The following is a 57,671-nucleotide window of genomic DNA, read 5'->3' as shown; positions in this document are numbered from 1 at the left end:
ACCGGCCCGTCAGGCGTCCCTCTTCATCGGCTCCGGAAAGAGCGGCCGCGCCCCGCTCACGGCGCGTACCTGGGGAACAGGTCCGCGATGGCGCTGCCGGTGAAGCCGCCCACCCAGCCCTCCGGCCGCTCGAAGAAGCGGATGGCCGCGAACAGGGGCCGGGGTCCCATATCGAACCAGTGCCGCATCCCGGCGGGCACGCGGATGAGATCGCCGCGCGTGCACACGATCTGGAGCACCTGCTGCCCGGCGTGCAGGTAGAAGCAGCCGCTGCCTTCCACCAGGATGCGGGACTCGTCCTCGGCGTGCGTATGCTCGGAGAGGAACTTCTTTCGCGCCTCTTCCGCGCTCGGCGCGTCCGGCTTCATCCGCACCACGTCCACGATCTCGTAGCCGTGCGCCGCGCGCTCGGCCTCCACCACGTGGCGGTAGGCGGCGAGCACCTCGTCCTGGCCGGCGCCGTCCGGCAGCGGAACGGACGCGTCCACGCGCTCGAAGCGGACGCCGACCGCGCCGAGCTCGCGGCGGATGTCGTCGACATCGGTGTACACGCCCGACGGCGTACCCGGCTGATCGTCAGGATAGATGGTCAGATGGCTCATCGGCGCAACCTCATCTTCTCGAGCTCGTAGGTGAGCAGGTGTTCCAGCGCCACGGTGTGGCGGCGCGCCTCGCGCATGGAGCGGCCCCAGGCATAGAGCCCGTGACCCGCGATGAGGTAGCCCACCGCCTCCGGGCGACGGGCAAGCTCCGCGGACACGCGCTCGGCGAGCCGCGGGACGTCCTGGTCGTTGGGGAAGACGGCGACCACGACGGTGGTCTCGTGGGTGCGCGTGTCGCCGAGCGCCTTGAGCAGCTCGAAGCCGCGCAGCGGGATCTCTCCCTCGCCCTCGCGCAGCGAGGACAGGAGCGCGCTGACGATCGAGTGGGTGTGCAGCACGGCGGCCACCCCGGGGCGCTCGCGGTAAAGCTGGAGGTGCAGCGGCGTCTCCGCCGAGGAGCCCGCCGGCGGCGGCTCGTGGAGGTCCGCCACCAGGATATCGGCGTCGGACAGCTCGCCCTTGTCCACACCGGAGCGCGTGATCGCCGCCGTGCGCGCGTCGAGCCGGCGCGAGAGATTGCCGCTCGTGGCCGGCACGGCGTCGCGCAGGCTCAGGAATCGACCCGCCTCCACGAGCTCCCGGGCAGCCTCGGCCAGGGGGGTCGAGGCCGGGGAGACCGCCATGGGAGGAGCTGCCGAGATGGTCACCTGTCCTCTCCTCGACCGCCATCTACGACAGGGCTCACACAAATGCAACTTGTTTGCATGTATCTCTCACCGCTCGGGCGTCTCGTGATCACGGCGCATGCAGGTGGCTCCGGTGACCACGGTTTCGGGCTCAGCGCGCGATGAGCACGACGGGCCCCGCGCGCCTCGGCCCGCGCGTACGCGGCGAGGAGAGCGCCAGCGCGACGGCGATCGCCGGTGCCGCTCTACATAGACTTCATTTCATTTGCAACTAAGTTACCTTAGTAGTATCAGGGGGCGCCCGGGATCAAGCCCGGTCGCCGCGGCGGCCCATCGACGTCGATGGACGCGGCTCGCCCACCATCCCCCCTTGCGCCGGGCGCCGCCGAATGGAGGCCTCATGCTGAAGTACACGTCCCAGCTCAGAGAGATCCCCCGTGACGTCGTCGCCGGCATGCTCCAAGACGTCGCGCGCGCCGACATCCCGTGGACCGAGAACTACTCGCGGTATCAGTCGGGCGGTTGGAAGACGGCCGCGCTCTACAACGCGACCGGAGACTCGCAGGAGAACGATCTCGCCGACGGCACGCCCGTCCCCACCGAGGTCGTCCCGCGGTTGCCCCGGGTCCGCGCCTTCGTCGAGGGGTCAGGCCTCAAGCTGATGTGGGTCAGGCTGCTGCGGCTCGATCCCGGCGCGTTCCTGTGGGAGCACACCGACTACGGGGCTCACAACCTGAGCCGCGTTCCCCGGCTGCGGCTCCACGTTCCCCTGAAGACCAACCCGGACGCGGTCATCGTCCTGCCCTCGCGCTCGGTCCACATGAAGAGCGGGTTTCTCTGGAAGCTGTCTCCTCACCAGACGCGCCATGGCGCCTGCAACCGCGGCTCCGAGGATCGGATCCACCTGATCCTCGATTGCTACATGAACGGAACGCTGGAGGCGCTCGTCTCCAGGGAGTTCCTGCATCCGGACGCGCTGCGGGACAAGCCGAGTCTCTCGGAGGAGCGCTTCGCGGAGCTCTGCCGCGCCGCCGACGCGCTGGCGCGCGGAGGGCGCCCGGGCGCCGCAGAGGACCTGTTCCGGAAGGCGTTTCACGATCACGACCTGGGCTCCCTGTCGAGCTACGACCTGCTCGCGCGCTATCACGAGGAGCGCGGCGACGCCGCCCGGCGGGATCACTGGCTCGGCGAGAAGATCACCTTCCTGAACCTCAACGTGCCCGGACACCCGTTCTATCAGCCCGCCCAGGCGTGAGGCCCGCAGCTCCGCCGATCGAGGATGGAGGACTGGGCTCGGAGCCGTCCCCGCCGTGCTCCCAGGTTCGCTCACGTCGGCCATCGCACCGCGCGTCCGGCGGCGGAAGCGGTGCCACGAACGGAAAAATGCGCGCGCTTGCCAGCGAGGCCGGCCCCCCATAGCATGAAAGGTTGCGGGCTCGCGGAGCCTCCGCGCTTCGAGGGGACGGCGGATCATGCTTAGGATCAAACACGTACAGACAGGCGCGTTGGACGACCTCTCGCTGACCGGCGCCGAGGCGCGCCCTCCGGCCCGAGCGGAGCGGGAGCGGCTCGCCGGCCCGCGCGACGCCGCCCCGCCCGGCGAGGGCCGCCTCAAGCCCGCCCCCGCCCGGCGCTGCGTCACGGCGCGCGCCGTCCGCTCCGACATGCTGCTCGTGCTGCTCGCCGCGCTCTCCGCGCTCGCCGCCGGCGGCGCCCTCGGGTGCGGCCACGCGTGCAACCACGGCTTCTCGCCGTGCCCGGCGGTGTCCCCCGCGACCACGGTGTCGAGCTCGGCGGCCGCGCAGGGCACCTGCCCGACCGAGTATCGCCCCCTGTGCCCGGGCCTCGACACCCGCTGCGTGACCGACCGGAACGGCTGCCAGGTCTGCGATTGCGCCGAGACCGGGGCCGCCCCGCTCCACCCCCGCGACGTGCAGGCGCCCGAAGAGCGATAGCCCGGGCGCCCGAGGCGTCAGCCGACGAGCCGCCGGAGCCGCTCGAGCAGCTCCGGGAAGCCGATCCCCTTGGCGAGCACCGCGTCGGGCGCCGGCGCCCCGCTGAGGTCGTCCTCGCCGCACCCGCTGAGCACCACCGCCTTCGCGGCCGGCAGGCGCGCCCGCAGCGCCGGCAGGAGGTCGGTGCCGCGGCCGTCGCCGAGGTTCTGATCGAGCAGCGCGAGATCGTACGCCGCCCCCTCCGCCGCGAGCATGCGGCCGGCCTCGGCGAACGAGCCGGCCAGGTCGACCTGGAAGCCCTCGTCCTCGAGCAGCGTCGCGAGCACCATCCGCGACGACGCGTCGTCGTCCACGAGCAGCACCGTCACGCGCATGCGGCCCCCTCTGCCCTCAGCATGTCCCTGGATCGCTCCTGGCGCGCGCGATCGTGTGCATCAGCTCGCGCACGCCGAACGGCTTGTGCAGGCAGGCGTACCCGCCCCGGCTCGTGAACGCGTGGATCAGCTCCGGCGCCGCGTGGCCGGTCATCGCGATCACCGTGATCGGCCTGCTCATCCGCCGGAGCTGCTCGTACGTCTTCACCCCGTCGAGGGAGGGCATGAGCAGGTCGAGCACGCACACGTCGACCGCCTCGTCGCGCGCGCGCTGGATCGCCGTGTGCCCGTCGTACACGGCCTCGGCCCGCAGCCCCGCCGCGTTGAGCCCCGCCACGATCGACTCCGCCACCGCGGGGAGGTCGTCCACCACGAGCACCCCGCGCGACCCGAGCGCCCGCGCGACGATCCGCATGAGGTGATCCATCGAGAACGGCTTGTAGATGACCGCGTACACCCCCTCGCCGATCCCCTCCTCGATGAGCTGCTCGATCGCGAACGCGGTCATCAGCACCACCGTGAGCTCCGGCTGGATCCGCCGGAGCTCCCGGAACGTCTCGACCCCGTTGAGGCCGGGCATCTTCACGTCGGTCAGCACGAGCGCGAAGCGCTGCTGCCGCACGAGCTCGAGGGCGTGCGCGCCGTCGCGCGCCTCGACGACCTCGTACCCTTCGAGCTCGAGGTTCGCGGCGACGGTGGCGCGCATCCCCTCTTCGTCGTCCACCACGAGCACCCGCCTGGTCGCTTCCATCGACGGCTGTCCCTTCCCCGCTCACGCGGGCTGCGCCGAGTGTACCTCCGGCGCCGCCGCGAGCGGCAGCCGGATGATGAACGTCGTCCCTGCGCCGGGCGCGCTCTCCACCCCGATCGCGCCGCCGTGCATCCGGACGATGCCGGCGGTGATGGCGAGGCCGAGGCCCGTCCCCTTCAGCTTCGTGCTGAAGAGCGGCTCGAAGATCCTCGCGAGGTGCTCCTCCTCGATCCCCGCCCCGTCGTCCTCCACCGTCAGGACCAGCGCGCCGTCGCACACCCGCGCAGACGCGACCACGCGGCCCTCGCGCCCGGCCGGGATCGCCTCGGCCGCGTTCTGGATCAGGTTGACGAGCACCTGACGGAACTGGTCCTTGTCGAGGCTCGGCACGGGCAGCGCGGCCGGCACCTGGTTCACGAGGCGCACGTGCGCGGGCGCCTCCACGACCGACATCGCGTCGTCCACGAGGGGCGCGAGCGGGCACGCGGAGCGGCAGAGCCTGCGCTCCCGCGCGAAGTCCAGGAGATCGCCGATGATCCGGGCGCACGAGAGCAGCTCCTTCTCCATGAGGACGAGGAGCTGGGCGACGCGCGCGTCGGCGCCGAGCTCGGTGCCGGCGAGGCGCTTCTTGAGGTAGTACGCCGCGTTCCGGATGGCGCCGAGCGGGTTGCGGAGCTCGTGGCCGACGCTCGCCGCGAGCTGCCCGATGGCGGCGAGCCGCTCGACGCGCAGCCGCGACTCCTGGGCCTCGCGCAGGCTCTCGGCCATGTGGCGGAGCGCGGCGCCGATGCGCCCGAACTCGTGCTTCCCGAGGTCGGGCACGCGGTAGTCGAGGTCGCCGCCGGCGATGCGCCGCGAGCACTCGGCGAGCGCGCCGAACCCCCGCGCCATCGCGCGCAGGAGCCCGCCGAGGAGCACGACGAGGAGCACGAGCGCCGCCGTCATCAGGGCGACGCTGGCGACCCGGATCCGCGCGCTCGCGCGGCCCGCCGCCGCGGCGTTCCGCGCGACGTCGCGCCGCGCGTCGCGGATGGCCGCGTCGATGTGGGGCACGAACCCGCGCTCGTACTCCGCCTCGGGGCGCTCCACGAACCGCCGGTTGGCGGCGAGCCGCTCCCCGCCGCTCGCCATGCGGGACACCTCGCCCACGTCCCCGGTGATCCTCGCGAGGCTCGCGCGCATCTTTCGCAGGCGCTCGTCGTCCTCACGCGCCTCGCCCGGCTCCGCGCGGAGGTGCGGGTGCTCGACCCACGCCCGCTCGAGCGCCTCCACCGCGGCGAGGTCCCGCGCGACGACCTCGGTCAGGTGACGGAGCTCCTCGGTGTCGCCGCCGCCGAGGGAGATCTCCGCCGCCTCCCGCATGTAGCGGCCGGCGTGGTTGGCGAGCGTGATGTGGCGGGTGAGCTGCTCGTACGACAGCTCGGAGCGCCGCTGGAGCAGCGAGAGCCGGTCGGACGTCACGTAGAGCGCGCCGGAGGCGAGCAGGACGACCGCCGCGGCCACGGCGAAGATCAGCGCGAGGGTCGCGCGGATGCTCATCGCGGCGCCTCCGGCGCGGCCGCCGTCACGGCGGCGGCTCCGCGGGGCCGGCGGCGGGCGGCGGCTCGGGCGTGGCCGCGAGGGGCAGCTCGATGCAGGCCCGCGTGCCGCGGGGCGCGGCGTCGGCGATGGTGAGCGTCCCGAAGTAGCGGCGCGCCACGCGCCCGGCGATGTTGAGCCCGAGGCCGAGGCGGCCGGGCTTTGTGGTGTAGAACGGGCGCGCGATCGCCTCGCGCTCCGCCTCGGGCACGCCGGCGCCGGTGTCGCCGACCTCGACGCGGTAGCGCGCGCCGACCACGCGCCCGCGCAGCGTGACCACCCCGCCGCCGGGCATCGACTCCGCCGCGTTCTCCACGAGGCACCGCACCGCCACGGACAGCTCGGCCGGATCGAGCTCGACCACGCCGTCCACCGCGTCGAGATCGACGCGGACCTCCGGATCGGCGATGCGCGCGCACGCCGCGGCCAGGCGGACGCACTCGAGGGCGCTCGCGCTCACCGGCCTGCGCCGGAGGTGCGGCCTGGCGTCGGTGACGCCGTCGACGAGCGCGCTCGCCGCGATCGCCTCCTCGTCGATGACGTGGAGGAACTGCTCCACCCGCGGATCGCCCTGGAAGGCCTGCTCCCGGGCGATCTTGCGCTTGAGGAAGAACGCCGCGTTGCGGATCGTCCCGAAGCAATTGCGCAGGTCGTGGCGCATCGTCGCGACGACCTCCTCGGCCGTCGCGATCTGCTCCGCCGCGCCGAGCGGATCTCGGCTCATCATCGCGGGGCGCGAGCTCCGCCGGCCCGCTCGGGGCCGTGCACGCCGCGGCGGGCCGTCACTTGAGGGTTCGGGCCGGGAGCCCGGCGTCCACGAGCCGCGCCCCGCCGAGGCAGATCGACGTGCGGGAGGACGGGGGCGGGTACGAGCTCACCCTGGCGCGCTGCGAGGACTGCGGCGCGTCGCGGGTCTCCGGCGACCTGTGCGACGGCGCGCTCCGCAGCGAGGGGGGCGCGACGGTCTCGCGCGGCGTGGACGGCGAGCCCGCGAGGGCGTCGACCGACCGCCGCGTGCTGGCGAGGCGCGCGAGCTCCAGGACGATCCGGGTGGTGCGGGCGGGATCGAACGGCTTGAGGATGACGTAGTGGCGGCCGCCCTCGCTGGAGCGGATGTACTCCTCGGCGCCGGTGATCAGCAGGCAGCTCGTGTAGAGCGGCAGGCTGGCGACCCGCTTGAGGAGCTCTTCGCCGTTCATGCCCGGCATCTTGTAATCGGAGCAGACCACGTGGAACTGGCCTGTGTGCAGCAGCTCGAGCGCCCGGTGGGCGGACACGCAGGTCGTGACGTCGACGTCATCGGCGAGGATCGCCGCGATGCTGTCCAGCATTCTCTGCTCGTCGTCGACGACGAGCACGCGCAGCCGCTCCTGGGCATTCAGGCTCACGATACTCCTCTTGTGTGCTCATACGGGGGTGGAACGCCGGCCTGGCGAGCGATCACGGGAGCCCTCGCGTCATGTCCCGCATGCCGCTCGGATCGCTCGCCAGGGCGAGGTCTCACGATGAAACCGCGCCGCGGCCTCGCGCCCTCGTGCCGATGCCTTCCAGCTCGGAGCAGCGGCGTGGGCAGATTAGGAATCTACACTACCCACCCTACTCGGTAAAGCAATTCCTGAGCTCATGCGCGATCGTCATCGCATGGGCACCGTCGCGTGGGTGCCTCGTCGCCGGTCGCGCGGGTTGCTCCGGGCTGCTCCTGGTCGCTCCTGGTCGCTCCTGGTGGCTCTTGCCGACTGGCTCGTTCACCGTTTTGAAACACTCGATTCACGTGAACGATAAGCGCGTCTGTAGGCGGCGCTCATGAATTGCACATCTGCAAGGAGCGCGCGATTTCAACTCTGCTCCGCGAAACAGGCCTACGTTGCAGTTCCGAAAGGAGCGCCTCGACTCGGCTCGGCTGTCCTCGGTCGCCGTCCGTCGCGTTCGGCGGCCTTCGGGCGCGGATCCTCCGGGACGATCGGCCCGAGGCGCGAGGTGCTCGCCCAGCTCGGGCGCGACGGGAACACCGAGCGCGGGCGTTACTTCTACGCTCACATCGGCGTCGATATCCCGCTCGCCGGGTCGGTCGCCGACACCGGCGACATCGCGCTCACCGAGCTGGAGGTCCTGTTCCGGACCGCGATCGTCTATCTCGCCCTGCTCGTCGTCGTGCGGCTGCTCGGCGAGCGGAGGTCCGGGCAGATCACGGGCAGTGCGGTACTCTGGCCGAAAGCGCGGGACTTTGGGGACCGCCAAGGCGCCAAGGACGCCAAGAAATTCCAGCAATTTGGCGTCCCTGGCGTCCTTGGCGGTTCGATCCTCTGCGGCGCGCGCCAGCCCCCGCCGTCCCGAGCAGCGCTCCTGGCTGACAGCGGAGTGACCGCCGCGATCCGGTCTGGTAGGGTGTCGGCCGTCCATGCCTCCGGCCATCGACAAGCGCGCGTTGCTCGCGGCCCTCAAGGATCAGCTCGCCCGCGAGCTCGAGCGCTCGACCGAGCGGGCGCGCGACGCCGCGAGCGCGGCGACCCATGAGGAGAACCGCGCCGAGGGCGACAAGGACATGCGCGCCACCGAGGCGTCGTACGTGGCGCGGGGCCACAGCGAGCGCGTGCACCAGATCGAGCAGGCGCTCGCGAAGCTCGGCGCCTGCGCGGCGCGCGACTTCGGCCCCAACGCCCGCATCGAGAGCTCGGCGCTGGTCGAGCTGGAGAGCGGGAAGCGGCGCGCGCTCTATTTCCTGCTGCCGGCCGCCGGCGGCGAGCGCATGCAGTTCGGGGGGGTCGAGGTGCAGACCCTGGCCACGACGAGCCCGCTCGGCGCGTCGCTGCTGGGCCTGTCGGAGGGCGACGAGGCCGAGGTCTCCACGCCGCAAGGGACGCGCTTCTACCTGATCACCAGCGTGCGGTGAGGCCAGGCCGCGCGGCCCCGCGGCGGCGGGCGCCCCGCCGGCCGCCGGGCTCGCTGCCGGGCCCGCCTCCAAAAAAAGCGGACCTCCGTAGGGAGCCCCTGCCCGGCGGCGTCCCACGGACGAACGACCCGCTCGGCACGATGCGGGCGACCCAGGAGAAGAGTCCATGATGCAGTCTCGTTGGTGGAGGCTTGGTGGGATCTTGCCGCTCGTCGGCGCGCTCGTCGGTGGGGCCGGTTGCACCGCGGAGACGGGCCAGAGCGACACGTCGCCGAGCGAGGAGGCCGCCGAGGCGGCGCTCGCCCGGGGGCCGTCGAGGGGCCGCCCCGGCGAGGCCGCCGGCCCTCGGAAGGGCTTCGGCGGGCACCGCGGCGGCCCGGAGCGCCTCCTGCGCGCCGCGCTCCACGAGCTCGACCTGTCGGACGCGCAGAAGGCGACGATCGAGGGCGCCCTCGAGGGCCTGCGCGACGGCGCGACGGCGCGCCCGAGGGACGGGGCCGCGTTCGCGGCGCTCGCCGAGGGCGTGCGCGCGGGCAAGATCGATCGGGCGGCGATCGAGGCGAAGCTGCCCGACGCCGGCCGCGCGGACGAGGAGCGCCGCGCGCGCGTCGCGGGGGCGCTGAGCACGCTGCACGCCACGCTCACGAAGGAGCAGCGCCGGCAGCTCGTCGACGCGATCGCCGCGAAGATGGACGAGCGCGGCGCGATGGGCCCGCGCGGCCCGCGTGGCGAGCGGGGCGGCCGACACCACCGCGGCCCGGACGGCGAGCGCGGCGCGATGGGCGGCCCGGGAATGAAGGGCGGCCCGGGCATGAAGGGCGGTCCGGGCATGAAGGGCGGCCCGGGCATGAAGGGCGGTCCGGGCATGAAGGGCGGTCCGGGCATGAAGGGCGGTCCGCTGGGCCACCTCCTCGGTGGGCTCGACCTGCGCGACGACCAGCGCGCGCAGATCGAGAAGGTCCTCGAGGGCATGCGGCCGAGCGACGCCGACAGGAGCGCGCGGCCTGCGGATCACGAGGCGAAGCGCGCCGAGATGCGCGCGCGGCTCGAGGCGTTCGCCGCCGACCGCTTCGACGCGAGCGCGCTCCTGCCCGCCGCGGACGCGAAGGTGGGCCCGCGGGCGCACCTCGACCGCATGGTCGACGCGCTGGCCGCGATCGCCCCGGTCCTCGACGAGGCGCAGCGCAACGCGCTCGCCGACCGCCTCGAGCAGGGCCCGGCCGCGGGCAGGCCCGAGCGCGGCCCCTTCCGCGGCGAGCGCGGCCCCTTCCGCGGCGAGCGCGGCCTCGAGCGCCGCTGAGCGCTCGTCCCGATGGCGCGCGCGGAGCGATGGGCGCAGAATCGCGGGGGCACGTGATCGTCGACCTGAGGCTCGTCGCAGCGCGCGTCGCCGGGGGCGACGACGCGGCCTTCCGGCAGATCGTCGAGCACACGCGCGCGCCGATGTACCGCCTCGCCGCGCGCCTCGTCGGCGACCTCGCCGAGGCCGAGGACGCCCTGCAGGAGGCGTTCGTCGACGCCTACCGCGCCCTGCGCGAAGGGCGCTACGACGGGAGATCGAAGGTGGAGACCTGGCTGTACCGCATCGTGACGAACGCCTGCCTCGACGCCCTCCGGCGCCGCCGCGACACCCCGCGCGAGGCGCCGACCGAGCCGCGCTTCGACGGCCTCGTGTCCGCCGAGGCGCGCGTCGCGCTGCGCGAGCTCGACGCCCTGCTCGCCGCGCTGCCGCCGCAGGAGCGCGCCGCGCTCGTCCTCGTCGCCGTCGAGGGGCTGCCCGCGAAGGAGGCGGCGGCCGCGCTCGGTTGCTCCGAGGGCGCCGTCGAGCAACGTTTGGTGCGTGCCCGCGCGGCGCTCCGCGCGCGACGGGCCGAGGAGGAGGCGCCGCATGCCTGACCGCGACGACGACCGGACCGAGCTCGATCGGGAGCTCGCGCGCCTCGCGGCCGCGACCGCGCGCCTCGACGCCGACGACCGCTTCACCGAGGCCGTGCTGCGCGCCGCCGCGGCGGCCGACGACCCGCTGGCCCGCATCGCGGCCGCCACCGCCGATCTCGCGCCGGACGCCGCCTTCACCGAGGCCGTCCTCCGCGCCGCCACGGCCGCGCCCCGGCCCGCGCGGCCCGCGATGGCCGACGGCATCGTCCGCTCCGGTCGCGCCGCCATCGCCGTCACCGCCCTCGCGGCGGCCGCGAGCGTCCTCTTCTTCCTGCAGACGCAGCGCGACGTCGACAGCGCGATCATGGCCTCCGTGGACGCCATCGAGGCGATCGAATGACTCCTTCCTCCTCCGCGCCCCCTCCCCCCGCGCCCCTCCCCCCGCGCCCCCGCCTCCCGCGCCCCCGCCCGCAGCCCCTGCGCGCTGGAAGCCCCTGGCCGTGCTCGCCGCCGTCTTCCTCTTCGGCGGCGTCGCCGGCGCGGCGCTCGGCCGCAGCATGGCCCTGCGCGACCTCGAGGCCACGCTCCGGGGCCCTCCGGCCGAGGCGCGCGCCCAGTTCCGTCTCCGGGCGATGCGCCGCCACCTCGACCTCACGGATCGCCAGGTGCGCGAGCTCCGCGCCACCCTGGCCGACGCCGAGGCCGAGCGGGACCGGCTCCTCTCCGAGTGCCGCCCCGCGCTCGACGCCCTCCGCGACCGCACCGACGCCCGCGTGAAGAGCGTGCTCACGCCCGATCAGCTCACGCGGTACGAGGAGCTCGATGCGGAGCGGCGGCGGCGTCCCGGCCCGCCGCCGCGCGGGCCGGGGCACCCCGGCCGCGGCCGCGGCCCGGGCGGCCGCGACGACTGACGCCAGCCGCTCAGAGGAGGTCCTCCTCCTGCAGGGCGCAGTTGACCCCGAACGCCGCGTCGGCGCCCTCGGCGGCGGCCACGACGGCGAGCAGCACGTCCCTGGACGCGTCCCCGGCGACGAAGACGCCTTCGCGGGTCGTCTCCTCGTGCTTGGCCGCCGTCTCCACGCCGCGCTCCTCGGTGACCTTGCAGCGGAGCTTCGCGGCCAGATCCGCCCCCTGCTCCTGCTTCGTCTTCAGGAAGAGGGAGCGCCGCTCCACGGCGCTTCCGTCCTCGAGCACGATGCGCTCGAGCATCCCGTCCCCGCCCTCGAGCCGGGCGATCCGCTCCTCGCGCACGCCGATCCCGTGCCGCGCGAGCCGTGTCGCGTCGGACCTGGACAGCGACGCTGGACCATCCGTGAACAGGATCACATCATCGCTCCACGTCTTCATCTTCAGGGCCAGCGAGACCCCCGTACAGCCCTGTCCATAGACGCCGATCGGTCGATCGCGCGCTTCCCAGCCATCGCAGTAGGGGCAGTGGTGCACGCTCTTTCCGTACATGGCGGGAAGGCCCGGGAGATCCGGCAGCCGGTCGACGAGCCCCGTGGCGAGCAGCAGCTTGCGGCAGCGCAGGCGCTCGCCGCCCTCCAGCGTCACCTCGAACCGCCTCGCGTCGCGGCGGACGTCGGCGACGGCCACGTCCCGGATCTCGACGCCGTAGGGCTCGAGCTGCTCGCGCCCCAGCCGCCTGAGCTCGGACGGCGCGGTGCCGTCGCGCGACAGGAAGCCGTGCATCGCGAGCGCTGCGTCGTTGCGGTACCGCCCCGAGTCGCACACGAGGACGCGCCTCCGGCACCGGCCCAGGATGAGCGCCGCGCTGAGCCCGGCCGGCCCTCCGCCGACGATGATCACGTCGTATCCCTGGGTCTCCTCGCTGCTCGTCGACATGGCCCGGCGGCCGGCTCGCAACGAGCGCGCCGAGGCCCCGTCGCGCTCGCCGCGCCCGCGAGCCGCACGAGGTGAGCTGGGCTCGAGGCGCCCGGCGCGCGCCCTCGCGACCGATCGCCGCGCCTCATCTTTCCCCTTCCCGCCCTCCCGTCGGAATCTTGCCATCACGCGCCGCTGCCGACCCGGCCATGCGCGCACGCCGTCGCACAGCGCGAGGCAGCGGCACACAGGCCGCTCGCCCTCGTTCTGTCAGGCCTTCATTCATTGTGAGATTTCGATCATCAATCGCTCTTCGCTCGCTTCGTTCGATTCGATGCGAGGCGCGATGAGCGGCGGCGCTCGGCACGACACACGGCCTCGCGCTCGCCCTCCACGCTCCGGACAGAGCAGAGTCACAATCATCGATTCAACAATTTTACACAGATGCTCTATTGAGCACTGGACACCGATGGCGATTCACCGGTAGAAAGAATTCGACCTTCGACGAGACCGCGAAGGGACGAACCCGGGGGGGACGACGATGTACCGGATCAGCACCGCTGATTTCGCAGCGCTGGCGCTCGTGTTTCTTGTGTCCTGCGTCACGGACCAGGAGGAGGAGGAGGGGCTCGTAGGAATTGCCCCTAATGCGCTTGAGTATCTCAATGCGCTCAATCCAAACGCGCTCAACCCAAACGCGCTCAATCCGAACGCGCTCAGCCCCAACGCGTTGAGCTTCAACGCCCTCAGCCCCGGCGCGCTCAGCCCAGCGGCCCTGCGCGCGATCCAGGATCCGGGCGCGGCGGGCGACCTGTCGCGCCAGCTCCTCAGCTATGTGGTCGGCTGTGCGCTCACCCCCGCGCAGTCGTTCAGCTTCTCGTGGACCGACGGCACGGGCACGGTCCGTCATGAGGTGTACTGGGGGCTCATCGGCCTCGTGCCGAGCTGGATCGACAAGCCGCTCGGCCAGACCGACCAGCAGTGGATCTCGGCGTGCCTCGCGTCGCGGACGAACTGGTACGGCGTCTCGGTGACGATCTCCTCACGAGCCGGCCATTGGGCCATCGACAAGACCGACACCCCCGAGCTCGCGAGCTACACGCGCATGGAAGGCGCGTTCTGGGGCAATCTCTTCGCCCCCGCTCCTTACCTGAACGCTTGCTACAACGCGGCCAACCGCGACCACTCGCGGTCGCTGGCCCGAGAGTGCGCCGCCGGCCACCTCGACGCCAGCGGCGCCGCGCAGCCATGCGGGATGATCAACATCCGGGGGACGTGCGACAGCTACTGCCAGCAGCTCAACACGCGCGGGATGTACTACCCGAGCTGCGTCAACCACCTCACCGGAAGCCCGGAATCGACCACGCGGGTGATCACCGTCTTCCTTCCTTAGAGCACCTCGAGGCCGCCGTCGACAGCGCGGCTCGGACCGTCGATCGCGGCCTACTTGCCCTGGCCGCCGGCCCCCGGCGGCACCAGCGCCAGCACCCGGGCCGGCGCGCCGCTGCCGCTCGCGAGCGGCAGCGGCGCGACCACCACGACCGCGCCGGCCTCGGGGAGCTGCTCCAGGTTGGCCAGGTTCTCGATGTGGTAGCCGCCCGCGCCGAGGAACGCCTTGTGCTGCTCGAACGTCTGGCTCGGCCCCGGATCGGTCGACAGCGTGTCGATGCCCACGCACCGCACTCCCCGCTCGCGCAGATAGCGGCTCGCGTCCACGGAGACCCCGGGAAAGTGCATCACGCCCTTCGCGTCCTGGTTCAGGTACTTCACCGGATCGGACCAGCGCGCGCCCCACCCGGTCCGGATCAGCACGATGTGCTTCGCGCCGAGCGCCCCGTGCCGCGCCTCCCAGCCCCGGAGATCGTCCACGGTGACCTGATGGTCGGGGCTCGCCGCGACCTTCGCCGTCACGTCCACCACCGCCGCCGGCCCCACGAGCTGCTCCGGCGCGATCTGCTCGACGGTCGGCGCCCCGGCCTTGAAGTGCGCCGGCGCGTCCACGTGCGTGCCCGCGTGCTCGTCCATCGCGAACCGGCTCGAGTAATACGCGTCCTTCTCGACGGTGCTGAGCGTCTCCGACGCATAGGGCTTGTTGCCGGGGAACAGCGGCATCTGCGGCGTGATCGGGTGCGTCAGGTCGACCACCCGCGCCGTGGCGACGTCGAGGACCGCGGGCGCGGCCTGCGACGCGGGCGACGGCGCCGCCCCGCCCTCGTGCGCCGCGGGCGGCGGCGCCGCGGCGGGCGGCGACCCCGCGGCCGACGCGCACGCCGAGAGGGCGAGCGCCGCAGGGCCCAGCGCGTACGCCGCCGCCCCCCTGGCACCCGCTTGAAGGAAGCCGACCACGCCCGTTCCGTGCGCCTTGTGCATGGCGCGCATGTCACCACGAGCCAGCCCCCGCCACAAGGCGCGCGGGCGGGCCCGCGCCCGGCTCAGACCTCGTGCAGCTTCACCCGGCGTCGCAGGTGGTTGAGCAGATCGATGCGGGTGACGAGCCCGACGAACTCGTCGCCGTCGGTCACGATCGGCACGAGCCCCGCGTCGAACATCGGCAGGAGATCTCGAATCGGCGTCCGCACGTCGACCGTCCGGAGCCGCGTCGTCATCGCCGTCTCCACCGGCTGCCGGAAGCGCGACACGTCGTCGACGGCCGCGAGGAGGAGGTCCGACTCGTCCACGAGGCCGACGATCTTGCCGTCCTCCAGGACCGGGAGCTGCGACACGTCGTAGAGCTTCATCCGCGCATAGGCGACCAGGAGCGCGTCCGTCCGCTGCACCGTGACCACGGCCCTGTCGGCGTGGCGGCGCGTGATCACGTCGCGCAGATCGCCTGTCGGTTCGCGGTCCGTGAAGCCCTGATCGGCCATCCAGAAATCGTTGTACATCTTCGACAGGTACTTGTTGCCGCTGTCGCACACGAGCGTGCAGACGCGCCTCGGCGACGACTGCTCGCGGCAGTAGCGCAGCGCCGCCGCGAGGAGCGTCCCCGACGACGAGCCGGCGAGGATGCCCGTCTTGGAGAGGAGCAGCCGGGCCGTCTCCAGGCTCTCTCGGTCGGAGATGGTGTACGCGTGCTTGACCCGGGAGAGGTCGAGGATCGGGGGGAGGAAGTCCTCGCCGATGCCCTCGACGAGCCAGGAGCCCGCCTTGCCGAGGTTGCCGGTCTTGACGTAGCCCGCGAGCACCGAGCCCTCCGGGTCGGCGAGCACCATCTCGCAGCGCGGCTGCGCCGCCGCGAAGTAGCGCGAGAGCCCGGTCATGGTGCCGCCGGAGCCGACGCCGCACACCATCGCGTCGATCCTGCGATCGAGCTGCGCGTCGATCTCCGGGCCGGTCCCGGTCTCGTGCGCGAGCGCGTTGGCGGGGTTCTCGAACTGGTTCACGTAGAACGCGCCCTCTTCGCGCGCGATGCGGGCCGCGAGATCCTGGTAGTAGCTCGGGTGGCCCTTCTCGACGTCGGAGCGCGTCATCACCACCTGCGCGCCGAGCGCCTTCAGGTGAAAGACCTTCTCCTGGCTCATCTTGTCGGGGATGACGAGCGTCAGCCGGTAGCCCTTCCGCGCCGCCACGAGCGCGAGGCCGAGACCCGTGTTGCCCGCCGTCGCCTCGACGACGTGCCGCCGATCGCCGCCGAGCTGCCCGGCGCGCTCGGCCGCCTCGATCATCGACAGGCCGATGCGATCCTTGATGCTGCCGCCGGGGTTCTGGCTCTCCAGCTTGAGAAAGAGCTCGCACGGGCCGGTGTCGAGCTGAGTGACCTGGATCATCGGGGTGCGGCCGATGAGAGAGACGATGTTCTCGGCGGGCGGAGGGATCGGCATCGGCGTCATCACCGCTCAACGGTCACACGGCGCGCACCGTCTGTCGAGGTGCTCGGCGCGCAGGTGGTGATGACGCGCGCGTCAACGCGGGCAGGCTTGGAAAACGGACAAAGGTCCGTTATGATGGATTATCCTTTGTGGCGCGCCGGTCGCGCGGCGGAGCGCGCGACCGGCGCGCCACAAAGGAAAGAGTGCTTCTCATCGATCGACCGCTGCCGGGGATCGCGGCGCTCGTCCCGGGCGTCAGCCGCGGCATCGGCATGGGGGGTCGCGCGCGGGCCCGACATCGCCCGGGCCGCGCGCGTCAGGCGGCGGGCCGCACGGCCTTCTTGAACGCGGCCGGGCCGAGCGCGTTCAGCACCTCGCCCCGGCGGAGGCCGCCGCGCCGCGCGGTCCCCACGCCGAAGCGCAGGTTGTGGAGCGCGTTCGTCGAGTGGGCGTCCGTCGAGATCACGAAGCGGATACCGCGCTTGCGCGCCTCCTTGATCCACCGGGGCTCCATGTCGAGGCGATACGGGTCTCCGTTCACCTCGACGGCGGCCCTCGACTCGGCCACGGCGTCGAGCACCTCCTCGACGTGGCACGCGAACGGCTCGCGCCGCTGGATGAGCCGGCCGAGCGCGTGCCCCCAGATCTTGAAGACCGGCTGCTTCATCGCGCTCACCAGCCTGCGCGTCATCTGGTCCGCGTCCATCTTCATGCGCGAGTGGATGCTCGCGATGATCACGTCGAGCTGCTCGAGGATCGCGTCCGGATAATCGAGCTTGCCCGACTCGAGGATATCGGACTCCGTGCCCCGGAGGAGCTTCACGCGCACGCGCTCCTGCACGCGGGCGATCTCGTCCCATTGCTGCTTGAGCCGGTCGAGGCCGACGCCGCCCGCGTAGTGGGCGGCGGGCGAGTGATCGGTGATGGTGAGGTATTTCATCCCCATCGCCTCGGCCTCCAGGGCCATCTCCTCGATCGTGTTCTTGCCGTCGGAGTACACCGTGTGGCAGTGCACCATCCCCTGGATGTCCCCCTCCTCGACGAGCGCGTCGTCGCGGCCGTCGCGGGTCGCGGCGGACACGATGTCCTCGGCGCCCTCGCGGAGCTCGGGCGCGATGTACGGGAGGCCGAGGTGCCGGTAGAGCTCTTCCTCCGTCTTGGCGGAGAGGCGTTTGTTGCCCCGGAGGAGGCCTCGCTCGTCGAGGGTGAGCCCGAGCTCGCGCGCGAGCGCGCCGAGCGCCGAGAGGTACGCGGGCGCTCCGGTCCTGTGGTGGAGCGCGGCGGCGTAGTACCGGGGCGGCACGCAGAGGAGCTCGCCCCGGAGGCCGCCCGAGAACGTCACCTTGCACCGCGCGTCGTCGCGCGCCTCGACCTCGGCGACGCGCGGGAACCGGGCGAACCAGTCGACCACCTGCGCGGCGTCGTCGGTCGCGGCCACGACGTCGACGTCGGCGACCGTCTCTTCCCAGCGCCGGATCGCCCCGGCGAGGTCGGCCTGCTCGGCGGCCGCGCACCCGCGCACGTGGGCGAGGAGCGGCTCGGCGAGCTCGAGGGCGTCCACGAGGAGGACGCGCTCGTCGCGCGTCTCGTAGCGGTAGATCCCCTCGAGCAGGCTCGCCTCGGTCTTCGCGCCGAAGCCCTTCACGGCGCGGACCTTCCCGGTGAGACAGGCCCTCTTGAGCTCCTCGACGCTGCCGACGCCGAGCGCGTCGTGGAGCGCCTTGATCCGCTTGAGGCTCATCCCCGGCACCTGGGAGAGCTCGAGGACGCCGGGGGGCAGCTCGGCGCGGAGCTTCTCGAGCTGCTCGGAGCGCCCGGTCTTGTAGAGCTCGGCGATCTGGGCGGCGAGCGCCGCGCCGATGCCCCTGAGCTCGGTCAGGCGCTTGTCCTGGACGAGCTCGCCGAGGTCGTCCGTGAGCTCCTCCAGGGCCTCGGCGCCGGCCTCGTAGGCGCGCGCGCGGTAGGGGTTCTCTCCCTTGATCTGGAGGAGCATGGCCGTCTCGCGGAGGGCCCGGGCGACGTCGAGCTTGTCGAGCATGGATGGGCGCGATGATAGCACCCGCGGAACGAAAGAGAGACTGTGTGGCTTTTTGCAACGAGGCAGTTTGCCACATGGACGCTGCGGAGGGCGCGTCTCGGAGAGCGCCGCGCCGCCCGCGCGGCTCAGCTCCTGGCTGGGCGGAGCGCTGGGTCTGGAAGTGCTCCAGCGCGCGCGCCGCCTTCAGCCCAGCTCGATCCGGCGCAGCCTCGCCGCCGACCAGCATCGCGCGCCAGACGGCGGCCCCCTGGCAGAGGTGCGCGTCGCGGACGGCCGACAGGGGAGCCGGTGGGCAAAGGCCGTGCGCCCACGGGAGCAGGACGCTCGTCCCGACGCCCCCACCCGAGCTTGACACCGGCGAAAGGTCTGCCGATTCCTGTGCCGCTCGCTCGATGTCTCCCGCGGCGCCGGACCGGCGCACCGGCGACGAACTTTCCACCGGGGAGCGGGCGCACTATGCTCCTAGAGGAGAGCGTTCATGCCCCACCTGCGCCGCATCTCCGTCGAGAATTACCGCGCCTTCGAGCGCGGGCTCGACCTCGACCTCCGCCCCCTGACGCTCATCTATGGGAAGAACAACGCGGGCAAGAGCTCGGTCGTCCGGCTTGCTGGCATCCTCCACGACTCCGTCAAGGAGGGCAGCAAGAGCCCGTTCGAGCTCGGCGGCGCTGCGGGAGGAAACGCGTTCTTCGTGGATGTCCTCAATGCGCGGGCGCGGGACGAGGGTAAGTCTTTCCTGGAGCTCACGCTCGGTTGGGACGACAACGTCGAGGCGACCTGGCGGATTGGACATCACGAGTCAGGTGGCGTGAATTGGGTCAGGGTCGAGCAGCTTCTGGTCAAGAGCGGCGGCGCGCTGGCCCACTACGCCGAACCCACGGTCCTGGAAGCAACCCCCCCCGAGGGCGCCACGCACATCCCGGCGCTCTCGTTCGGCGGGCTCGTCCCGCTCGAAGGCCCCGCCCTCCCCACCGCCGTGTCGGACCTGCGCGCGCGGTTGCTGGAGCTCCGCGGGCACGTCCAGTACCTGTCCGCCGTGCGAGCCCCCTCGCCGAAGACCGTCGAAACGCGGGGTGTTCAGCCCGATCTTTCGGCCAACGGGAGCGAGGCGCAGGAGATCCTGCTCTACGACCGCGCGGCGCAGACGGAGGTCGAGGAGTGGCTCCGCGCCGAGGTCGACCGCGATCTTCGAAGGGAGCGCACGGGAGATAACAGCTGGCGCTGGCTCCTCCCTCCCCGTGCGGCGCCGACGCTCTCCATCCCCTTTGCCTCCACCGGCGAGGGCATGACCCAGGTGCTCCCGATCCTGGTCGCGCTCGCGCAGCGCCGGAGCGAGGCGCGCCCCGACGGCACGCGGATGTTCGCGCTCGAGGAGCCGACGACGCACCTGCACGACGACCTGCAGATCCGGCTCGCGCGGCACTTCGCCACCATCGCGATGGCGGCCGAGCCCCCGGTCATCCTGCTGGAGACCCACGCGCGCCCGCTGCTTCTCGGCGTACAGCGCGCCATCCTCAAGGAGGGTTTGGACCCAGCGCGGGTGATCCTCTACTGGGTCGATCAGGATGAGACCGGCGTGAGCCGCGCCGAGCCGGTGGAGTTCGACACGAACGGGCTCCCCACGAGCAGCACCCTGCGCTCGGCCTTCACGGACGAGCGCCGCCTCCTCCAGGAGCTGAGCAGGGCGCACCTCCGCGGTCCGGTGTACGAGGCCCCGAAGGAGGAGCCTCCGACGCGATGATCGTCACCGTCGATCAACGCCTGTTCCAGCAGGGCTTGCCCGCCATCGTGCTCTGCCTCCAGTTCGTGTTCGCGGCGAGCCCCCGGGAGCACGTGCTGCTGACCGACCCGATGTGGGACGCCGAGGACGAGGCCCACCCGGTGCGCGTGTGGCTTGACGCCCTCTCCCCCGAGGTCCAGGAGGCGGTGCAGAACGAACTCGAGAGGAGCCTTGACAAGGCCGCGACCATGACAGCGCACGCCGCCAAGCTCCGCGTGGAGCCCATCGCGGAGAGCCGGTGGGAGGCCGGCGTGCTCACCCCCGAGGATGCGCTCCGCGCCATGTACACGCCGCTGTGGCTCGCGCTGGAGAACGGACGTAATGATCTGGAGTTTCTCCGTCGCATCCTGGAGCGGCGCGATCGCGCGGAGCTGGACCGGTACATCGCCGAAGGGCTCGTCGAAATCCCGCTCGGCGGCGGCACGGGAGAGCTCGCAGCCTTCCTGGAGAGGCTCAAGGAGCCCGAGGGAACAACAAGCTGGATCCGCCGCCTCCGGAGCTGGGCCATGTTCGATCGGGACGCACACTCCAGCGATCCGCGCCAGCCGTCGACGACGTCGGAGAAGCTCCGCGGCCACGTGGCGTCCATGCAGAGGCCCTGGCCCTTTCCGGGGCACCAGCTCGGCCGGCGCACCATCGAGAACTACCTGCCTTTCGAGGCGCTCGATGCGTGGGCGGAAGGAGGGAAGGCGAGCGACAGGACGAGGCGCCGCCAGCAGGTAGAGGCGTTCAAGTCGTCCGACTTCGGATCGGTGCGGCGCGCGTGCTTCAACATGAAGGTGGGTTTCGAGAAGGACGTCGCCCAGGAGGTCCGCGATGAGCTGAGCCAGCGCAGGAAAGCGCAGTACAAGCCCAAGCGACAGCCCCGCCAGCTCCTCCCTCGCAACCCGCCGACGAGCCACCGGGGCATCGCGCGGCCGGCCGTGCGCTGGCTGAAGGAAACGGAGCTGCCCGCGGTCTTCCAGGGGATGCGGAACGAGGCGTTCCGCAACCGCCTGAACCGTGGCTTTGGGACGGCCATCGCGACCCTTTTCCGCGAGGACTCGGACTCGAAGATCGACGACGTCTGGTTCCATCGCGTCTTCGATGGCGATCCCGCCGCGCAAGCATGGCGCAAACGCCTCGTGGAGAGCCTTTGGAGCGTGCTCTGACCATGGGCCGGATGTTCGACACGCCGGTCCTGCCCCGGCTCCCCGAGCTGCTCCAGGAGGTGCACGAGGGCACGATCCAGGTCCCCGAGTTCCAGCGCGGCTACGCGTGGTCGGACGAGCAGCGGCTCCGGTTGATGGACAGCATCTGGCGCGGCATTCCCATCGGCAGCCTGCTCGTCTGGCGCACCACATCGGATCGGGGAATCCGGGTCAAGACGCAGATCGGCCCCTGCCCCCTGCCCCAGGGCCAGCGATCGGGCGTCCGCGGATATCTCGTCGACGGTTTGCAGCGCGTCACCACGCTGTACTCGGCCCTGATGCCGCTCCCCGAGGGCGTGGAGCAGGACAGCGAGGGGCGCCGCTGGCCCATCTACTACGATCTCGCCGCCCCCCCCGGCGACGACCTGCGCTTCCGGTTGCGCCACGGCCGGCAGAGCGCGCAGCCCACGTGGATACCGCTCGCGTGCGTGCTCGACGACGATCTGTTCTTCAAGTTCCGCACGCAGCTCGTCGAGATGGGGCGGCGGGATCTGCTGCAGGAGGCGCGGCAGCTGGAGAGCCGGTTCCGCAGCTACGTCGTGCCCGTCGTCCCGCTGGTCTCGGACGACCAGGAGCTGGTCACCGAGGCGTTCGCCCGCGTGAACAGCTATGGCCAGGACCTCGACGAAGGGGACATGGCCCACGCTCTGACGCTGAGGAGGACATTCAGCTTCAACGACGAGTTGGCCGTCATCTCCGAGCAGCTCTCGCCGATGGGCTTCGGCGGGCTCGATCGCAAGATCATCATCGCCGCACTGAAAGCTATGTGGGATCTCGACGTCTACAAGTCGGGCGCCAAGGGGCTGAAGCTCAAGCTCGAATCGCAGGACGGCCGCGATCTCCTCCGCGCGTTCCCCGAGATCTTCGCCCCGGTCGCCGAGCTGCTGCGTGCGTTCGGGGTCTACGGCCCCGGGAGCCTGCCTTACGCGTACCAGCTCGTCGCCCTGGTGCGGGCGCGCCATGTCGTCGGCGAGCCTGGCCTGCGGCAGGCGCAGCCGGCGCTGGAGCGGTGGTTCTTCTGGACGAGCTATCACGAGCACTTCACCGGGATGACGAGCGGCCAGCTCCGACAGGAGTTCGACCGCGTCGAGGCCCTGATCCGGGGACATCACCTGTCGAACCTGATGGCGCCGCCCGTGGTCAAGCCCGTGGATAAGCTGCGGCTCAACTCGGTGCGGTCGCGCCTCGCCCTGCTCGTGATGGCGATCGCGGGCGACCGGGAGGCCGGCGGCGACACGCAGCGGCGCCTCTACGGCGCGATGGGCAACGATGCGCTCCATCGTCTCTTTCCGAAGGAATCGGCGCACGATCTGGCGAACAGGGTCATCGCCAGCGACGACGATCTGGCACGCCTCCGCGCATGGATCCGCGCGCCTGGCGCGGGTCTGCCGGGAATCGAGAGCCATCGCGATTTGGCACTCGAGGCCCGCCATCTGCTTCCGAGCGATACGGCGCGCACCCGGGAGACGGTGCTCGGCACGCGCTACAACTGGCTGTGGCAAGAAGAACGAGAGCTGGTCGAGCAGTTCGGCGCATCCTGGGAGCTCCCCGAAGTCGACGAGCCGGACGACTGAGTCACCAAGGACCATGAGCAGCTTGCACCGCAGCCGCACAGCATGACGGCTGTGTAGGCGCCGGTGGTCGCCCCATATCGAGGAGTTCGGCGCACCGCTCGCGAGGACGCGCGGGCCCCAGCCCGCTGGAGGACGGGCTGCGGAACGGCACCCGGGTCGCGGGGGCCTGCGGCTCCACAGCAGCCGAGCATGGCGGCGGCCGCGGCCGTGAGCGCCGCCGGTCGCCCGGCTCGTGTCATCGATGGACGCCCGGAGCCGGCTCTTTGATCTCCACCGTGACACGAGCTACCGAGCACTCGGGTGGGCAATCCGGACCGTTGGGTCGCTCGACGTCATAGAACGGCGCCACGCGGGTATCCATGATGACCGCCTGGTCACGCACCACGCGGAGAGCGACCACCTTCGGTCGCACGCCGTAGACCGTGACGCCCGCTAGGGAGCCGTTCCCCTGACGGATGCTGCACTCGTCCATGATCTCCTGGTGGCCGGAGCTGGGCAGGGATGCAGCGCAGCGCCGCGTCACGCCGTCCACATCGATCCTGAAATGATAGCGACCGGTCGCGACGAGTTCGGGCTCGAACTGGATTTCGAGGTGATCGCCGCAAGCGGCCTCCGTGCACGCCTTGGTGCCTCCGGTCCGGCACGAAGCCAGCCCGATGAAGATGATGGCGGCCGTGGCGCGACCGAATCTGCGCGGCGTGGATGCTGACGACATGCGTCCTCCTGATGTTCTGAGCACGGTCCGCAGCTGCGCGACCTCCCCGGAACGCCCATCACCACCCCGGGGAAGCCCCAGGCACTTCTCGCTACGTCCTCCACCACCCCCGGGGAAGCCCCAGGCACTTCCCGCTACGTCCTCCACCACCTCCGGCCAAGCCCCGGGCACTTCCCGCTACGTCCTCCACCACCTCCGGCCAAGCCCCGGGCACTTCCCGCGACCTCCTCCACCACCCCCGGGGAAGCCCAAGGCACTTCCCGCGACCTCCTCCACCACCCCCGGGGAAGCCCGGCGCACTCGAGGAACCAGCGCCGCTCGCTTCCCGCCCCTACTTGCACCCCAGCCGGCACACCATCGCCGCCGTGTAGGCGCACCCGTGGTCGCCCCAGATCGAGGAGCTCGGCCCCGTGCACCGGAAGGCGCACCCGCGCCCGTCCGCGGCCGCCTCGGCCGTCAGCCGGTAGCCTTCCGCGTTGCAGCTGCCCGTCGACGACAGGCAGCTCGACAGCTGCGGCTCGCACTGCTCCACCACGTACCCGGCCGGGCACGTCCAGTCGACGCTCGCCCGGCCGTAGTCCGGCGACCGCCCGGTCTCGGTCGCGATCGGCTCGTGCTTCGAGAATGTCGGCATCCCCGTCGTGACCTGGAGCGGCACCACGACCGCGCGCTCGCGCGGCACCACCGGGGAGGCCGCGTCCTTCGGCTGCACGACGAAGGTTTCGCGCCGCGTCTGCCGCTCGCAGCCGGCCGTCGCGCCCTCGGGCGCCCACGAGAACGTGAGCTCCGCGCTCCCGTGCGCGGGCACCTCGACGGTGCGCTCGCCGTGCGTCACCCGGATGTCGACCTGCGCCCGGTTCGTGATGAGCGCCTGCGCCGTCCCGGTGGCGCCGTACGGCACCACGCCGAGATCGACCGGCTGCGGCGCGATCTCCGGCTCGGCGAGCGAGAAACGGCACACGTCCGCCACCGGGTAGATCGCATACGCCAGCGGCACCGCCTTCTTCACGTCGAGGCGCAGCGCGCCGAACGCCTGCCCGCCGCCCTTCGCGCCGGCCACCGGCGCGCCCTCGACGCCCTCGACGGCCAGCTCCCCGACCGAGGTCATCGTGACGCGGCGATCCCCCGCCTCGATCCGGGCCTTGAACAGGCCGATCGCCGTGCCGTGCGCCTCGCCGGCGGTCACGTCCGTCTCGTAGGCGACCATCGCGCCGCGCTTCACCGCCCCGATGAAGTGCGTGGCGCGACCGCAGGCGCAGCCGCCGCCCGGCGCCGGCACGACGCTCTCGGTCGGCTCGAAGAACTGCGGGTCCTCGTCCGCGACGAGCGCCATCGCGACCAGCCGCAGCCGGCGCTTGTCGAGCGTCCCGCCGGCGCTGAAATACGCCGGCAAGTCGACGTCGGCCCCGACGAGGACCGAGTCGACGGCGATGCCGACGTAGCGGAAGTCGATCGCGCGCTCGCCCTCGCCAGGCGCGGGCCGGCCCTGCGCCGCCGCGGAGGCCGTCGCGCCCGGCGCCAGCGTGGCGCCCGGCGCCGCCGTCGCGCCCGGCGCCGCCGTCGCGCCCGCGACCGCCGCCGCCCCCGCGGTCGCCAGCGCCCCCGTCGCCGCCTTCGGCTGGGCGCAGGCGACGCCGACCGGCGAGAACACCCCCGCCGCGCTCCGCGACAGCCCGCGCCCCGGCACCATCGCGCTCGAGGTGTCGAGCAGGTAGTCGTGCCGCACGTCGCTGAACGCCCGCGCGGCCTCGAGCAGCGCCCCGGCCTGCGAGCAGCCGCTGCCCTTGCAGGCCGGCAGGACCGCCGCGCCATCGGGCCGGCGCGACGGCGGCGCCGGCACCTCCGGCGGCCCGGGGCAGCCGAGCGCCGAGGCCAGCGCCCCCACGACGAGCGCGCCCGCGCGCGCCGGCGCCGCGCGCCCCGGGCGAGCCCGACCCGCGCCGCTCACGGCCATGCGATCGTCATCCACCGGACCCGCCCCGAGCCGCTCACCGCGTCGTCCGCGAAGAACAGCGACGCGCCGGACCGCCCCGCGAGCGTCGGCGACACGTCCCGCGACGCGCTGCCCGTCAGCCACGCCAGCGGCTTCAGGGGCGACGCCGCCGCCTCGCCGGGCGCCAGCGTGAAGGCGCTCAGCGCCACCGAGTCCCCCGGCGCCGACGCGAGCACGCCGCGGCAGACCTTGTCGCACGCGAGCGCGATCGACGACACGGAGGCGCCGTCCGGACCCTCGATCGTCACCGGCGGCCCCTGCATCGTGCCGCCGTTGTCGAGCCGCACGAGCCGCGCGCGCCCGCCCGCCCCGCCGGCCGCCGCGCCCCCGCCGCCGGACGCAGCGCCCGCGCCGGCCGCCGCCTCGTCGCCTCCCGGCTCGTCGACCCAGCCGACGAGGGCCCCGCCCTCGTGCGGCGCGAGCACCGGGCTGCGCGAGTGCTCGGGCGACGCGTGGAGCCGCGTCTCGTCGCCGATCCGCTGCAGCGTCTTCGCGTCGAGCCGCGCGAAGAACACGTCGCCGGTCGCCTCGCCGCCCGCCGCGCCCGCCGCGGCCGCGTCGCCCGCCGGCCGCGCGTCCGACCAGACGAGCCACGCCTCCTGGCCGCGCACCGCGATCTGCACCTCGGCCGCGTCGAGCGGCGCGTTCGTGATGCGCCGGTCCGGCGCCGTCCGGTTCAGCGCGCGATCCACCCGCGCCGCGTACACCTCGGCGTTGCCGTCGCGCGTGTCCACCCACGCGACGATGAAGCCGCCCGCGCCGTCGTAGGCGATCGCCACGTCGGACGCCTCGCTCGCCGCGCCGCCCGGCTTCTTCCGCGGCGCCGTGGTGAGCTTCTTCTGCGCGATCTTCGCGCCGGTCGCGTCGACCTTGGTCACGTAGACCTGCGTCTCGCCCCGCTCGCGCGCGACCCACGCGATCACGCTCTCGCCCTGCGCCGCGCCGCCCTTGCCCTTCGGATCGGCCGGGGCCGGCGGCGCCGTCGCGATGGCGACGCCGCCGAGCGACGACGCCTTCTGCGAGAGGACGTTCAGCTTGCCGAGGCCGCCCGGGGACGCGGCGCGCACCGCCAGCGTCGCCGACAGGTCCTGCCCGCGGGGCGCGCCGTCCGACGCGCCCTCCACGAAGTACGTGACCCACGCCGCGAGCGCCGCGCCGCCGTCGAGCTCGGTAGCCGCCACCTTGGCGAGCGGGTCGCCCTCGGCGAGCGCGCGCACCGCGGTCGCGCGCGGCGGCGGATCCCGGTCCTCCCGGAACGCGGGCGCGCGCCACGCGCTCTCCCGCACCGGCAGCGACACGAGCGCGAGCGGCGCCCGGGCGCCCACCGCCTTGGCCGCGCCGCCCTGCTGCGCTCCGCCCTGCTGCGCGCCGGCCCCGGCCGCCGCGCTCGCCAGCGTCACGCACGCGCCCTTGTGGCAGCTCAGCCCGCGCACGAGGTACGGCACGCCGCCCGTCGCCGCGAACGGCGCGGCGCGCACCGGCTCCGCCGCCCGCACCGAGAGATCCGGGCCGAAGCGCACGAACGTCGGCCAGATCGGCGGCGCGGCCGCCGCGTCGCGGGCGGCCTTGAGCGTCGCCGGCGCGAGCGTCACCGCGGCGAAGCCGTCGCCGTCGGCCGTGAGGTCCGGCGGCCCGCTCGCGCTGAAGACGAGCGCCGCCCGCTCCGCGCCGAGCGCGCCGTCCGGTCCGACCGACGCGAGGTGGATGAGGCGCCCCGCCCCGCCGGCCTCCACGCCGCCGTCGCGCTCGCCGCCGCGGGGGCGCAAGACGTCCTCCCACGCGAGCAGCGCCCGGCCGCCCGCCCCGGCGGGCGGCGCGACGAGCGACACGAGCGCCTGCTCGCCGGACGGCGGCGTCGCCTGCCGCGGCGCGACGACCACCTTGCCGCCCGGCTCGGCCGCCGCGAGGTACACGGCGCTGTCGATGTCCCGCTCGTCGGTCCAGGTGAGCAGGTAGCGCCCGCCGATCTCGGCGATCTCGAGATCGATCTGCGCGGTCGGCTCGGGGCTGACCGCCACCGGCGCCGAGACCTTCCCGGCCGCGTCGATCTCCAGGAGCGAGATGGATCCGAGCTTCGCGGCGTCGGCGGCGTCCTCCGCGTCCGCCTTGCGCGCGGCCTTGCCCTGGGCCCTGGGCGGCGGCGCGGCCGGCGGGAGCACGAGGGCGACCGCCGCGCCGCGCTCGGTGGCGACCGCGTTCCACCCGAGCACCCCGCGCGCGACCGACGCGGGCGCCGTCGGCTTGATCGCGGCGCCCTTGTCCTGCGCGAGGACCGTCATGACCACGTCCACGCGGTCTTCACGCGGCATCTCCCACAGCACGAGCGCCCCCTTCGCGTTCGGGAGCACGTCGAGCCACGTGATCTCCTCGGCCGTCTGCGCGACCGGGCTCGCCGGGGCGATCGGCTTGCCGGCCGGGTCGAGCGCGAGCGCGCGCACCGCGCGGCTCCCCCCGATCTGCTCGATCCACGCGGCGATGTAGCCCTGCGGCCCGGCGCGGAGCGCGGCGACGGGCACGTCGGCGGCGGCCGGCCCGGCGTCGACGACGTCCCCCCGCGGCGCGCCGTCCGCGCCGATGACGCGGGTCCTCCACCTGCCGCCCGCCGCGTAGAGCAGGAGCGCCTCGTCGCCGCGCCGGGCGAAGTAGGGCGTCGCGTCCTCGTCCTCGAGCTCCGCGACCACCTGGGCCGGCAGGAGCGGCGGCCCCTCCGGCGCCTTCGGCTGCGTGGGCGGCGTCTTCACGACGCGCGCCGGCCGCGCGGCGGGGGCCTGCGCGGCGCCGGAGCACCCGAGCAGCAGCGCGAGCGCGGCGCCGAGCAGCGCCGGCGCGCGGCGGCCGAGCGCGGCGCCGCGCAGGCGGCCTGCCTCGCGCTGCGGGCCGCGTCGAACCGAGGGGAGAGCACTGCGAACGAGCATGGCGGCGACCATGCCAGAAGCGATGAGCCCCCGCTACAGGGCGCCGCTGGTCGGCGTCGCGCGGCGCGCACGCCCCGGTCGCACGCCCGCGCGGCCCCGGACGCCCCGTCCGCGCGTCCCTCGAACGCCCCGCCCGCGCGTCCCTCGAACGCTAGAACGCGAGCAGGCGCCCGAGCAGCGACCTGTACCTGCGCAGGGCGAGCCGGAGCTCCTCCGTCGACGCCTCCGGCTGCCCGGGCTCTCCGTCGATCAGGCGCTGGAGCTCGCCGCGCTCCTCGCGGAAGCTCTGCGCGACCCGCTGGATGACCTCGGCCAGGAGCGCGTCGGCCTGCTCGACCGACAGGCGCGGCGCCTCGATGAAGCCCGCCTGGATCGCGCTCCAGCGCTCGGACAGCTCGCGCGCCTCCTCCGGCGTGAGCACGGGCGAGCGCTCCGGCCAGGGCTCTCCGGTAGGTCCACCGCACGCCGTGTAGACGGCCGGTTGCCGGCGCGACTCCGGCGGGGGCTCCTCGTCGGCGGCCCGCGCATCGGGCTGGCTGCTCTCGCGCGCCGTCACCATCCGCTCTCTGTGCAATGGGCTCACGATGGCCACCTCTCCGCTCGTTCGCGTGGTCCGCCCCGTGGGCCAAGCAAGCCGCATGCGCGTCGCGACGTGCGTCCGCGCCCGCCGCGGGCCGCAGCGCGGCAAGGCCAGAGGCTCAGAAGAGCCCGAGAAAACGCCGAGGGCTCGGGCTGGCGAGGCCGCCCGGTCCGCCTCGCCCGGGCGCGCGCCGCGGCGATCCCTCACGAGGCGAGGAGGCGGAAGAGTGCGGAAACCGCGCGCCCCGCGGCGGAGCCGCCGCCCGGACGAGGGCGCCCGGGCTCACCGGAGCGAGGCGCGCAGCTTCGTCACCACCGCGCGGATCTCCCGCACCACCTGGAGGAGCGCCTCGTCCTCGTCGGACCACTTCGTCACGGGCTTCTTGTCCCGCGGCACCGCCTGGAGCTCGGCGAAGCGCGTCGTCTCCCAGTCGCAGGGGCGGAGCAGGATCGGCACGACCGCGGCCTGCCCGGCGGCGCGCCGCTCCATGGCGCGCGTCACCTGCGCGTCGCCCTGCTCGGACGCGAGGTAGCTCGCGCTCACGAGGAGCAGGATCAGATCGGCCGCCTCGAGCTGCTCGCCGATCGCGCGCTCCAGGTCCTCGCCCGCGCCGATCTTCCCGCTGTGCCACGGCGCGATCAGCCCCTCGCGCTTGAGCGGGCTCATGTGCGCCTCGAGGCGCGCGAGCAGCTCCTCGTCGCGCGACGCGTAGGAGAAGAAGACGCGCACCGGCCGCGCCTTGGCCGGGTGCGTGTTCGCCGGCGGGGCCGCGGTCGGGTGCGCACTCGACGCCGGGTGCGGCGCCGGCGCGGGCGTCGCGGCGCGCGGCGGCGGCGGCGGCGGCGGCGCGGCGGCCGGCTCCAGGCCGAGGAGGAGCTGCGCGACCTCGGCGTGATCGCCGGCCTGGTTGTCGTAGACGATGAGCCGGATGCCCGACTCCTCGAGCAGCCGGCGGCGGAACGGGGGCACGCCCTTCGGGAGCAGCGCGAAGTGCATGGGCGGCTGGCCGCCCGCGAGGGCGCGCACGCGGGCGAGCGTCTGGTCGATGTTGTCGTCGGCGAGGCCGAAGCCCACGAACAGGATGGAGTGCGTGCGGTAGAGGGCGCCGAACGCGTCCTGCAGGAGCGGCGAGCCGAAGATCGCCCGGTCGTACTGGTCGCGCGAGAACACCCAGGTGTCCCACGCGCGCAGCGTGCCGTGCAGCTTCAGGATGAAGCGCCTGTCCATGGCGATGTCGGCCGCCGGCCGGTCGACCATGCGCCACTCGCCCTGGAACGCGCGCTCCAGGAAGCGGTCGACGTTGGTGGTGAGCACCGCCTTGAGCTTCGGCTTGAGCGCGGCGATCGCCTGCGCCACCTCGGGCACGTCGCGGCCGGTGTCGTCGAGCTCCTTGTCGACCGTCCAGTTGAAGTCCTGCGGCCCGAGCGCGAGCTTCGCGGCGGAGAGCGCGTTGATGAGCTGGTTCGAGGCGATGTACTGCTGGATCTCGTCGACCACCGCGGGGTCGGCGCCCTTCCTCCGCGCGCGGTCGCGCAGCCGCTCGGCGAGCTGCTTCCAGGTCGGCATGCCCGCCGCGGCCGACACGCCCGCGCCGGCGAAGACGATCAGGTTCCCTGACGCGTAGCGCTCGCGCAGCTGCTCGAGGATCTCGTCATCCATCGACGAACACGATACCGCGGATCCGCGCCCGCGGGCGGCGCGGCGCCGCGGCGGCGAGGCGCGCATCTCTCCTCGCCGCCGCGGGGCGGAGCGCCTGCCGCTCTCACCGCCGCGGCGCCGCGCCCCTCTGCTCACCGCCGCGGGGCAGCGCGCCCCTCTGCTCACCGCGGCGGCGAGGCGCGCCGCTCCGCGGCGAGCGACAGGCCGACCCCGAGCCAGACCCCCTCGACGGCGCCCGCGGTGCCGCCGGCGGCCTCGTACGGCGCCGGCCGGAGCACCACCCCGGGGTCCAGCGTGAGCCCGAGCCACAGGGGGCCGCCCAGCCGGGTCTCGACGCCGAGCCCGAGGCCGGCGCGGGCAGACCAGGTATCGCGCTCGCCCGCGATGCCGTCGACGGAAGCGGCGGCCGGCAGCCGGACCGAGGCGACCGAGGCGGCGGCGCCGATCGACAGGCGCCACGAGGCGGCGAGCCAGAAGCGGTAGTCGCCCGAGAAGCCGCCCTCGAGCCAGCGCAGCGTCTCGCCGCCGGACGACGGGGCGGCCAGCAGGCGGGCGAACAGCGACTCGGTGAGCCGCAGACGCCGCAGGCCGAGCGTCAGGCCGGCGCCGCCGAGCACGTGCGGGCCGCCCGAGACGACCGCCGCGTAGGGTCCGGCCGAGACGGACAGCGCGTCGAGATCGCGCGAGGCGAGCTCGATCTCGTCCGGGGTGGGGCGCCGCGGCGGCGGCGGACGACGCGGGGCGCGCGCGCGGCGCATCTCGGCGAGGATCATCTCGGAGGCGGCGATCGCGACGAGGCGCGCGGCGACGTCCGAGGTGAGGCCGGAGACGGCGATCTGCCGCCGCACGACCGCGCGGCCGTCGAGGCGCACCTGGATCTCGAGGCGGGCGGCGGTGGGCCGGTCGACCCACACGCTCGCGACGCGATCGCCGAGCGGGCCGACCGGCTCGGCGGCGAGCGCCGCGCCGTCCGGGAGCTCGATCTCGAGCAGGCGCCGGACGCGGACGCTCGAGACCTCCTCCGCCGCGCCGCGCGACAGCGCGACGCGCACCTCGATGGGCGCCGCCGCGGCGGGCAGCTGCGGCGCGCTCGGCGCAGGGGCGGAGCCGCTGCTCGCCAGGAGCGCCCGCGGCTCGGCCGCCGCGGCGGGGGCGGCGGAGCCCAGCAGGAGGACGATCGCGGCGAGGGCGCGCGCGCGCGGATGCGGGCGCGGGGCGCGCGCCGGGGACAGGCGACGGAGGCCCTCCCGCTGCGGCCGCGGCCGCGCCGGAGATGATCCGCTGGGCATCCTCGCACCGGCCATCGGGGTACTTGGCCACATACCCCGTTGCGGTCTGAATTGCCTCTTTCTTGTCGACGGCGACCGCCTCACCCAGGCTGCGGTTGCCGGGCGACACCACCGCGGCGCCGCCCTCGAGCGGCAGCGACCGCGCGCGCTCGTAATATTTCGCCGCCAGCGCTTTCGTCGCGTCGTGTCACGGCCCGAGCCTCCGGGGCTCCCACGCCGCGCGGTGGTTCACCGGCCGGTCTTTCAGCCCTTCCGGATCGGACTGGCCGCCATCTCCTCGCGACGCCTCCCGCCCGATCGCGGCGACCTCCCCGGGCTACGCCTCTTCGCGGAACGCGGCCACCACCCAGTTCACGTGGCGGCCTCGATCGTCGTAGCTCGAATGGCGCTTGAACAGCGGCAGCTTCAGGATGCGCACGTGATCCTGGAGGTTCGTTTTGAACGGCGAGCCCGCGATCGGCGTCCCGTCGGGGCGCACCTGCCGCCCCTCGATCTTCATCCTCTTCAGCACCTCGAGGGACGCGAGCCGCAAGAGCTCATAGGCCTTGTCCGGGTCCTTGCTGCTCACCGAGACGATGAGCTTGCCGAACGTGGGGTCCTTGTTGACCAGGACGTCCCCGGCCTCGAAGCCGCAGTCGAACCGGATCTTCAGATCGGTGAGGCCCTTGTCCTCGAGCGCCTCGCGGATCGCGCCGGCCTCGGGGAGCGCGATGCGGTCGAAGACGCCGGCGTTCGGCAGGAACAGCCCCTTCCCGCCGTCCCGCGAGTCCCTGAGGTCCGGATTCCAGCTCTCCGCGTTGATGCGGAACTCGCGGCTGCAGTGCGTCTGCACCACCTGCTCTTGCTCGAAGTCGATGGCCTGCCCGTCCGCGATGCGCATCTGCCACGCGACGAGGTTCACGGGGACGCGGCCCCGCTTCCGCTTGATGGCGTAGCTCTCCTCGCTGACGGGGTGCTCCACCTGGATGCGCGTGTTCATCTCCAGGAAGTAGAACTTCCCGTCCTTGAACATCAGCTCCACGGTCCCCGCGCCCACGTAGCCCACGCGCTCCGCGATCTGCACGGCGAGCCCGCAGATCCGCTCCTCGAGGCCGGGGTACCGCCGGAGCAGGGCCGGCGGCGCCTCTTCCTGGATCTTCTGGCTGGCGCGCTGCTCGCTGCAGTCGCGCATGCCGAAGTGCCGCGTGTTGCCGTAGCGATCCCGGAGCACCTGCACCTCCAGGTGGATCGTCTCCGGGATGTTCTGCTCGAACATCACGCCCGGCTGCCAGTTGTACGCCTTGATCTCGCCGAGGACCTTCTGGATGGCCTGGGGCACCTGCTCCGCGGTCGGGATGACGGCCTGCCCGCGCCCGCCGCCGCCGTTCGCGGCCTTGAGGCGCCCCGGGAAGGTGAAGCGCCCGGCGGCGTGCGTCTCCACGATGATCCGCTGGATCTCGTCGGGATCGTCGCTGTCGATGACGAGGCCCGGCGTCACCGCCGTCGCGTCGAACTCCTGGGCCATCAGGCGGAATTTCCGCTTGTCGCCGGCGTTCTCCACGACGTCCTGCATCGGACCGACGAAGACGATGTTCTTCTGGCGGAAGTGCCGGATCGCCGCGGCGTTCTCCGCGAGCGGGCCGTACCCGGGGTAGAGGCCCGCGCGCGAGAGCTCCTCTTCCCAGTCGTCCCCGAAGCGCCGCTCGAACTCGGCCCTCACCTTGTCCGCGATCTGGACGTAGTTCGCGTAGCTCTCGCGGAAGCTCCCCTCGAGGCCCACCGCGAACCCGCCGCCCTCCCGCGCGATCCGCACCTGCAGCGCGTTCTCGTCGTCCTTCAGGCTGTAGAGGACCACGGGGACCTTGCCGAGCGCGATCGCCTCGCGCGTCGCCCGCACGCCCATCTCCCCCTTGTCCGCCACGAGGACGTACTTGAGCTGGCCCGCGCTCACCGTGGTGGCGGGGTAGCTGTCCAGCCGGTGCACGGCGGCGTAGAGGAGATCCAGCACCTGCGCGTCGTCCCGCTGGAGCTCTCCAGCCCGGGAGCGCAGGAGCTCCGCCGCCTGAGCGCGGAGCGAGGGCTCGTCCTGCTCCAGGATCAGGAACTTGAGGAAGCGCTCCTCCTCGAAATCGCGGCGCTTCAGCGCCCGGAGCAGCCCGCCCTCCAGGTACCGGGCGAACCCGCCGCGGTCCTCGGGCGTGATCGAGGCGCGCGCCTCCCGGATCCGCGACAGGAGGCCCTCGGCCGCCGACAGGAGCTCCTGCACCCGCTCGTCGCCGAGGAGCTCCCGGCGCAGCGCCGCCTCCAGCGCGCGCCGCCAGCCGAAGTGCTCTCTCCACACCTCGCCGTTGGCGACCAGGTACCGCAGCCCGAGGAGGCGGTGCGCGTCCTTGCCGCCGGCCAGCGTGCCGAGGTCGAGCAGCGAGAACCCCGGGAGGCCCATCGCCGTGGTGAACGCTTCCATCGAGGAGACGTAGCCGCCTCTCGGCAGCACGAGCTTCCACGACGGGAGAGCCTGAACGTCCTTGCGAGCGGGGAGGGAGCTGGTGCGGACGGCGGTGGTCATCCTAAGCGGTTCTCCGGCGCGGCAAGCAAGCGCAGAGCCGTTACGGGATGTCAAGCCTGTCGGTCGGAGAGGCGGGGCCGCCGAGCGCCGCCCCGGGACCGGCGCGCGCGGATCACGGCGCGGGGCTGGCGTCGGGGGCGGGCGCAGGCTGGGGCGGCGCGGCCTCCTCCTCGTCCTCCTCCGCCGCCTCGCCCGAGACGAGCCGCTGGACGTCCTCGCACCGGCCGTCCGGGTACTTGGCGACGTACTCCTTGGCCATCTGCGAGGCCTCGTCCTTGCGCCCGGCGACGAGCTCGGTGCGGATGCGCTTGCAGAACGAGTCCTCCGCGAGGTTGCCCTCGGGCGACAGCGAGCGCGCCTGGTCCAGATACTTCGCCGCCTGCGCCTGATCGCCCATGCTGGCGTAGAGGTCGCCGAGCTTGTAGGCCGCGATCGGCGCGTACGCGTCGGTCGGGAAGCTCTCGACGACGCGCGCGAAGGCGCGCATCGCCGCGGAGAGATCGCCGCCCTTCGCGCGCAGGAGATCGCTGAGGTCCATCAGCTCCCGCGCCGTCTTCGCGGAGGCGATGGCGCCGTCGACGCCGCCGCTCTGCTGCTTCAGGCTCTGCAGCGCCTCGGCGACGTTGCCCGCGTTGTACCGCGCGCGCCAGTCGGGCGCGGCGGCCGGCGCCGCCGCCGCCGGCGCGTCGGACGGCGGCGCGACCGGCGCCACCTCCGCGCTCGATCGGGGCAGCGACGCGACGCGGGCGCGCCGGCGCTCCTCCGGCGGCGCCACCACCGCCGTGGGCTGCCGGATCGGCACGCCCTCCTCGGCGTCGCCGCGCCCGAGCTCCCGCGAGCCGGCCGGCGACGTGAGCTTGACCGACCCGTCCGCGACGTTGACGTCGATGTCGTCGACGTTGTGCCTCACGCGCAGCACGCTGCCCGCCGCCGCCGCGAGCCGGGCCTCCCCGGCCACGATCGAGAGCGCCGCCGTGCGCGTCCCGATCACGGTGTCGAGCCACGCCTCGCCCTGCACGAGCCGCAGCGTCAGCGCGCCGCCGCCCGCCTGCTCGACCTCGACGGTGGTGCCCGCGGTGAGCGAGATCGTCCCGCCGCCCGGCAGCTGGAAGGTGCGCCCCCGCGAGCCCGCGGCGAACACGTCGACCAGCGACGGCACGTCGTCGGTCGGCGCCACGGCGGTGGGCGGCGGCGCGCCCTGCTCGTCGCTCCAGATCGTCTTGCCGAGCCACAGGCCGCCGGCGAACGCCGAGAGCGTCGCCGCCGCGAGCATCGCGGCCACGCCCGCGCGGCGCGACGACGACGGCTCGCGCGCCGCGAGGTCGTGCTCGATGCGGTCCCAGACGCGCGCGATCCGCTCTTCGGTCGCGTGGTCGCGCAGATCTGCCGGTGCGATCCGGGGTAGCCCTCGCCGGCTCATGATGACGCCTCGCTGCTGGTTGAATCCACAAAATGACCGTCGAGGAAGTGTTGCGCCCGTGAAATCCGCCGCTTGACGGTGGCCAGCGAGCAGTCGGTCATCTGCGCGACCGTCTCGAGATCGTGCCCCTCCACCGAGCGGAGGATCCACGCGATCCGGTCGTCGGCCGGCAGCGTCTGGAGCAGGGCGTAGATCTGGGCGATCTGCGCGCGCGCGTGGGGAGAGGCGGCCGGGCTCGCGAGCGCGTCGAGATCGACCGGCTCGCTCGACTTGCCCATCCCGAGCATCCCGAGCAGCCGCGTGCGCCGCATCCGCGAGCGGACCTTGTGGACGACGATCGAGCCGAGCCAGGCGCGGAAGGCGGCCGGGTCCACGAGGTCGCCGAGGCGCTCGAAGGCGCGGAGGAACGCGTCGTGCACGATGTCCTCCACGTCGCGCGCCGAGCCCTCGATGCGCGTCGCGAGGTGGATGGCGAAGGCCGCGTGCCGCCGGTAGAGCTGCTCGAGCGCGCCCACGTCCCCGCGCGCGCCGAGCACCACGAGCTGCGCGTCCGGCAGCTCCGTAAGGCCTCCCCCCCGCTCCGCCGGCGCGCCCGCGACGGCGCTCCGCCTGTCCGCGGCATTCCCCCCGCGCGCGCCCCCGGGCCGGACATCGCTCCGGCCGCGCTCCTCCGGGGCGAAGGCCGGGCCGGCCTCGCCCATGTCCGCCTGAGCCTCCGCGGCCGGGGCGGCCGGGACGACCGGTTCGACAAGGCGCAGGCGCCCTCGCTGAGGTCTCAGAGCCATGGGTTCGTGTACCTGAAAAGGAGCAGCCTGGGTGTTCGAGACGCCGCGCGGGAAGCGGCCCCTGGGCCGAGGCGGCGCGCCGCGTCCCGGTCTCCTGTCCGGGGCAGCATCAGGAGAGCCCCGAGCCTCCCACAGTTTTCTAGACGCCTGGTGGGGCCCGGGCGGCTCATCGAAAAAACTGTGAGCCGTTCTGTCCCCCTGCGGCGTCTGGGTGGGTGGCCGCCGGATTTGGACTGCGGCTCCTACGTTTGCTGGTTGGGGGTGGCCTCGCCGCCCTCTTTTTTCGGAGGATTCCCATGAACAAGCTCGTTCTTGCGCTCGTCGCCGTGTCGGTCTCGTCCCTCGCCGTTGCCTGCGGCGGCAGCGCCCCGGCCGCGAGCGACCCGTCGGCGGCCCCGGCGTCGACCGACGCGGCCCCCGCCTCGACCGAGGCGGCGCCCGCGGCGACCCCGGAGTCGGCCCCCTCGGCTCCGGCCGATCCGGCGGCGGCGAACCCGGCCGAGGCTCCCAAGCAGTGAGCCCTCTGCGCGGCGCGTCGCTTCCTGGGTGAAGCGCGCGCTGCGGAGCGCTTTGGGCGGCACCTCTCCGGAGGTGCCGCCCTCTTTCATTTTGTGCCGCTCGTGCCGCGCGGCTCCGCCCCCGCCCATCCGACCGCGACGCCGCGCCAGCAGCTCCGTCGCCTCGATCGCGCGGCGAAACGCGGCGCGCCCGTGCTTTGACCCCATCGCGCGGGCGCTCTCCGGGTATGTTCCGTCCGCACGCCGTCGGCGGGCGGCTCAGCGCGGCGCAGCCGCGGACCGCGAGCCCCTCCCGCGCCTCCTTACAACCCGATCTCGCATGGGCCGATCGTATGGGTACCACTAGCCGGCTGAGCTTCCTGCTGCGGTCCGGGCGGCATCGCCCCGGCCTCTTCTTCTCCGCGCGCGCGCTCGCCTGGTCGGCGCTCGTCGCCGCCGCGGGCGCCGGGCTCGGGGCGGGCTGCGGCCGCACCGAGGCGTGGGAGGATCCCGCCCCGCCCGGCGGCTGGCCCTCGGCGGCGTGCGGCGACGGCGTCTGCGACGGCGCGGAGGACTGCGGGAGCTGCGCCCCGGACTGCGGCCTCTGCCAGGGGTGCGGCGACGGCGCCTGCGACGGCGCCGAGTCGTGCGCGAGCTGCTCGAGCGACTGCGGCGTCTGCGGGGCGTGCGGCGACGGCGCCTGCGCCGCCCCCGAGAACTGCGGCAACTGCGCCGCGGACTGCGGCCTCTGCCCGAGCTGCGGCGACGGCGCCTGCGACGAGGCGAGCGAGTCGTGCGCGAGCTGTCCGAACGACTGCGGCCCGTGCCCCAGCTGCGGCGACGGCGTGTGCGGCGGCGCCGACACGTGCCTCACGTGCCCGGCCGACTGCGGCGTGTGCGAGGGCTGCGGCGACGGCGTCTGCGCGGCGCCGGAGGACTGCTCCTCGTGCGCCCCCGACTGCGGCGCCTGCGCCTCCTGCGGCAACGGGGTGTGCAACGTCGGGCTCGAGAGCTGCTTCTCGTGCCCCGCGGACTGCGGCGCCTGCGCCTCCTGCGGCGACGGCGCCTGCTCGGGGACGGAGACGTGCGCGTCGTGCCAGCGCGACTGCGGCGTGTGCTCGGTGTGCCCGAACGGCGTCTGCGAGAGCTTCGAGACGTGCTCCAACTGTCCGGCGGACTGCGGCGCGTGCGAGCCCGCGGACTGCCTGGAGGTGATCACCTGCTCCTCCCGGTGCATCGATCTCGCGCAGTCGCCCCCCGCCTTCAGCCTGGCGTGCGTCTCGAGCTGCGTGTCGCGGGGCTGCGCCGACGTCCAGTTCTTCGTCGATCAGGTCATGACGTGCGCCCTCCCGTTGCTCCCCGTCTGCAACGGCGACTTCGACTGCATCCAGAAGCGGTGCGCCGTCGAGGTCGCGGCCTGCATCGGCGCCACCTGCTGACCGCCTCCCGGAGGCCGGCGCGGGCGCCCGCCCCGCCCCGGCCGCGGCGCGATCGCCCCGGCCTCACGCGTCGTCGAGCAGCTCCTTGGCCGTCAGCTCGCTGGCCGACCGCCCGTGCTCGTACTCGAGCAGCCCGATCGAGGCGTAGCGCGGCCGGATCCGCCCGGAGAGCAGGCCGATCCGCTTCAGGTTCGGCACGATCCGCTTGAACATCGTCCGGCGGAAGAACCCCATCAGGTCGCTCTCGAGCATGAGCTTGTCCCACTCGCACCGCGTCATGCGGTGGGCATAGAACTCGTCATAGAACTCGTGCGCCAAGAACCGGTTGCGGAGCAGCAGCGACAGCTCGAACGCCCAGTCCTCCCGCTCCCTCCGCGCCCGCTCGCCTATGCCCTCGCGGTAGAACCTGCTCAGCGCGAGGACCCCGTAATGCACGTGGCGCGCCTCGTCGGTGATCACCGACCGGAGGACGTCCTTGAGCAGCGGCTCGCTCGTCACCTGTCGAATCGAGCTGAACGCGCCGAGCGCGAGGCCCTCGATCATGATCTGCATCCCCAGGAACTTCATGTCCCATCGACCCTCGCTCATGATCGCGTCGATGACGACATACAGGTTGTCGTTGATCTCGTAGAGCTTCTCCAGCTTCTGCGTGAGGTAGGCGTGGAACACCTCCACGTGGCGCCCCTCGTCGGCGACCTGCGTGCTCCCGTAGAGCTTGGCGTCGAGCGAGGGCACACACTCGGTGACCTGCGACGCCGCGAACAGGGCGCCCTGCTCGCCGTGCAGGAACTGGCTCAGCATCCAGGAGAGGAGGCCATGGCGCTGCGCCGCCCGCTCCCGCTCGGAGAGCCTGCCCCAGATCGGCAGCTTGGACGGCGGCATCCAGCTGTCGGGCAACAGCGGCATCGCCGGATCGAGCCAATCGACGTCGCGAGACCAGTCGAGGTCGGTCGTGGCGTTCCACTGGGACGTCTTGGCCAGATGATAGAGCCTCGCCATGTCTGGGTCGTCCCGCCCGTAACTCCAGTTAAAGCTGGCCTCGTATCCAACCGAGATATCGGTCGAGCCCACGCCCTTGCCGCGCCGCTGGACGAAGCCGCGAAAGGCTGGCCCGAGCAGCGACGCGAGCACCCGGACGTTGCCGCAGCTCGATGCGTCGCGGAGGAGAGGGGCGGAATCGAGGAGGGTCTGGATAGCTTGCTGGAGGCGCATGGACATGAGAGCTTTCCGGAGCGGCGAGGCGCGGACACGAGGTCGAACCACCCGCGGGCCGCCTTTATAATGGCATCTATCGTCGAGCGGCAATCGCCTCTTGATCGTTTTTGCGTCGTCATATCGACTCCGGGAGATCCCGAGTCCGCCAGGGGGTCCAGGCCGAGCGCGCGCCCGTCGCTTCCCTGACATCGCACCTCGCAGGGGGCCCGGCGGCGGGCGCGGCGCGGCGGGCAGCGGGCGGCGAGGGCCGCGCGCCCCGGCGCCTCAGATCGCGCGGCTGCGCAAGGTCGGCGCCGGCGAGGAGCACTGCGCCGAGGGCTCTCCGATCAGCGCGAGGCGGCCCGGCCCCGCGGAGAGCTCGAGTCCGTCGACTCCGCGGATCGCCTCCTCGGTCGCGCAGAGCCCGTGCACCGGCTCGGCCGGCGCCCACGCGCCGACCCGCGCCAGGTCGCCGCCGATGATCTCCGGGTGGGGCATCCAGCGCACCACGACCCGCCCGGCGTGCAGGCACAGGTTCGGGTGCACGCGCGCGTCCGGGCGGCTCCTCTGCGCGATCTCCTCGTGCAGCGCGGCGGCGATCGCGATCACCGCCGCGCGCTCCCGCAGCGCCTCGCCGGCGTCGCAGGAGAGCAAGCGCGCGGCGAGGATCTCGCCGCCGGTCACCGACACCAGCGTGAGCCCGGCGTCGCGGAGGCGCTCCTCCGCGAGGTCCAGCACGAGGCCGAGCTCCTCGGCGAGCGCGTCGTCGAGATCGTCGGCATCGGTGCGCAGCCGCAGGTCGAGGTACACCGCGATCGCGTCCGCCTCGAGCTCCGGCGTGCTGCTCCGCCCCGACGTCGGCTCGCCCACGGCCTCGCGGAGCGCGCAGAGGAAGCTCTTCACCGACGGGTAGCGGTGCTCCGGCTGCTTCTCCAGGCAGCGCAGGACGATCGCGTCGAGCGCGGGCGGCAGCGGGGTCCGCCGGCTCGGGCGCGGCGGCGGCTCCTCCAGGTGCTGCCGGAGCAGCTCGGCCGCGTCCGGCGAGTAGAACGGGAGCTTGCCCGTGAGGAGCCGGTGGAGCAGGACGCCGAGCGCGTACACGTCGACGCGCGCGTCGAGGGGGCCGCCGAGGATCTGCTCGGGCGCCATGATCGTGAGCGTGCCGGGCGCCCTCCCCGCCGTGGTGAAGCCGCTCGCCCCCTCCTCGGGCTCCATCAGCTTGGCGATCCCGAAATCGAGGAGCTTGACCGCGCGCGGCGCGCCCCGCGAGACGAAGATGTTGCTGCCCTTCACGTCGCGGTGAATGATGCCGGCGGCGTGCGCCGCGTCGAGCGCCGAACAGACCGGCTCGAGCAGCTCGAGCGCCTGCTCCGGCGAGAGCCTCCCCTCCTGCCGGAGGAGCACGTCGAGCGTGAGCCCGTCGAGGTGCTCCATCACGTAAAACGGCCGGCCGTCCGGGAGCTCGCCGGCGTCATGAATGTCGACGATGCCAGGGTGGTTGAGCAGCCTCACCACCTCGATCTCGCGCAGGAAGCGCTTCACCATCTTCGGCGAGGCGGCGAGCGTCCCGTGCAGCACCTTCATCGCCATACGCGCGCCCGTCTGGAGATGTCTCGCCTCGTACACAGCGCCACATCCGCCCCGGGCGATGGGCGCCACAACACTGTAATTGCCCGCGCGCGCGCCGCACGGGAGCTCTCCTCGGGAGAACGACCTCTCCTCCAGAGAAAACGCCCTCGTCTCGTTATCGCGCGTCGCCAACCCATCCAATGTCATAACCCCCCCGATACGACTAAGGGCTCACCCGAGCGACGTTTTTACCAGCACGTGACGATCGTGTTGTCGCTACACGTCGCTTCACCTGGTGGTACAGTAAATCCATCGTTGTCCCGACGGTAGCCTATTCCATCTGCTGGCGGAACGGGGGAGGGAACTGATGAAGGGGCGAATTCACGCGCGGCACCTGCGCACGCTTTCGTTGGTCGCATTGCTGCCCTGCTGCGGTGGCGGCGACGGATTTCCGGCGGAGTCGGGGTCGGTCGAGGCAGCCTCAAGTGCGCTCCGCAATCACAACGCCCTCAACCCCAACGCCCTCAACCCCAACGCCCTCAACCCCAACGCCCTCAACCCCAACGCGCTCGCCCCGAACAGACTCGAGGGGAGCAGCCTCGCGGCGACCGCCTTCTCCGCGATCACCGATCCAGGGGAGCTCGGCGCGCTGTCCAGGCAGCTCCTTCAATACATTGTCAGCTGCGCGCTCAGCCCGTCGCAGTCGCTCCGCTTCTCGTGGCGCGACGAGCTCGACGAGCCGCACGACGAGGTCTACTGGGGGCACCTCGGGCTCGCCCCGGGCTGGAGCGACGAGCCGCTGAGCGCCTCCCGGAGGCATTGGGTCTCGGCCTGCGTGGCGTCGCGCGCAAACCGGGCTGGCGTCTCGGTGATGATCTCGTCGCGCGGGACGCATCAGGCCCTCAGGTACCCGGACCGGAGCGAGGTGGCGTCCTTTCCGAGGGAGGAGGGCGCGTTCTGGGGCGATTTGTTCGCGAGCGCCCCCCGCCTCTATGCCTGCTACAACGCGTCCAACGCCGAGAGCTCGCGCGGCCACAGCAGGGACTGCGCTACGGGGCTCCCCGACCCCGAGGGCGGCGTCCGGGAATGCCCGAACATTCACATCGTGGGCCCATGCGATCTCGTGTGCGGCCCGCTCCACGCCGCGAGCGGCTATCGCCCGAGCTGCACCAACGATCGAGGCGAGTCGTCGTCCGCGGTGATTACGACGTTCCTGCCCTGAGGCCCCCATGTCGCCCGATGTTCGTCGAGACGGACGCGGCGCCCACGCCGGTGGGCTCGCCGCGCGGTGCAGGGAATGCGGCAGGCGGGTCGCGCGCGCGGACCCCGGGTGCCCGCAGCACGGTCCGGTGCTGCGGCAAGCCGGTCCGGAGCCCGGCGCCCCGAGCGGCGCGGACGACGCCAGCACCGGCTGGCCCCGCGAGGCGCCGCCGCCCAGCATCGCGGGCTACCGCAACGTCCGCCTCGCCGGCGCGGGCGGGTTCGGGGCCGTGTTCGCGGCCGAGCCGGAGGGCGGCGGCCCGACCGTGGCGATCAAGGTCGCGCACGGAGCCCGGCCCGACGCGGGCGTCCGCCTCGTCGAGGAGATGCGGGCCCTCCACGACATCGGCCCGCCCCACGTGCCCGCCGTCCACGCGTGCGGCCAGCTCCCCTCCGGGCTGCCGTACTTCGTCATGGACTACCTCGACGGCCCGACGCTCGCCGACCGCATGGTCGCCTCCGGCGTCGCCGGCCCGGTGCCGGCGCGCGCGGCGTGCTCCCTCGTCCGCGCCGCGGTCCGGGCCCTGGAGGCGGTGCACGCGCGCGGCTACGTGCACCGCGACATCAAGCCCGAGAACCTCTTCATCCAGCCCGGCGCGCCCCTGTCCGCGGCCGCCCGGGACGGCGCGCACCGCGCCACCATCATCGATCTCGGCCTCGCGGCGGGGCACCGCGACCCGTCGCTCCGCATCACCGCCGAGAGCGAGGCGCCCGGCACCGCCGAGTACATGGCGCCCGAGCAGTGCGACGGCCACGGCGACATCGACGTGCGCGCGGACGTGTATGCCCTCGGCGTCGTGCTGTTCGAGCTCCTCACCGGCAAACCGCCGTTCTGGGGCCCTCCCGCGCTGGTGCGGCAGGATCACCTGAGCCGCCGCCCCCCGCGGCCCTCCTCGATCGCGCCGATCTCGGGGTCGCTCGAGGAGATCGTGCTCCGGTGCCTCGCCAAGGACAGGAATCAGCGCTTCGAGACCGCCGCGGCGCTCGGCGCCGCCCTGGAGAGCTTCGAGCGCGCCCAGGAGCGCCGCCCCTCGCGCCTCCGGCGCCTCACCATGGAGCCGCCGTCGCCGAGCGCCCGCCGCGTCGAGCGGCGCGCGGTCGCGCTCCTCTTCTTCGAGGCCGAGCTCGACGTCGTCGCCCTCCAGCGGAGGCTCGGCGCGCTCGGCGGCGAGCTCGCGCACGCCGCCGGCAACCGCTTCGTCGCCGTCTTCGACCACGCCGACGGCGCGAGCCCGCTGCGCCGCGCGATGCGCGCCGGCCGAGAGCTCGAGCAGCAGCGCGTCCTCGCCCGCGGGCTGCTCGACCTCGCGTCCGTGTCCGTCCAGCCGCGGCCCGACGGCTCGCGGCGCTTCCTGAGCCCGCTCTTCCACCGGGAGGATCGCTTCGCGCCGGACCGCCCCCCGGGGCTCACCCTGTCGCCGGCCGCCGTGGAGGCGCTGGGCGACGGCGCCTCGCAGCCCCCGGGCGACTCGCTCCCCCCGCCCGGGCCGGCGTCCGTTCAGCCCGGGCCGACCTCCGCCCGGCCCGACGCCGACACCGCGTTCGACACCGGCTCGCAGCCGCTCTTCGGCCGGAACGAGGTCCTCGACGCGCTCGTCGCGGGCGCGCGCGACGCCGCGGCGAACGCGAGGCCCACCATCGCCAGCGTCATCGGCGTGGCCGGCCACGGCAAGAGCCGCCTCGCGGGCGCCCTCGTGCAGCGGCTGCGCGAGATCGACGGCCGCGCCGAGGTGATCGAGCTCCGCACCGGCGAGCCGGTGGCCGGCGGGGCCGACCGCGTCGTCCGGGAGATCCTCCAGCAGGCGCTCGCGCTGCCGTCGTCCCCGCCCGCCGACGGCGGCAGCGAGCTCCTCCGGCGCCGCCTCGGCGCCGCGCAGGAGCGACTCGGGGCCGCCGTGGCGCTCGCGCTCGGCTGGATCAGCGACGACGCGCTCGCCGAGGAGCGCTACCCGGAGCTCCGCGCGCTCTCCGCGGCGCCGGGCGCGCTCCGCGCCGCGCTCACCGTGGCGGCCGGCGAGGCGCTCCGCCGGCGGTCGCGGAGGACGCCGCTCTTCGTGGTGCTCGACGACGCGCACGCGGCGGACGACGCGGCGCTCGCCGCGCTCGAGTACGCGGCGCTCGCCGAGGCGCAGGCGCCGCTCTTCATCTGCGCCTTCGGCCGGCCGAGCTTCGAGAGCGCGCGCCCCGACTGGGGCGAGCGCGCCGCGCGCCGCGAGACCTACCGCCTCGAGGCGCTCGACCGCGAGAGCGCGATCGCCCTCTGCCGGCGGCTGCTCCTGCCCGCCGAGGACGTGCCCGAGCCCGCGCTCGCGCACCTCGTCGAGCGCGCGCAGGGCGTCCCGCTCCTGCTCATCGAGCTCGTGCGCGGCCTCAAGCGCGAGGGCATCGTGCGCCGGCACCCGCGGGGCGACGCGTGGTACCTCGCTACGGACGAGCTCGATCGTCTGCCGGACATGCCGCTCCTCGACTGGCTCGCGCTCGGCGAGATCGACGCGCTCCCGCCGGCGCTGCAGGCGCACGCGCGGCTCATCGCGCTCCTCGGCCCCGACGTCGCCGTCGCCGAGGTGGCCGGCGTGCTGAAGCGGCTCGACGAGCACGGCGAGGCGGACGACCTCCCGCTCGACGCCGAGGTGGCCGTGAAGCGCCTGCTCGCCGCGGGCCTGCTCGTCCAGGATCGCCGAGGCCGCATCGGCTTCCGCCACGCGCTGGTCCGCGAGGCGGTGGCCCGCGGCGCGCCCGAGGCGCTCCGCCGGCGCGTCCACCTCGCGGCCTTCAAGCTGCACCGCGACGCCGCCGACGAAGAGGAGGGCGAGCGCGACGCGCCCCACCTCAAGGACGCGCGCCTGCTCCCGTTCGCGTACCACGCGGCCCAGGCGGGCCTCGGCGAGGTCGCCGAGGCCGCCTACCTCACCCTGGCCGAGCGCGCGCGCGCCCGGCACGCCTACCTCGACGCGGAGTCGTTCTACAGCCGCGCGCTGGAGCAGCCGATCGAGCCGACGGCCCCGAGCGGCGGCGCTCCACGGGGCCACGCGCCCGGCGCGCCCGACCGCGCGCGGCCCGACCGCGCGGCCGCGCACCGGGGCCGCGGCCTCATGCGCTACCGACTCGGCCGCTACCACGACGCGCTCGCCGATTTCGCCAGCGCGCGGACCATCGCGCGCGCGCGGGGCGACGTCCCGGCGCAGATCGACATCCTCCTCGACGAGGCCACGGCGCTCGACTGGATGGACGAGTTCAAGAGCTCCGAGGAGCGCGTCGAGGAGGCGCGCGCGCTCGCCGAGGGGCTCGCGCTGTCGCCGGCGCTCGCCGCGCGCCTCGCGCTCGGCGTCGGGCGCTCGCTCCACCGCTTCAGCCGGGAGGAGGAGGCGGCCGCCGCGCTCGAGCGGGCGGCGGCCGACTCCGCCTCGCTCGGGGCGGACGGCTACGAGACGCGGGTCATCTCGCTGCTCATGCTCGGCTTCGTCCTCCAGGGGCTCGGCCGGCTCGACGACGCCGAGGAGGCGCTCGGCCAGGCGATCGCGCTCTGCGAGGCGCACCACGACACGCTGCACCTCGGCTCGGTGACGAACAACCGCGCGCTCCTCTGGGCGTGCCGCGGCGACAAGGCCCGGATGATCGCCGACCTCGAGCGGGTGCTCTCGCTCGCGCGCGAGCTCGGCCAGAGCGGGCTCGAGCGGATCGGCGAGTACAACCTCGGCGAGTACCTCTACCTCATGGACGACCTCGCGGCGGCGAAGCCGCACATCGAGCGCGCGCTCGAGATCGAGCAGCACCGCTTCTGCGGGATGTGCCGGCCGGTCGCCCTGCTCCTCAAGACGCGCTTCCTCTTCTATTGCGGCGAGCACGCCGAGGCCCGCGCGCTGTTCGAGCGGATGCGCGAGATGCAGGAGCAGGCGCGCGCGGAGGGGCGCGCCGACGCGCTGATGGTCCCCTCGGAGGAGGTGCTCTGCGCGATGATCGACCTGGCGACGCGGGACGAGGGCGACGCCGCGTGGGACGCGCTCGTGGACCGCTCGGCGCAGAGCTCGGTCGGCCAGGAGCACATCGAGGTGCTCGAGATCCGCGCGGTCACCGCGCTGCGCCGCGGCCGGCTCGCCGCCGCGCGCAGCGCGCTCTCGGCCGCGCTCCTGGCCGCCGAGCGCATCCCGAACGTGATGGCCGACCGGCTGCGCCGCCACGCCGCCGCCATCGCCGAGCGCGAAGCCGCAGAGCTCGCCTCGGATCGGCCGCCGTCGCCCGCGTGAGCGCACCTCGGCAGGCGATGTATTCCATGTGACCACCCGCGCGGGGTCGTCGCCTGCCGTCGTGACAGAAACCTGACGCGGGTCCTCACACCACCGCTCGCTACGTCCATGCCTGATACCCCGCTCGGGGGTTCGCTGTAGAGACTGCCAGTTTTCCTGTCCGGGATCGCGCGTTGTGAGAGCGTCAATCCCAAGGCGATTGCCACTCGCTCGGGGGAGCGCGCGCGGCGCGAGCCCCGCGCCGGCTTGACAGGGATGGATCTCGATCGGCTTGACATGTCATGAGTCCATCACGAATCGACAGCCGCGATCCGGGCTCAGCTTGACAAATAGGGTCTCGCGCTCGACTTGATCTCGAGGTCCGCAGGTACGATGTTGAAACTACGATTCACACGCGCGGCGCAGCGGCGTCCGCCATCCATTCACGCGGCGCCGCAGAGGCCGCGCGGGCGAGCGGCGCCTCCCTGGCGCGACGATCGCGTAACCGTTTGAATTGGTTAAACAAATTACCCCAAGCGAGCGTCGCTCGCGCTCGCCGGAGCGAGCATTGAGAATGGCCAACCTGGAGCTCTGTATACGCTGCTTCCAAGGCAGTGAGCTCGCCTCGTCGCCGCGGGGCCTCGCGCCCGCGCCCGTGGAGCGCCGCCACACCGCCCCCGCGCAGCACAACGCATGTCACGCCGCTCACCGCGCCCCGCGCGGCAATCCCGGACATGAACGTGATTTCCTCGACATGGACTACGTCGCTCCATTGAAGCGAGCGCGCCGCGATCGCGAGCGCGGCGGGCCCGTGATCTCGCGCTGCGCCGCCCCTCACCGCCGCTCCGCCGCGCGGCGCGGCGAGCCGGCCTCGACGGGGGTGCACGCGTGAGAGGGCGACAGGCCACCGTGTGGGGGCTCATCCCGGCCGCCGGCCCGGAGCGCCGGATTCAGCCGCTCGCCTTCTCGAGAGAGCTCCTCCCGATGGGCAGCCGCCTCGAGCAGGGCGCCGAGCAGCCCCGCGCGGCGAGCGAGCACCTCGTCGAGCGCATGCTGCTCGCCGGCGCGACCCGGATCTGCTTCGTCGTCTCGCCGGGCAGGTCGGAGCTCCTCGAGTACTACGGCGCCGCCATCGGGCAAGCGAGCCTGTCGTACGTCGTCCAGCCGCGCCCGGCTGGCCTCTGCGACGCGGTCTTCCGCGCGCTCCCGCTCATCGCGCCGGACGATCTCGTGTTCGTCGGCCTCCCGGACGCGATCTGGTTCCCCGAAGACGGGCTGTCCGCGCTCCGGGCGCGGGCGCTCTCGTTCCTCCTCTTCCCGTTCGACCGCCCGGGGCGCTTCGACGTCGTCGTCACGGACGGCGGTGGGCGCGTCGTCGAGATCCAGGCGAGGCGCCGCGACGCCGCGTCGCGCTGGATCTGGGGCGCCTTCAAGCTGACCGGCGCCGTGCTCCAGGAGCTCCACGAGCTCTGGTGCGAGCGGAGCCGGCGCGACGAGCACATCGGGCCCCTCGTCAACGAGTACATCGCCCGCGGGGGCGTGGCGCTCGGCGTCCCCGCCGGGCACGCGTACGTCGAGGTCGGGACCGTCGACGGCTACCGCGAGGCCCTCCGCCTCCTGAGCTCCCGGACGAGCCCGCAGGCGGACGGGGACGGCGAGCGGCGCGAGCCCGCCGGCGCGCCCGCCGAGCTGCGCGCGGCCGGGGGCGAGGCCCCCTGACCCGTCACCCGGCGAGCGCCAGCGTCCTCGCGTTGTCGGGCACGCACGTCAAGAAGCGCTCGCGGAAGCTCGGATCGCTGATCTTCTCCGCGCGGCTGAGCAGGTGCTCGCGCGCGGCGGCGAGCGCCGCCGCCGCCTCCCGCTCGGCCCCGGCGGCGGCCAGCGCCTCGGCGTAGGCGAGCCGCACCAGCGCCTCGCCCTCCTCCAGCGAGCCCACCTCCTCGAGCTGCGCGAACGCCTCGCGCGCGGCCGGCAGCGCCTCGTCCTCCCGGCCCTGCGCGAGCAGCGCGCGCGAGAGCACCGCGACCGCGGCGGCGCGCAGCGGCGGCACCACCGTCAGCGCCTCGATCGCGGCGCGCGCCTCGCGCTCGGCGCCCGCCGGGTCGCCCGAGAGCAGCAGGATCTTCGCGAGGTACGTCAGCGTCACGCCCTCCATCCGCCGGTCGCCCTGCTGCTGGAACGCCGCGGCCGCGCGCTGCTCGAGGAGCTTCGCCTCCTCCAGCTGCCCGAGGTGGGCGATGACGTAGCCGAGGTTCTGGAGCGCCGCCGTCTCCAGGTCGTCGAGGCCCATGCGCTGCGCCGCCGCGAGCGCCGTGCGGAGCGCCGACTCGGCCACCTCGAAGTCGCCGAGCTCGCCGTACAAAAAGCCCAGGTTCTCGCGCACCGTGCAGGCGTTCCGGCGATCGCCGGCCTGCTCGAACGCCGCGAGCGCCGCCGTGAGCCCGCTCAGCGCCGCCCCGATGTCGCCCTTCGTCTGCGCCCGGAACGCGCGCGCCTGCTGGTAGAGCCCCGCCGCCTGCGGCTCGAGCCCGGCGGGCTCGCTCGCGACCGCGTCGAGCATCTGGATCAGCCGATCGGCCGCCGCGTAACGGCCGCCGAAGACCAGGTACGTCGCGCCCTCGCACAGGCACATGATCCGGGCGCTCGTCGCGCCCGCCGCCTCGGCCACCCGCGTCGTCCAGGCCTCGACCCGATCGAAGTGGCCGAGCTTCCCCTCCGCGACGATCACCTGCCCGATGGCGCGGAACCACGCCGAGCTGCCGATCCGGACGAGGCTCGCCGCCTCGGTGCCGCGCTGCACGGCGAGCGCCGTCTCCTGCTGCCACAGGCTGATCTCGGCCTCCACGAGCCGCAGCCGCCCGAGCTCCTCGTCGGCCGCCCCGCACCGCACGCCCATCTCGGCGCGCGCGAGCGCGTTCGCGAGATCGTTCGCCTCCAGCGCCTGCTCCGCGGCCCGCCGGTACCACTTCACCGCGCGCGCCGGCTCGCCGCCGAGCCGGAAGTGCTCCGCCATCGCCATCGCGTCGGTGTGCCCGCTCCGCTCGAGCCACTCGCCGGCCAGCTTGTGACCGAGGGCGCGGTCCGACTCGGTCAGCATCGCGTACGCGGCCTCGCGCACGATCGCGTGGCGGAAGACGTAGTCGGTCGGGATGAGCCACCCCGGCGTCTGCGCCGGCGCGATGAGCTCGCGCGCCGCCAGCGCGTCGAGCCACGTCTCGGTCTCCTTCACGCGCGAGGCGCCGCCGAGCAGCGCCGCCACCGCGAGCTTCGAGAACCGATCGCCGAAGATGCTCGCCGCCCGCAGCACCCGCTTCGCCTCGTGCCCCTCGGCGTCGAGCCGCGCCTCGACCGTGCCCAGCACCGAGTCGGGCAGCACGTCCCCCTTGCCGTCCGCGACCGCGCGGATGAGCTCCTCCAGGTAGAACGGGTTGCCGTCGGCCCGCTCCACGACCCGGGCCACGATCTCGGCGGGCGTGTCCTCGCCGAGCGCGCTGCGCACCATCCGCTCGCTCGCCTTGGCGGGCAGCGGCCCGAGCTTGATCGTCTGCACCTCGCGATCGGTCCACAGGCCGGGGAACTGCTTGCTGACCTCGGGTCGGGCCAGCGCGAGCAGCGTGAGCGGCAGATCCCGCAGGTTCCGCAGCGTCTGGTCGATGAGGCGCACGGTCGCCGGGTCGCCCCACTGCAGGTCCTCGAGCACGAGCAGCACCGGCTGCGCCGCGCACTCGGCGGCGAGCCAGTCCTCCCAGGCCGCGCGCGTCGCGTCGGCCATCAGCATCGCGTTCTCGCGCGCCGCGCGCAGCCCGCTCGTCTCGCCGTCGGGGAACGGCGTCCTCGTGAGCTCGCCCAGGAACGCCGCGATCCGGTTCAGCGCGTCGCCGCTCAGGTGGCGCCCGAGCCGCCGCTTCAGCTTGCGCCGCCGGGCCTCCACCGGCTCGCCCTCGCGCATCCCCGCCGACTTGCGGATCGCGTCGGCGATGAGGCCGAACGGCGACCCCGCGGCCACCGACTCGGCCCGGCCGGCGAGGATCTCCACCGTCCCGAACTGGCGCCGCACCCGGGTGAGGAACTCCAGGCGGAGCCGCGACTTGCCGGCGCCGGCCGGGCCGATCACCAAGACCGCGCTCGCCAGCGACTCGCTCACGCAGCCGGAGAACACGCCCTCCAGCATGGACAGCTCGCGGCTGCGGCCGACCCAGACGCTCGGCTTGCCGAGCAGGACGGGGGTGCTCTCGTCGGCCGCCGTCTCGCTCGCGAGGAACGGCCCCTTCTCGTCCGTGTCGATCTTGAGCCGGCCGCCGACGACGCTGGCGGTCACGTCGTCGAGCCGGACGACGCCGCCCTGCGCCGCCCGCAGGGCGCGCACCCCCCGGTCGATCACGTCGCCCTCGATGAGCTTCGCCGACGACACCCCGCGCCCCGTCGCGACGGCGAGCGGGATGCCCGGGAACCGCGCGCGCAGGGCGAGCGCGCACCGCGCCGCCCGCTCCGCCCGATCCACGGCGCTCCCGGCGCCGGCGAGGATCGCGATGAGCGACCCGCGCGAGATCTCGGTGATGTGCGCGCCGTACGGCTCCACCGCGGCGCGCACCTCCGAGCGAGGCACCGCGGAGCCGGGGCCCTCGCTCGAGATCTCCTGCAGCACGCTCGAGACGTCCGAGGCGCTCGGGACGCCGCCGGCCGCCGCCACGCTCATCTCGACGTCGTCCGGCTCGCCGGCGAGCACGAGCGACACGAGCCGCTGCTCGCTGCGCGTGAGGAAGCCCGGGGGCCGCGCCGAGCGCATGGTCGCGTCGCGCGGCGACGCCAGCGTGGCGGGCCGCGGCGTCGCCCAGGCGTCGAGCGCCTCCGCCAGCTGCGCGAGCTGCGCCCCGACCTCGCCGCAGTCGCGCGGCCGCTCCTCGGGGCTCTTCGCCATCATCCGGTCGATGAGCTGCTCCAGCGGCTCCGGCACGTCCGCGCGGACGTCGCGCAGCCGGGGCGTCTGCTGGAACAGGAGCTTGGCGAGCGCGGCCATGACGTGCGCCCCCTCGAAGGCCGGGCGGCCCGCGATGCACTCGTAGAACACGCACGCCAGCGAGAACACGTCCGCGCGCGCGTCGAGGGAGCTCCCGCTCTCGATCTGCTCGGGCGCGATGTACCCCGGCGTCCCGAGGATCCCGCCGGTGTAGGTGAGCCGCCTCGACTCTCCGTCGGGCCGCGCGATCCCGAAGTCGACGAGCTTGAGCTGAGCGACGTCGCCGGCGACGAGGAAGATGTTGCTCGGCTTGACGTCGCGGTGGATGATCCCGCGCGAGTGCGCGAAGGCGAGCGCGTCCGCCGTCCTGCGCAGCACCGCGAGGCTCTCGGCGAGCGAGAGCTGCCGGCGCGCGAGGCACGCCGCCAGGTCCTCGCCCTCCAGCCACTCCATGGCGAGGTAGTGGTCCCCGGCGCCCGTCCGGCCGTGGGCGACGTACCGCACGATCCCGGGGTGGCTCAGCTCGGCGAGGATCTGCGACTCGCGCTCGAAGCGCTCGACGTCGAAGGCCTCGCGGCTGTGCAGGAGCTTGAGGGCGACCGGGCGCGCGTCGAGGCGATCGTGGGCGCGGTAGACCGTCCCCATCCCACCGGCCGCAACCTGCTGCTCGACGACGAATCGGCTCGCGAGGACGGCCCCGGACTCCACGCGGCTCGATGCTACTCGAGGAAGACGCTCACCGAGGCCTTGTAGCTGTCGGTGCCGAGCGGAAAGATGCGGGTCCCGCACGGGAGCTTGAGGAGGGGCTTCCGGTCGCGGCAGTCCGTGTAGCTGCCGTCTTGCCGCGGGCCGTCGCACACGTCCTCACACTTGCCCACGATATCGACCACGCAGTCGTCGATCGAGGGGCCGCAGACGCGGGGGATCGACCTCTGCCCTGGCGCGAGGCAGGCGAAGCGACGCTGGTTCTTGAGGAAGACGTTGCCGTAGTAGGTCGCCTCCGGCTCCTCGTACGTGTCGCGCTCCCTCCTCGTGGACGAGAGCGCGTCGTTCTTGCCGCGGAGCGAGATCGGCACGTGCTCGCCCCGGTAGTTCACGCGGGAGAGGAGGCAGGCCGACACCCACTCCTGGCACTTTTCACCACACGAGCCGTTCCTCCGGCCCCACTCGGGCGCGAGCCCGAGCTCCCCGACGAAGGTGTAGGAGCGGCGGTCGACCTCGACCGTGATCTTCTCGTCCTCGGGCAGAGCGCAGCTCACGATGAAGCTGAGGAGCTCTCGCGACTCGGGGTCACGGAGCGCCTCGCTGGTGAACGGATTGCCTATCAGACCGTTGTGGGTCAGCGCGTTGTGGGTCAGCGCGTTGTGGGTCAGCGCGTTGTAGGTCAGCGCGTTGTGGGTCAGCGCGTTGTGGGTCAGCGCGTTGTAGACCACGATCTCCTGCTGCACCTCCTCCACCAGCTCATCCTCACCCTCGAGGCCATCGAGCTCGGTAGACGCGATACAAGCGGCCTGCGAGGTCGACACCGCCACGCAGACGATGAGAGCGAATTGGCGTGCAGATTCCATAGTCCTATTTCATCTACACCACTCCAGCTCATAAATTCAATTTTTTTATAGACATTTTGCGGGACATGTTTCTCCACACTGCCATGACACGCAACACGTAGTCAGGTGCCGGGCGGGGGACAACGCAGAGCGCAGCACTCCCGCGCACCCTGAGCAGGGGGGAAGCGAAGCAGCGTGTGGGTGGGAGAGTTACGCCAGTTTCCTGGTCAGCAGCGCATTGACCAGGTCGGGGTTCGCTTTGCCGCCGGAGGCCTTCATGACCTGACCGACGAAGAACCCGATCAGCTTCGTATTGCCCGCGCGGAAGCGGGAAACCTCGCCGGGATGCCCGGCGATGATCTGGTCGACGATGCGCTCCAGCGCGCCCTCGTCGGCCACCTGCCGGAGCCCTCTCTGCTCGACGATCGCCCTCGGGCTACCGCCCCGCTGCATTATCTCAGCCAGGACATCTTTCGCTATCTTCGTCGAAATCGTCCCATCATCGATCAACGCGAGGAGCTCGCCGAGCTGCGCACCTGAGAAGGGCAGGTCGCCTGTCTTCCTGTCCCTGAGCTCGCGCGAGATGGAGTGGATGACCCAGTTGGCGGCGCTCCTCGGGTTGTCGTGGACCGCCACCGCCTCCTCGAACAGCCGCAGGAGGCCGTCGTCCTCGGCCAGGACGACGGCGTCGTCGCCGGGGATCCCGCGCGTTTCGATGAGGTTTCTGGCCTTGTCGGCGCGGGCCGGATCGAGCCGCGCGAGCCGCTCCTCCAACGTCGCGCGCTCGCTCTTCGGCCGGGGCGGCGGCGCCTTCGCGGCCGCGCTCTCGGGCGCCGCGGCCGGAGCGGGCTTCTCGCCGGCCAGCTTCGCCCACGAGTCCTTGAGCGCCACCGTGCGGTTGAAGACCGGCGCGCCGGGCGCGGAGTCGACCGGATCCACGAAGAAGAACCCCTGGCGCTCGAACTGGACATGGCTGCCCCGCTCCACGGTGGACAGGCTCGGTTCCACCCGGCATCCGGTCAGGGTGACCAGCGAACCAGGATTCAAGTTCTCCAGGAAATCTCGCCCCTCCTCGACCGCGTCGGGCCGCTCGGCCGCGAAGAGCCGGTCGTAGAGCCGGACCTCCGCGGAGATCGCGTGAGCGGCCGAGACCCAGTGCAGCGTCCCCTTCGGCTTGCGGCCGTGGGGCGCCTCACCGCTGCTCGTGGGGTGATCGTAGGTGCACCGGAGCTCCACCACCTCTCCTGTGGTCGGATCTTTCACCACCTCTCGACAGGTGATGAACCCGGCGTAGCGGAGCCGCACCTGCTGCCCGGGCGCGAGCCGGAACCACTTCTTGGGCGGGTCCTCGAGGAAGTCGTCGCGCTCGATGTAGAGCACCCGCGAGAGGGGGACCTTGCGGGAGCCCTGCTTCGGCACGTCCTCGGGCCAGTAGGGCGCGTCGATCTGCTCCACCTGCCCCTCGGGGTAGTTCTCGAGGACGACGCGGAGCGGGCGCAGCACGGCCATCACCCGCGGGGCGCGGAGGTTCAGGTCGTCGCGGACGCACGACTCGAACTTCGCGATGTCCACCATGCTGTTCGTCTTGGCGACGCCGATCTCCTCGCAGAAGGCGCGGATAGCCTCGGGCGTCACGCCGCGGCGCCGGAGGCCGGCGATGGTGGGCATGCGCGGGTCGTCCCAGCCCTTCACGTGGCCGCCCTTCACGAGCCCGAGCAGCTTGCGCTTGCTCATCACCGTGTAGTTCAGGTTGAGCCGCGCGAACTCGTACTGCCGGGGGCGGGACGGGACGTCCAGGCTCTCGATGATCCAGTCATAGAGCTCCCGGTTGTTCTCGAACTCCAGCGTGCAGATCGAGTGGGTGATCCCCTCTATCGCGTCGGAGAGGCTGTGCGCGAAGTCGTACAGCGGGTAGATGCACCAGGCGTCGCCCGTCCGGTAATGGCGCGCGCGCTTGATGCGGTAGATCGGCGGGTCGCGCATCTTCATGTTGGGAGCGGCCATGTCGATCTTGGCCCGGAGCACGTGCGCGCCCTCCGGGAACTCCCCTGCTCGCATGCGCGCGAACAGATCGAGGTTCTCCTGGACGGACCTGTTCCTGTAGGGGCTCTCGCGCCCGGGCTCGGTGACGGTGCCGCGCATCTCGCGGGTCTCCGCCTCGCTCAGGCTGCACACGTACGCCTTGCCCTTCTGGATGAGCTCCACCGCGAACGCGTACAGCCGCTCGAAGTAGTCCGACGCGAAGAAGAGCTTGTCGCCCCAGTCGCCGCCGAGCCAGCGGACGTCCCGCTGGATGGACTCGACGTACTCCAGGTCCTCGGCCGCCGGGTTCGTGTCGTCGAACCGCATGTGGCACGCGCCGCCGAAGTCGGCCGCCAGCCCGAAATTGAGCAGGATCGACTTCGCATGTCCGATGTGCAGATATCCGTTCGGCTCCGGCGGGAACCGGGTCACGACCCGCGTGTGCCTGCCTGCGGCGAGGTCTTCGGCGATGATGTTGCGGATGAAATTGGACGCGGCGCCGCCGCTGTCAGCGTCGCTCGGTCGGGGGCTCTGCGTTGTCACAGCTGTCTTTCACCTCGGCTCGGGCGACGCGGCCGGGCGCAGCCGGGCGCCGCCGCCCGAGCGGAGCCTACTCGAACGGCCCCCCCTGGACCACCGCGGAAGAGGGCGCCGCGCGGCCGCTCCCGCCGCGGGCGCCCGCTTCTCGGGGCGGGCGCGACGCGGCGGGCGGCCCTTCGGCGGCGTGGACGACGCGCGGACGTGCGCGGCGGAGCGGCGCGCGGCCGCCCGCGCGGGCGCTCAGAACTGGGCGGCCTCGGTGGACTCGTGCAGGGCCAGCGTGGACGCCGCGCCGCCCGAGATCACCTGGGCGACCTCGTCGAAGTAGCCCGTCCCGACCTCGCGCTGGTGGCGCGTGGCGCTGTAGCCGAACTGCTCGCCGGCGAACTCGGCCTGCTGGAGCTCGGAGTACGCGGACATGCCGCGGCGCTGGTACTGCCTGGCGAGCTCGAACATGCTGTGGTTCAGCGCGTGGAACCCGGCGAGGGTGACGAACTGGAACTTGTACCCCATGGCGCCGAGCTCGCGCTGGAACCGCGCGATGGTCGCGTCGTCGAGGTGCTTCTTCCAGTTGAACGAGGGAGAGCAGTTGTAGGCGAGCAGCTTGCCCGGGAACTGCTTGTGGATCCCCTCCGCGAAGCGGCGCGCCTGGTCGAGGTCCGGCGTCGAGGTCTCGCACCAGACGAGGTCGGCGTAGGGCGCGTAGGCGAGCCCGCGCGCGATGGCCGCCTCGAGGCCGCCCTTCAGCACGTAGAAGCCCTCGGGCGTGCGCTCGCCGGTGATGAACGGCTTGTCGCGCGGGTCGATGTCCGAGGTGATGAGCTTGGCGCTGTCGGCGTCGGTGCGCGCGACGAGGACGGTCGGCACGCCCATGACGTCGCTGGCGAGGCGGGCGGCGACGAGGGTGCGGATGAACTGGCTGGTCGGGAGGAGGACCTTGCCGCCCATGTGCCCGCACTTCTTCTCGGACGCCAGCTGGTCCTCGAAGTGCACGCCCGAGGCGCCGGCCTCGATCATGGCCTTCATGAGCTCGAAGGCGTTCAGCGGCCCTCCGAAGCCGGCCTCGGCGTCGGCCATGATGGGGGCGAGCCAGTAGCGCCCCGATTTGCCCTCGGCGGTCTCGATCTGGTCGGCGCGGAGGAGCGCCTGGTTGATGCGCCGCACGAGCGTCGGGACGCTGTTGGCCGGATACAGGCTCTGGTCGGGGTACATCGTCCCGGCCTCGTTGTTGTCCGCCGCCACCTGCCAGCCGCTCAGGTAGATCGCCTTGAGCCCGGCCCGGACCTGCTGCATCGCCTGGTTGCCGGTGAGCGCGCCGAGCGCCGCCACGTAGGGCTCGCTGTGCATCAGGTTCCAGAGCCGCTTGGCCCCGAGGGTGGCGAGGGTGTAGTCGATACGGACCGTGCCGCGGAGGCGCGCGACGTCGGCCTCGGAGTACGGGCGCACGATGCCGCTCCATCGGCCGGGGGCGACGTCGCTCGGCGTCGCGTGCAGGGAATCGGCGGAGATCGGCGTGTTGAGCGGGAAAGCAGCGGACATGACTGGGCTCCTAATGCGTTGGGGTTGCAGGCGGCAGCTGCCGCTGTGTCGACGTCGAAACAAGGTGGCCGAGCGTCACGCGCCCTGGCCTCCGGCGCGCGAGATCAAGAGCTC

44 protein-coding genes (1 of these 44 running past the window's edge) are annotated in these 57,671 nt (G+C 73.1%); 17 read left to right on the top strand and 27 right to left on the bottom strand.

Features of this window, described 5'->3' with window-relative positions:
- Window positions 1–56 precede the first annotated feature (56 nt).
- Both NQZ70_RS50695 and NQZ70_RS50690 read right to left on the bottom strand, forming a co-directional pair.
- Window positions 57–602 carry an acireductone dioxygenase gene (locus NQZ70_RS50695; protein ID WP_129580641.1) on the bottom strand — a complete coding sequence of 182 codons (546 nt, stop codon included), beginning with the start codon at window positions 600–602 and terminating at the stop codon, window positions 57–59.
- Entirely contained in the window at window positions 599–1,249 is a 651-nt protein-coding gene (locus NQZ70_RS50690; RefSeq protein ID WP_237244807.1) for a methylthioribulose 1-phosphate dehydratase, read from the bottom strand. The genes NQZ70_RS50695 and NQZ70_RS50690 overlap by 4 nt, the downstream gene beginning before the upstream one ends.
- A 379-nt stretch (window positions 1,250–1,628) precedes the next feature.
- On the opposite strand from NQZ70_RS50690, the gene NQZ70_RS50685 reads away from it, so the two are divergent.
- Both NQZ70_RS50685 and NQZ70_RS50680 read left to right on the top strand, forming a co-directional pair.
- Complete coding sequence (locus NQZ70_RS50685) at window positions 1,629–2,483, top strand: aspartyl/asparaginyl beta-hydroxylase domain-containing protein (RefSeq protein ID WP_129580640.1); 855 nt, start codon at window positions 1,629–1,631, stop codon at window positions 2,481–2,483.
- Between the two features lie 217 nt (window positions 2,484–2,700).
- Complete coding sequence (locus tag NQZ70_RS50680; protein WP_129580639.1) at window positions 2,701–3,183, top strand: hypothetical protein; 483 nt, start codon at window positions 2,701–2,703, stop codon at window positions 3,181–3,183.
- 17 nt (window positions 3,184–3,200) lie between these two features.
- Here NQZ70_RS50680 and NQZ70_RS50675 read toward each other — a convergent pair whose 3' ends face one another.
- From NQZ70_RS50675 to NQZ70_RS50655, 5 genes are read right to left on the bottom strand one after another with little or no spacing between them, the layout of a single operon-like run.
- A complete protein-coding gene (locus NQZ70_RS50675) occupies window positions 3,201–3,557 on the bottom strand; it encodes a response regulator (RefSeq protein WP_129580638.1) in 357 nt (118 codons plus the stop codon).
- Window positions 3,558–3,573: 16 nt separating this feature from the next.
- A complete protein-coding gene (locus NQZ70_RS50670; protein ID WP_129580637.1) occupies window positions 3,574–4,308 on the bottom strand; it encodes a response regulator in 735 nt (244 codons plus the stop codon).
- Between the two features lie 21 nt (window positions 4,309–4,329).
- On the bottom strand, window positions 4,330–5,847 hold the full coding sequence (locus NQZ70_RS50665; RefSeq protein WP_129580636.1) for a sensor histidine kinase: 1,518 nt from the start codon (window positions 5,845–5,847) through the stop codon (window positions 4,330–4,332).
- A 25-nt stretch (window positions 5,848–5,872) separates the two neighbouring features.
- The gene (locus NQZ70_RS50660; RefSeq protein ID WP_129580635.1) at window positions 5,873–6,613 is read right to left on the bottom strand and encodes a HAMP domain-containing sensor histidine kinase; all 741 of its coding nucleotides are present in this window, start codon (window positions 6,611–6,613) and stop codon (window positions 5,873–5,875) included.
- Between the two features lie 55 nt (window positions 6,614–6,668).
- The gene (locus NQZ70_RS50655) at window positions 6,669–7,274 is read right to left on the bottom strand and encodes a response regulator (RefSeq protein WP_129580634.1); all 606 of its coding nucleotides are present in this window, start codon (window positions 7,272–7,274) and stop codon (window positions 6,669–6,671) included.
- Between the two features lie 1,010 nt (window positions 7,275–8,284).
- On the opposite strand from NQZ70_RS50655, the gene NQZ70_RS50650 reads away from it, so the two are divergent.
- From NQZ70_RS50650 to NQZ70_RS50630, 5 genes are all read left to right on the top strand, one after another.
- Window positions 8,285–8,776: a GreA/GreB family elongation factor gene (locus NQZ70_RS50650; RefSeq protein ID WP_129580632.1), complete on the top strand. Its 492-nt coding sequence runs from the start codon at window positions 8,285–8,287 to the stop codon at window positions 8,774–8,776.
- 166 nt (window positions 8,777–8,942) lie between these two features.
- A complete protein-coding gene (locus tag NQZ70_RS50645; protein WP_129580631.1) occupies window positions 8,943–10,076 on the top strand; it encodes a Spy/CpxP family protein refolding chaperone in 1,134 nt (377 codons plus the stop codon).
- 29 nt (window positions 10,077–10,105) lie between these two features.
- Entirely contained in the window at window positions 10,106–10,672 is a 567-nt protein-coding gene (locus tag NQZ70_RS50640; protein WP_129580630.1) for an RNA polymerase sigma factor, read from the top strand.
- Window positions 10,665–11,054: a hypothetical protein gene (locus tag NQZ70_RS50635; protein WP_129580629.1), complete on the top strand. Its 390-nt coding sequence runs from the start codon at window positions 10,665–10,667 to the stop codon at window positions 11,052–11,054. The genes NQZ70_RS50640 and NQZ70_RS50635 overlap by 8 nt, the downstream gene beginning before the upstream one ends.
- Window positions 11,055–11,154: 100 nt before the next feature.
- Window positions 11,155–11,565, top strand: coding sequence for a hypothetical protein (locus NQZ70_RS50630; RefSeq protein WP_129580628.1), 411 nt, complete (start codon window positions 11,155–11,157; stop codon window positions 11,563–11,565).
- 10 nt (window positions 11,566–11,575) lie between these two features.
- Here the strand turns inward: NQZ70_RS50630 and NQZ70_RS50625 are convergent, their stop codons facing one another.
- Window positions 11,576–12,499, bottom strand: a complete 924-nt coding sequence (locus NQZ70_RS50625) for an NAD(P)/FAD-dependent oxidoreductase (RefSeq protein ID WP_129580627.1) — start codon at window positions 12,497–12,499, stop codon at window positions 11,576–11,578.
- A gap of 520 nt (window positions 12,500–13,019) precedes the next feature.
- Here NQZ70_RS50625 and NQZ70_RS50620 point away from each other — a divergent pair.
- Window positions 13,020–13,871 carry a hypothetical protein gene (locus NQZ70_RS50620; protein ID WP_129580626.1) on the top strand — a complete coding sequence of 284 codons (852 nt, stop codon included), beginning with the start codon at window positions 13,020–13,022 and terminating at the stop codon, window positions 13,869–13,871.
- Window positions 13,872–13,921: 50 nt separating this feature from the next.
- On the opposite strand, the gene NQZ70_RS50615 is transcribed toward NQZ70_RS50620, so the two are convergent.
- The 3 genes from NQZ70_RS50615 to NQZ70_RS50605 all read right to left on the bottom strand — a co-directional run bounded on the left by NQZ70_RS50615 (window position 13,922) and on the right by NQZ70_RS50605 (window position 18,325).
- A complete protein-coding gene (locus tag NQZ70_RS50615; protein WP_237244806.1) occupies window positions 13,922–14,848 on the bottom strand; it encodes a cyclase family protein in 927 nt (308 codons plus the stop codon).
- Window positions 14,849–14,910: 62 nt separating this feature from the next.
- Window positions 14,911–16,308, bottom strand: coding sequence for a cystathionine beta-synthase (locus NQZ70_RS50610; protein WP_129580624.1), 1,398 nt, complete (start codon window positions 16,306–16,308; stop codon window positions 14,911–14,913).
- 295 nt (window positions 16,309–16,603) lie between these two features.
- Window positions 16,604–18,325 carry a helix-hairpin-helix domain-containing protein gene (locus tag NQZ70_RS50605; protein WP_129580623.1) on the bottom strand — a complete coding sequence of 574 codons (1,722 nt, stop codon included), beginning with the start codon at window positions 18,323–18,325 and terminating at the stop codon, window positions 16,604–16,606.
- Between the two features lie 478 nt (window positions 18,326–18,803).
- On the opposite strand from NQZ70_RS50605, the gene NQZ70_RS50600 reads away from it, so the two are divergent.
- Genes NQZ70_RS50600 through NQZ70_RS50590 form a run of 3 tightly spaced genes read left to right on the top strand, consistent with a single transcriptional unit; the run spans window position 18,804 to window position 22,869 of the window.
- Entirely contained in the window at window positions 18,804–20,066 is a 1,263-nt protein-coding gene (locus NQZ70_RS50600) for an AAA family ATPase (RefSeq protein WP_129580622.1), read from the top strand.
- Entirely contained in the window at window positions 20,063–21,256 is a 1,194-nt protein-coding gene (locus tag NQZ70_RS50595; RefSeq protein ID WP_129580621.1) for a hypothetical protein, read from the top strand. Before NQZ70_RS50600 ends, NQZ70_RS50595 begins: the two co-directional genes overlap by 4 nt.
- Window positions 21,257–21,258: 2 nt before the next feature.
- On the top strand, window positions 21,259–22,869 hold the full coding sequence (locus NQZ70_RS50590; RefSeq protein ID WP_165374579.1) for a DUF262 domain-containing protein: 1,611 nt from the start codon (window positions 21,259–21,261) through the stop codon (window positions 22,867–22,869).
- A gap of 235 nt (window positions 22,870–23,104) precedes the next feature.
- Here NQZ70_RS50590 and NQZ70_RS50585 read toward each other — a convergent pair whose 3' ends face one another.
- The 9 genes from NQZ70_RS50585 to NQZ70_RS50545 all read right to left on the bottom strand — a co-directional run bounded on the left by NQZ70_RS50585 (window position 23,105) and on the right by NQZ70_RS50545 (window position 36,686).
- Complete coding sequence (locus tag NQZ70_RS50585) at window positions 23,105–23,584, bottom strand: hypothetical protein (protein WP_129580619.1); 480 nt, start codon at window positions 23,582–23,584, stop codon at window positions 23,105–23,107.
- Window positions 23,585–23,915: 331 nt separating this feature from the next.
- A complete protein-coding gene (locus NQZ70_RS50580; protein ID WP_165374578.1) occupies window positions 23,916–25,532 on the bottom strand; it encodes a hypothetical protein in 1,617 nt (538 codons plus the stop codon).
- The gene (locus NQZ70_RS50575) at window positions 25,529–28,492 is read right to left on the bottom strand and encodes a hypothetical protein (RefSeq protein ID WP_129580618.1); all 2,964 of its coding nucleotides are present in this window, start codon (window positions 28,490–28,492) and stop codon (window positions 25,529–25,531) included. The genes NQZ70_RS50580 and NQZ70_RS50575 overlap by 4 nt, the downstream gene beginning before the upstream one ends.
- A gap of 151 nt (window positions 28,493–28,643) precedes the next feature.
- Complete coding sequence (locus NQZ70_RS50570) at window positions 28,644–29,075, bottom strand: hypothetical protein (protein ID WP_237244804.1); 432 nt, start codon at window positions 29,073–29,075, stop codon at window positions 28,644–28,646.
- Between the two features lie 279 nt (window positions 29,076–29,354).
- Window positions 29,355–30,731 (bottom strand): SIR2 family protein, encoded by a 1,377-nt coding sequence (locus NQZ70_RS50565; RefSeq protein ID WP_237244803.1) that lies wholly within the window; start codon window positions 30,729–30,731, stop codon window positions 29,355–29,357.
- Window positions 30,732–30,892: 161 nt separating this feature from the next.
- Window positions 30,893–32,020: a hypothetical protein gene (locus NQZ70_RS50560; RefSeq protein WP_237244802.1), complete on the bottom strand. Its 1,128-nt coding sequence runs from the start codon at window positions 32,018–32,020 to the stop codon at window positions 30,893–30,895.
- Window positions 32,021–32,336: 316 nt separating this feature from the next.
- Window positions 32,337–34,565, bottom strand: coding sequence for a biotin carboxylase N-terminal domain-containing protein (locus NQZ70_RS50555; RefSeq protein ID WP_129580616.1), 2,229 nt, complete (start codon window positions 34,563–34,565; stop codon window positions 32,337–32,339).
- A gap of 112 nt (window positions 34,566–34,677) precedes the next feature.
- Window positions 34,678–35,985 (bottom strand): tetratricopeptide repeat protein, encoded by a 1,308-nt coding sequence (locus NQZ70_RS50550; RefSeq protein WP_129580615.1) that lies wholly within the window; start codon window positions 35,983–35,985, stop codon window positions 34,678–34,680.
- The gene (locus tag NQZ70_RS50545; RefSeq protein ID WP_129582062.1) at window positions 35,982–36,686 is read right to left on the bottom strand and encodes an RNA polymerase sigma factor; all 705 of its coding nucleotides are present in this window, start codon (window positions 36,684–36,686) and stop codon (window positions 35,982–35,984) included. Before NQZ70_RS50545 ends, NQZ70_RS50550 begins: the two co-directional genes overlap by 4 nt.
- Window positions 36,687–37,066: 380 nt before the next feature.
- Between NQZ70_RS50545 and NQZ70_RS50540 the strand changes: the two genes are divergently transcribed.
- Window positions 37,067–37,288 (top strand): hypothetical protein, encoded by a 222-nt coding sequence (locus NQZ70_RS50540; RefSeq protein WP_129580614.1) that lies wholly within the window; start codon window positions 37,067–37,069, stop codon window positions 37,286–37,288.
- 332 nt (window positions 37,289–37,620) lie between these two features.
- Window positions 37,621–38,706, top strand: a complete 1,086-nt coding sequence (locus NQZ70_RS50535; RefSeq protein WP_129580613.1) for a hypothetical protein — start codon at window positions 37,621–37,623, stop codon at window positions 38,704–38,706.
- Between the two features lie 63 nt (window positions 38,707–38,769).
- Here the strand turns inward: NQZ70_RS50535 and NQZ70_RS50530 are convergent, their stop codons facing one another.
- Both NQZ70_RS50530 and NQZ70_RS50525 read right to left on the bottom strand, forming a co-directional pair.
- Complete coding sequence (locus NQZ70_RS50530; RefSeq protein ID WP_129580612.1) at window positions 38,770–39,924, bottom strand: ferritin-like domain-containing protein; 1,155 nt, start codon at window positions 39,922–39,924, stop codon at window positions 38,770–38,772.
- Between the two features lie 261 nt (window positions 39,925–40,185).
- Complete coding sequence (locus tag NQZ70_RS50525) at window positions 40,186–41,676, bottom strand: serine/threonine-protein kinase (protein ID WP_237244800.1); 1,491 nt, start codon at window positions 41,674–41,676, stop codon at window positions 40,186–40,188.
- 160 nt (window positions 41,677–41,836) lie between these two features.
- Here NQZ70_RS50525 and NQZ70_RS50520 point away from each other — a divergent pair, with 160 nt between their 5' ends.
- The 4 genes from NQZ70_RS50520 (at window position 41,837) to NQZ70_RS50505 (ending at window position 48,671) form a co-directional block, all read left to right on the top strand.
- On the top strand, window positions 41,837–42,691 hold the full coding sequence (locus NQZ70_RS50520) for a hypothetical protein (protein ID WP_165374577.1): 855 nt from the start codon (window positions 41,837–41,839) through the stop codon (window positions 42,689–42,691).
- Window positions 42,692–42,818: 127 nt separating this feature from the next.
- Window positions 42,819–46,973: a serine/threonine-protein kinase PknK gene (locus NQZ70_RS50515; RefSeq protein ID WP_237244799.1), complete on the top strand. Its 4,155-nt coding sequence runs from the start codon at window positions 42,819–42,821 to the stop codon at window positions 46,971–46,973.
- Window positions 46,974–47,526: 553 nt separating this feature from the next.
- Complete coding sequence (locus NQZ70_RS50510; RefSeq protein ID WP_129580609.1) at window positions 47,527–47,844, top strand: hypothetical protein; 318 nt, start codon at window positions 47,527–47,529, stop codon at window positions 47,842–47,844.
- A gap of 17 nt (window positions 47,845–47,861) precedes the next feature.
- The gene (locus tag NQZ70_RS50505) at window positions 47,862–48,671 is read left to right on the top strand and encodes a sugar phosphate nucleotidyltransferase (RefSeq protein WP_129582060.1); all 810 of its coding nucleotides are present in this window, start codon (window positions 47,862–47,864) and stop codon (window positions 48,669–48,671) included.
- Window positions 48,672–48,675: 4 nt separating this feature from the next.
- On the opposite strand, the gene NQZ70_RS50500 is transcribed toward NQZ70_RS50505, so the two are convergent.
- The 5 genes from NQZ70_RS50500 to aceB form a co-directional block, all read right to left on the bottom strand.
- A complete protein-coding gene (locus NQZ70_RS50500; protein WP_129580608.1) occupies window positions 48,676–52,617 on the bottom strand; it encodes a serine/threonine-protein kinase in 3,942 nt (1,313 codons plus the stop codon).
- An 11-nt stretch (window positions 52,618–52,628) separates the two neighbouring features.
- Window positions 52,629–53,366 (bottom strand): hypothetical protein, encoded by a 738-nt coding sequence (locus NQZ70_RS50495; RefSeq protein WP_237244797.1) that lies wholly within the window; start codon window positions 53,364–53,366, stop codon window positions 52,629–52,631.
- Window positions 53,367–53,666: 300 nt separating this feature from the next.
- Window positions 53,667–56,021: a glutamine--tRNA ligase/YqeY domain fusion protein gene (locus NQZ70_RS50490; protein WP_129580607.1), complete on the bottom strand. Its 2,355-nt coding sequence runs from the start codon at window positions 56,019–56,021 to the stop codon at window positions 53,667–53,669.
- Between the two features lie 237 nt (window positions 56,022–56,258).
- Window positions 56,259–57,557 carry an isocitrate lyase gene (gene aceA / locus NQZ70_RS50485; protein WP_165374576.1) on the bottom strand — a complete coding sequence of 433 codons (1,299 nt, stop codon included), beginning with the start codon at window positions 57,555–57,557 and terminating at the stop codon, window positions 56,259–56,261.
- Window positions 57,558–57,632: 75 nt separating this feature from the next.
- A protein-coding gene (aceB, locus tag NQZ70_RS50480; RefSeq protein ID WP_237244796.1) for a malate synthase A crosses the window boundary here: on the bottom strand, window positions 57,633–57,671 show its end. The gene runs 1,584 nt beyond the window's last position; 39 of the gene's 1,623 nt are visible here — the last part of the coding sequence; its start codon lies beyond the right edge, outside the window — the gene reads right to left on this strand; the stop codon is at window positions 57,633–57,635.

The sequence above is a fragment of the Sorangium sp. So ce836 genome (genome assembly GCF_028553905.1).
GTDB lineage: Bacteria > Myxococcota_A > Polyangia > Polyangiales > Polyangiaceae > Sorangium > Sorangium cellulosum_D.
Note: the sequence above shows the minus strand (reverse complement) of the source record. Positions and strands in the feature narration are given on the sequence as shown.

Coding starts and splice junctions, on each gene's coding strand:
- NQZ70_RS50550 (WP_129580615.1), bottom strand. CDS start 35,985: ATGAGCCGGCGAGGGCTACCCCGGATCGCACCGGCAGATCTGCGCGAC.
- NQZ70_RS50555 (WP_129580616.1), bottom strand. CDS start 34,565: ATGACCACCGCCGTCCGCACCAGCTCCCTCCCCGCTCGCAAGGACGTT.
- NQZ70_RS50595 (WP_129580621.1), top strand. CDS start 20,063: ATGATCGTCACCGTCGATCAACGCCTGTTCCAGCAGGGCTTGCCCGCC.
- NQZ70_RS50545 (WP_129582062.1), bottom strand. CDS start 36,686: ATGGGCGAGGCCGGCCCGGCCTTCGCCCCGGAGGAGCGCGGCCGGAGC.
- NQZ70_RS50635 (WP_129580629.1), top strand. CDS start 10,665: ATGCCTGACCGCGACGACGACCGGACCGAGCTCGATCGGGAGCTCGCG.
- NQZ70_RS50695 (WP_129580641.1), bottom strand. CDS start 602: ATGAGCCATCTGACCATCTATCCTGACGATCAGCCGGGTACGCCGTCG.
- NQZ70_RS50590 (WP_165374579.1), top strand. CDS start 21,259: ATGGGCCGGATGTTCGACACGCCGGTCCTGCCCCGGCTCCCCGAGCTG.
- NQZ70_RS50670 (WP_129580637.1), bottom strand. CDS start 4,308: ATGGAAGCGACCAGGCGGGTGCTCGTGGTGGACGACGAAGAGGGGATG.
- NQZ70_RS50520 (WP_165374577.1), top strand. CDS start 41,837: ATGAAGGGGCGAATTCACGCGCGGCACCTGCGCACGCTTTCGTTGGTC.
- NQZ70_RS50510 (WP_129580609.1), top strand. CDS start 47,527: ATGGCCAACCTGGAGCTCTGTATACGCTGCTTCCAAGGCAGTGAGCTC.
- NQZ70_RS50640 (WP_129580630.1), top strand. CDS start 10,106: ATGGGCGCAGAATCGCGGGGGCACGTGATCGTCGACCTGAGGCTCGTC.
- NQZ70_RS50620 (WP_129580626.1), top strand. CDS start 13,020: ATGTACCGGATCAGCACCGCTGATTTCGCAGCGCTGGCGCTCGTGTTT.
- NQZ70_RS50615 (WP_237244806.1), bottom strand. CDS start 14,848: ATGCACAAGGCGCACGGAACGGGCGTGGTCGGCTTCCTTCAAGCGGGT.
- NQZ70_RS50625 (WP_129580627.1), bottom strand. CDS start 12,499: ATGTCGACGAGCAGCGAGGAGACCCAGGGATACGACGTGATCATCGTC.
- NQZ70_RS50540 (WP_129580614.1), top strand. CDS start 37,067: ATGAACAAGCTCGTTCTTGCGCTCGTCGCCGTGTCGGTCTCGTCCCTC.
- NQZ70_RS50650 (WP_129580632.1), top strand. CDS start 8,285: ATGCCTCCGGCCATCGACAAGCGCGCGTTGCTCGCGGCCCTCAAGGAT.
- NQZ70_RS50575 (WP_129580618.1), bottom strand. CDS start 28,492: ATGCTCGTTCGCAGTGCTCTCCCCTCGGTTCGACGCGGCCCGCAGCGC.
- NQZ70_RS50675 (WP_129580638.1), bottom strand. CDS start 3,557: ATGCGCGTGACGGTGCTGCTCGTGGACGACGACGCGTCGTCGCGGATG.
- NQZ70_RS50680 (WP_129580639.1), top strand. CDS start 2,701: ATGCTTAGGATCAAACACGTACAGACAGGCGCGTTGGACGACCTCTCG.
- NQZ70_RS50645 (WP_129580631.1), top strand. CDS start 8,943: ATGATGCAGTCTCGTTGGTGGAGGCTTGGTGGGATCTTGCCGCTCGTC.
- NQZ70_RS50665 (WP_129580636.1), bottom strand. CDS start 5,847: ATGAGCATCCGCGCGACCCTCGCGCTGATCTTCGCCGTGGCCGCGGCG.
- NQZ70_RS50560 (WP_237244802.1), bottom strand. CDS start 32,020: ATGCCCAGCGGATCATCTCCGGCGCGGCCGCGGCCGCAGCGGGAGGGC.
- NQZ70_RS50660 (WP_129580635.1), bottom strand. CDS start 6,613: ATGATGAGCCGAGATCCGCTCGGCGCGGCGGAGCAGATCGCGACGGCC.
- NQZ70_RS50605 (WP_129580623.1), bottom strand. CDS start 18,325: ATGCTCGACAAGCTCGACGTCGCCCGGGCCCTCCGCGAGACGGCCATG.
- NQZ70_RS50525 (WP_237244800.1), bottom strand. CDS start 41,676: ATGACATTGGATGGGTTGGCGACGCGCGATAACGAGACGAGGGCGTTT.
- NQZ70_RS50535 (WP_129580613.1), top strand. CDS start 37,621: ATGGGTACCACTAGCCGGCTGAGCTTCCTGCTGCGGTCCGGGCGGCAT.
- NQZ70_RS50585 (WP_129580619.1), bottom strand. CDS start 23,584: ATGTCGTCAGCATCCACGCCGCGCAGATTCGGTCGCGCCACGGCCGCC.
- NQZ70_RS50600 (WP_129580622.1), top strand. CDS start 18,804: ATGCCCCACCTGCGCCGCATCTCCGTCGAGAATTACCGCGCCTTCGAG.
- NQZ70_RS50685 (WP_129580640.1), top strand. CDS start 1,629: ATGCTGAAGTACACGTCCCAGCTCAGAGAGATCCCCCGTGACGTCGTC.
- NQZ70_RS50610 (WP_129580624.1), bottom strand. CDS start 16,308: ATGACGCCGATGCCGATCCCTCCGCCCGCCGAGAACATCGTCTCTCTC.
- NQZ70_RS50565 (WP_237244803.1), bottom strand. CDS start 30,731: ATGGATGACGAGATCCTCGAGCAGCTGCGCGAGCGCTACGCGTCAGGG.
- NQZ70_RS50530 (WP_129580612.1), bottom strand. CDS start 39,924: ATGTCCATGCGCCTCCAGCAAGCTATCCAGACCCTCCTCGATTCCGCC.
- aceA (WP_165374576.1), bottom strand. CDS start 57,557: ATGTCCGCTGCTTTCCCGCTCAACACGCCGATCTCCGCCGATTCCCTG.